A 57,671-nucleotide genomic window follows, 5' to 3' on the forward strand; every position below is an offset into this window, starting at 1 on the left:
CCAGCGTGTATCAGGAATTCAACAATCTTGAGGATTTCGAACGGGCGATACGCCAGTTGCGCGCACAGGACGGCACCGATGCCGATTAATGGCGCAATGGCGCCGTTGTCGATGAAGCCGGATTGCTGATGCCAATCGATGACGCTGATAGATGACGCTGATTGATGACATCGATTGGCCGGTGCGATTGGTCGGATGCCATTGACGGCGGTGTCCGGCATGACGGACGGTTGTGTCGGAAACCCTCCGCGCGTAGACAATGTTCGTGTACACAAGATTGTGGGCCCCCACCAAACATGGTGGGGGCCCACAATCGTTCCGTCCGGCAATCGCGGACGGCCTCTTCGCGGATCGCGAATCGTCGTCACAGGACGCGCACGCGGATGGTGCCCTGCAGCGACCTGAGCGCATCGAGGGCGGAGGGGCTGGGCGTGGTCGCCACATCGGTGACCACATAGCCGAGCTCGTCCTCCGTGGCCAGCGCCTGCGCGGTGATGTTGATGTTCTCCGAACCGAGCACGTGGTTCACGCTGGCGAGCACGCCGGGCAGGTTCGCATGCAGGTGGGCGATGCGGGCGGCGCCCTGGCAGGGGTTCATGTTCAGCGTCGGCAGGTTGACCGACAGCGAGGTGACGCCGTTGCTCCAGTAGTCGAGCAGCTTATGGGAGACGAAATGGCCGATGGCCTCCTGCGCCTCAAGCGTCGAACCGCCGATGTGCGGGGTGAGGATGACGTTGTCCTCCTCGCTCAGCGGCGTCCTGAACGGGTCGCCGGACTTCTTCGGCTCCACCGGATACACATCCACCGCGGCACCGGCGATGTGGCCGGAGTCCAGATGCTTCTTGAGCGCGTCGAGGTCGGCCACGAACCCGCGGGAAAGATTGATGAACACGGCGCCCGGCTTCATGCGTGCGAACTGCGGTTCGCCGAAGAAGTTCGTGTTCGACTTGCGGCCGTCCACATGCAGGGTGACGGCGTCGGACTGTTCGAGCAGGTCCTCCAGGCTGCTGGCGCGCTCGGCGTTGCCCAGAGCCAGCTTCTCCTCGATGTCGTAGAACACGACATGCATGCCGAGCGCCTCCGCAAGCACCGAGACCTGGGATCCGATGTTGCCATAGCCGATGATGCCGAGCGTCTTGCCGCGGACCTCGTGCGAGCCGCTGGCGCTCTTGTCCCATACGCCGGAACGCACATGATGCGAATGCGCCGGGAGCCGGCGCATCAGGGCGATGATGTCGGAGATGACCAGTTCCACCACGGAACGGGTGTTGGAGTAGGGGGCGTTGAACACGGCGACGCCGTGGGCGCCCGCATACCCCAGATCCACCTGGTTCGTGCCGATGGAGAAGCAGCCGACGGCGGTGAGGTCCGGACGGGCCTTGAGCACCTTCTCGGTGACGTTGGTCTTCGAACGGACGCCGAGCAGGTCGACGCCGTCGAGCGCGTCGATCAGCTCGTTCTCGTCCATCGCGCCTTTGGTGGTCACGACCTCGAAACCATGCTGACGCAGGTTCTCGGAGGCGAAGGGATGGATGTTTTCCAGAAGTAAGGCTTTAGGCATACGCCCTACTCTATATCGCAAGGTGGTCTAAGTCATCCTGCGTTCGGACAATGACCAGTTTCTGCGTGGGGCGGGTCATCGCCACATACAGGTCGGATGCGGCCACCAGGCGCGAGGGTGCATTGTCCTCGATGAGACCGGGCTCCACCAGCACCACCGCATCGAATTCAAGGCCCTTGACGTCCTGCGGGCCGCAGAGGCTCACCTGGCTGTCCCATGCCGGCTGGGCGCGCAGGGCGTCCGCCCGTCGTTCGCCGAGACGGCGCCGTACGGGACTCCATACGGCCTCCTCAAGACGGGGGCGGATCTCGTCGTCCGCGATCACCGCCACACGGCCGGTGCCGTCCTCGGAGACGAACCGCGTCGCCAGGTCGGCGGCATACTCGCCGGCCGACTCCAACGCCTGGCCGATGTCGCCGACCGTGACGGTCTCGACCGAATCGGGCATACGTCGCACGGCCTTCACGGTGGAGATGTAAAGCCCCTCGCCTTCGGCGAAGCGGGAGGCGAGGTCGGATACCTCCTGCGGATTGCGGTAGTCGATCGTCAGCTCGTTGAGGTCCCAGCCGTCCTCGCCGAACAGCGGGTCCAAGGTGCGCTCCCAGGAGCGTGAGCCCGCCAGCGACGAGGTCTGGGCGATGTCGCCGACGATGGTGAACGAGCGTGAGGGGCAGCGGCGCATCAGCATACGCCACTCCATGGGGGTGAGCTCCTGGGCCTCGTCGACGACGATGTGGCCGTACGTCCACTCGCGTTCGCTGGCCGCCCGCTGCGCCGCGCTCTCCTCGTCGAAGCCGTTGATCTGGTCGAGCAGCATCCCGGAGGAGACGATGCCCGACCCGATGCCGGCCTGGGCGAGCGTGTCCTTGGCGAACTGCTCGTCCCGGCGCCGCTGCTCGTCCTTCTGCGCCCTTGCGGCGTCTTCTCGCGGATCGGCCCCCAGCAGCTCCATCGCCTCGTCCAGCAGCGGTACGTCGGATACGGTGAACGGGGCGTCCTTGGCGCGCGTCAGCGCGGTGACGTCGTCGTCGGACAGCCACGGCGCATAGCGGCGCAGCTTGTTCGGCTTGGCGAACATGTCGGAGATCATCCACTGCGCGGTCATGGGCAGCCAGGCCAGATTCAACGTCCGGCGGACCTGGTCGTTCATCCTCAGCAGGGAACGGGCCTGCGCGATCTCGGAACGGTCGGGGTCGTAGTCGAGCTGTTCGATGTACCGGTTCGTCATCAGGTGGAGCATGGACTCCACAAAGATCTCTCGTGCCTTGTTGTGGGGCTTGCGGGTGCGCTTCGCGTCCGTCTGCGCCGTCGTGATGTCGGCGGGGAGCATGGGCACCGCCACACCGTTGATTCGCACCGTCGGCAGCGGTTCCGGCACGCGCTGGCGGGCCGAGACGGCGTTGGCGACGGCCGTCCTCATGCGGCGATCGCCCTTCAGCGCCGCGGCGCGGGGCTCATCCACATGGGTGGCGTTGATTCCGGGGATGAGGTTGGCTATGGTCCGCGAGACCACACCGGTCTCGCCGAGGGAGGGCAGCACCTGGTCGATGTAGTGCAGGAACGCCGGGCTGGGGCCGACCACCAGCACGCCGGAGCGCTGGAGCTTGCGGCGGTGGGTGTACAGCAGGTATGCGGCACGGTGCAGGGCCACCGCCGTCTTGCCGGTGCCCGGGCCTCCCTGCACGACGACCGCGCGGTCCATCGGCGCGCGGATGATGCGATCCTGCTCCCCCTGGATCGTGGCGACGATGTCGGTCATCTTGCCGGTGCGCCGTGAGCTCAGCGACGCCAGCAGCGCACCCTCGCCCGTCAGGGTGCCGGAGGTGGACGCTTCGCTGACCTGCGACGAGTGGACGTCAAGCACCTCGTCCTCCACGCCGACCACTTCGCGGAACCGAAGCGTGATGTGGCGCCGCATGACGATGTCGCCGCGATGCGCCGGCGTGGCCTCGTAGAACGGACGCGCGGCCTCCGCCCTCCAGTCCACGAGAATCGATTCGTGGTCCCGCCCCGACAGCCCGATGCGGCCGATGTACCGGCGGCTGCCGTCCGCGGTGTCCAGACGGCCGAAAACCAGACGGTCCTCCACGGCGCGCAGCTGCGTGAGCCGGTCCTCGTACATGGTGGCGAACGAGTCGCGTTCCGCGCGCTGCGTGGGCGAGCCATGGGAGCCGGCGGCACGGACGCGGTCAAGACGCTCGCGCAGCTGCGACCGCATCTCGTCCAGACGGCCGTAGGCGCGGTCCACGGACCGTTGCTCGTCGTGCAATTGGGAGGAATAGTTCGACATCCGATGGCTCCTTGGCTGGGGATGGGGCAAAAGTTCGGCAATCCACTATACTCCCAGCCCTAAATCGGCCGGCGGGTCATGGGGCGGAGCATCGCGCACGCCCCGGACCGCGCCGCCCGACACGCGTCTTCGGCCATTGATGACGGAGAATGTGGTGGTATGGGGATGGAAAACACCATTGGGTGGGGAGAATTGGGGATATGTGGGGTAGAGTGGTGAATTGTTGGTCGCGGTTCCGACATACCGGGCAAGGAGGTGAACGCGATGGCCGATGCTCCACGGGAGTCAGCCGTCGCCGAATCCGACGCCCCGGGGGATCTGCCGCCCCTGCTGCTGGGCACGTACACCCCGAAGATCGATGCCAAGGGGAGGCTGGCGTTGCCGGCGAAACTCCGGGGACAGCTCGGCTCGGGCCTGGTGATGGCACGCGGACAGGAGCGATGCGTCTATCTTCTGCCCCACAGCGAATTCCGTCGCGTGGCCATGCAGATCCAGCGCACCTCGTTGGGCAACAAGGCGGCGCGCGACTATCTGCGCGTGTTCCTGTCCGGGGCGGTGGACGAGCAGCCCGACAAGCAGGGCAGGGTGGTCATTCCGCCCATGCTCCGCGACTATGCGGGATTGGGCAGCGAGGTCGTCGTCATCGGCGTCGGCACACGCGCCGAGATCTGGAACAGGGAAGCGTGGGAGGCGTATCTGACCGAACAGGAGCAGGGGTACGCCGACATAGCGGATGACGTATTACCGACGGTGGAGTTCTGAACACATGGATATCACAGCGATTCATCAGCCGGTCCTTCTGGAGGACTGCGTGCGTCTCGTGACGTCGGCCGCCGGACGGCCCGGCGCCATCATCGTGGACTGCACGCTCGGACTGGCCGGCCACGCCACGGCGTTCCTCCGGAACGCTCCCGAGGCGACGCTGATCGGCATCGACCGTGACGAGGAGGCATTGGCGCTGGCCACCCGTCGCATGGAGGACAACGGGTTCGGGGACCGGTTCGTCCCCGTCCACGCGGCATTCGACGAATTCTCCGACGTGCTGGCCGCGCACCGCATCGACAAGGTCGACGCGGTGTTCATGGACCTGGGACTCTCCAGCCTGCAGATCGACGAGACGGAACGGGGCTTCTCATACTCCCACGACGCCCCGTTGGACATGCGCATGGACCCGGGCCAGACGCTCACCGCCGAGACGGTCCTCGCGCAGTACCCGGTGGAACGGCTGCGCTGGATATTCCGCGAATACGGCGAGGAACGCTTCTCCGGACCGATTGCAAAGGCCGTCGTCGAGGCCCGCGGCAAAGACGGACTGCACACCTCGGCCCAGCTCAACGAACTGGTCGACCGTGTGGTGCCCAAGGCCCACCGTCCCGCCGGAAACCCGGCCAAGCGAGTCTTCCAGGCGCTGCGCATCGAGGTCAACGGCGAACTGGACAAACTTGCCTCCACACTGCCCCAGGCCGCGCTGCATCTCGCCGTCGGCGGCCATCTGGTCGTCGAGTCCTACCACTCCTTGGAGGACAAGACGGTCAAACGATTCATGGCCAACGGATTGAAGGTCGACGTCCCCGCCGACATGCCGGTCGTGCCGCCGGACGCCCGCCCGTTCTTCGCCGACCTCACCCATGGCGCCATCAAGGCCGACCGGGAGGAGACCGCATCCAACCCGCGGTCCGCGTCGGTCCGCCTGCGTGGCATCGAACTGACCAGGCCGATACCCGAACGATGGGCCGAGAGATACGACAGGCAGCAACACGAGGGATACGCCGAACTGACGGGCGCGGGCGGACGCCGTCCACGCGACGTACGCCATACCACCAACCGCACGAGGAGGGGACGCCGATGAGCGCATCACCAAGAACCGCACGAACCCGGTCGTCGGCGCCGCGCGGCGCCCAGGCGCGAGCCCAATCGCGTCCCGAGCTGCGGGTCTCCGCGGAGAAGCCCCAGTCTCCCGCCACATTCCCCGAACGCGTCCGTCAGGCCGTGACCGGCGCCCGTCCGCGACGCGTGCGCGTGTTCCATTTCGTCTGCGCGCTCGTGTTCCTGGCCGCCAGCCTCATCGGGTCGCTCGTGCTGCGCACCCAGATGGTGGAGGACTCGTTCGCCATCACCGAGACACAGCAGTCCATCGGCCGCCTGACGCAGGACATCCAGGAACGGCAGACCAAGCTCGACTCCCTGCAGGCGTCACTGCCCCAGAAGGCCCAGAAGCTGGGCATGGTCCCGGGGACCGACTCCCTGACCGTCGATCTGAACGGCTATGATGCCTCGAACAGCAACACGAAGGGGAACAAGTGAGCCGCAGGCCAAAGGTATACCGCACCGAAGGCGACATATTCCGCCGCAGGGCGCTCGCCGTGGGCATCGTCCTCGCCGTCCTCGCCTCGATGTGCATCGGCAAGCTCTCCTACATCCAGCTCGTCGCGGCCGGCTCGGTGGCCGAGGCCGCCACCGCCAGCCGCACCGTCACCAAGCCGCTGCAGTCGCAGCGCGGCACGATCGTCGACACCAACGGCGTGGTCCTCGCCCAAAGCGTGGAACGCTACACCGTATACGCCGATCAGAAAGCCATATCCGAGTTCAAGCCCATAGACTGCAATGGCAGCAACGACAGCGTCTGCCATTCCATCGACGGCCACGACGTCGAAGGCACCGGCGCGGCGGCCGTGGCCAGGCTGCTCGCCCCCGTGCTGGGCATGAACACCATGGAGCTCGGCGGCAAGCTGGTGGGCACCAGTCGGTACGTCATCCTCAAGAAGAACGTGGTCCCCGCCGTCAAACGCTCCATCGACAAGCTGCACCTTTCCGGGGAGATCAACTACGAGCTCACTTCGGATCGCTCCTATGCCGATGACGGAGGCCTGATGGGCAGCATCCTCGGCGGCGTCGACAGCTCCGGGACCGGCGTGGCCGGTATCGAGAAGATGACCAACGCGTCGCTCGTCGGCAAGGACGGCGAGACCAGATACCAGCGGGGCGCCAACGGCCAGGAGATTCCCGGGACGCGCACCGAATCCAGGGAGCCGGTCGACGGCGGCAAGGTGAAGCTCACCATCGACCGTGATGTGCAGTGGTATGTCAAGAAGGCGCTGACCGACGCGAAGAAGAAGACCGGGGCCAAATGGGGCATCGGCGTGGTCCAGCGGGTCAAGGACGGCAAGATCGTCGCCATCGCCGACACCGACACCTACGAGGCCGGCAGCGACCAGGCGAAGCTCAACACGTCCCAGGCCGTCACCACCGTGTTCGAGCCCGGATCCACCGGCAAGCTCATCACCGCCGCCGGACTGCTCCAGGAGGGGCTCCACAAGCCCACGGATCATTTCCAGGTCCCCTATCAGATGGAGCTGAACGGCCAGACCTACCACGATTCGCACGAGCACGAGACGAAGAACCTCACGCTGGCGGGCATCCTGAAGGAGTCCTCGAACGTGGGAACGGTGATGGCCTCCAAGAACTATTCGCTGAAGAAGCGGTACGAGTACATCACCAAGTTCGGCATCGGCCAGAGCACGGGGCTGAACTTCCCGGGGGAGTCCCGGGGCCAGCTCTCGCCCTACCAGTCGTGGGACCTGCGCACCCGTAACACGGTCCTGTTCGGACAGGGGTATTCCGCCTCCGCGCTGCAGATGACGAACGTCGTGGCGACCATCGCCAACAAGGGCGTGCGCTGCGGCCAGTCGCTCATCGAATCCTCGACGGACGCGCAGGGCAACGACACCACGCCGAAGCCCAACCAGCCCGTCAGGGTCATCGACGAGTCCGTGGCCAAGGAGATGCTGGACATGATGGAGTCGATGGCCGAGCAGTACAAGAGCATCGTCAACGTGAAGGGCTACCGCATCGCCGGCAAGTCCGGCACCGCGCAGGTCGCCGGATCCGACGGCGCGCTCACCAGCCACATCGGCGACTTCATCGCCGCGATCCCCGCCGACAACCCCCAGTACGTCGTCACCGTGGTGCTCAAGGACCCGGAGGGGGTGTACGGCGGTGAGACCGCCGGCCCCGTGGTCGCCACCATTGGTGAATTCCTTATGCAGAAGTACGAGGTGCCGAATTCGCCCGCACGCAAGAATGCTATTCCTACAGAATGGTGATGTGGATGATCGACACCATATTCCAACCGACGCCAAGAGGTGAGCGATGAGTGCATTGAGTGAGGCAAGTACGGAGCACCTCACCGTTTCCGACCTGCGGGAACGATACGGTCTGATTACCGACTCCAAGGCCTGTGGCAAGGTGACGGTCACCTCCCTGGCCGACGACATGGCCTCGGTCACCCCGGGTGCGCTGGCCATGCCGCGATCCGACGAAATCGACGCCGACACGATTCTCGAGGCGGAGCGTCGTGGCGCCTATGCGGTGCTGCTGCCGCTTTCCGCACAGCGGTTCGGGTTCCGGGGGAACATCCCCGTGCTGTACGGGGACCTGTCGACGGTCGAGCAGGGGCAGATGGCCGCGGACATCTCCGGCCACCCCTCCAATTCCATAGCCGTGTTCCTCCTCGTCGGGGAGCGAACGTCCCAGCAGGTCTCCGACCTCGCCGGCCTGCTGCATGTGCTGGGCAATCCGGTGGGTCAGATCAGTCTGCGACATTCCACATCGCTGGAGCGGCATCTTGTGGAGGACTACCCGCTTGGCGTATTGGACGTCGAACGTATGCTGAGCGTCTTCGTCGAGGACGGCGCATCCGCCGTGGTCATCGGCGCGGATGAGCAGACGCTGGCCGAGGGCGCGCTGTCCGCGGTGGTCGTGGACGTATGCGCGCTGAGCGAGCCCGACGACCCGCTGTCGCCGCAGCCCTCCCTGAAGGAGGCCATGGACCGGTACGGCGTCGTCCTGCGCGAACGCACCCATGTGGCGCACCGCACCGCGGAGACCGACGACATGGCCCGCCACTATGAGGGCGCCGTGGATGAGGCCTCCGACAGAAGACTCTCCCTGGCCATAGCGATGGTCATGAAGGCCGGCGTGCGCAAGGGGAACATCCGCAGTGCCCTGCGGGTGACCAAGGAAATGATCTGAGCCGGACGCATCGGCGGACCATGGTCCCGTAAGAGGCCGCGGGAACCGAAAACGGCAAGAGGACAAGAGAACGACAAGACGGAAGAGGTTGAGCGATATCATGATGGCGATGACGGTGCAGGATGCGGCGAAGTCGGTTGCGGGCCTGCTGCACGACACGCAGGGGGACGGCGGTTCCGCGGGCATCACGTCGGTGGTCACGGATTCCAGGAAGGTGGGGCCGGGCGCGCTGTTCGTCGCCATTGCGGGCGAACATGTGGACGGCCACGATTTCGTCGGATCGGCGGCGAAGTCGGGGGCCGTGGCCGCATTGGTCGACCACGTCGTCGAGGACGCGCCGGTCGCGCAGATCGTGGTGAAGGACACCATAGCCGCTTTGGGACTGCTGGCGAAGGCCAACATCGCGCTGCGCCGGGCGGCGCAGGCCCCGTTCACCGTCGTGGGCATCACCGGCTCGGTCGGCAAGACCACCACCAAGGACCTGCTCAAGGCGCTGCTCGCCAGCCAGGCGGAGACCATCGCGCCGATCGGCTCGTTCAACAACGACATCGGCATGCCATTGACCGCGCTCGAAGTGGGGGAGCGCACGCGCTTCCTCGTGTCGGAGATGGGCGCCAGCCATCTGGGGGAGATCGCATATCTGACCTCGCTGGTGCGTCCCGACATCTCCATCGTGCTCAAAGTCGGCGTCGCGCACCTGGGGGAGTTCGGTTCCGTCGAGAACATCCAGAAGGCGAAGAGCGAGATCGTCGAGGCCCTCGACGAGCATGGCGTGGCGATACTGAACGCCGACGACGAGCATGTGGTGCCCATGGCGGCCATCGCCCCCGGCAAGGTGTTCTGGTTCGGCCAGGGCAGCGACGCGCAGATTCGCGCCTGGAACGTGACGACCGACGAGCACGACCGGGCCGAATTCGACATGATGCTGCCGGATGTCTCCGACCCCTGCCACGTCAGGCTGGCGATTCCCGGCCGCCACAACGTGATGAACGCCCTTGCCGCGGCCTCGGCCGCATGGTATCTGGGCGTGCCGGCCGATGACATCGTCCGCATCCTCGGCGAGCAGCGGCACATCAGCCCCCACCGCATGTCCGTGTTCCGACTGGAGCGCGGAGGAGCCGACTTCACCGTCATCGACGATTCGTTCAACGCCAACCCCGATTCCATGAAGGCCGGCCTCGATGGTCTCGCCGGCTGGTCCGCCGTCTCCGGAGGACGCCCCTTCCGCATCGCCGTCCTCGGCTCCATGCTGGAGCTCGGTGGCGACGAGGCGGCCCTGCACCGTTCCATCGGCGAATACGCCGTGCATGCCGGCGTCGACGCGGTGATCGCCGTCGGAGGCGAGCACGACGCCCTGCTCGACTCCCTCGCCGGCGATCTCGCCGAGGGCGCGCGCGCCGCGTCCGGGGATGCCCCGACACTGGTCGAGACGGCCCACAACGTCGACGAGGCCGACCTCGCCGTGATACGGCTGGCCCGGGACCACGACCACGCCGTCGTGCTGCTGAAGGGGTCGCACGCATCGGGACTCAGCGCGCTCGCCTCGCGCTGGGAGCGCAACGACCATGTGCCGGATTCGGTGAATGCCGGTGCCGCTACGAAGAATGGAGAAACACTGTGATCTCGCTGCTCATCGGCCTTGGCGTCTCCCTGATCGTCGCCCTGGTCGGCACGCCGCTGCTCATTCATCTGGTGCACAAGCTGCATTACGGCCAGTACATTCGCCAGGACGGACCGCAGTCCCATCTGGTCAAGCGAGGTACGCCGACGCTCGGCGGGGTCGTCATCAACCTCGCCATCGTGCTGGGGTGGGCGTCGTCCGCCCTGTACCGGTTCGTCGCCTACCACGACAGGCCCTCCTGGACGGCGATCCTCGTGTTGTTCGCCATGCTTTCGATGGGCTGTCTCGGGTTCATCGACGATTTCGCCAAGGTGCGCAAGAAGCAGAACGAGGGTCTTTCCGTCCGCGGCAAGTTCTTCGGCCAGTTCGTGTTCGCCACCCTGTTCGCCGTGCTGACGCTGATAGTCCCCACGAAAAGCGGATTCCCCAGCGCCCAGGCCGGCATCGCGTTCATCGAGCACCCGTTCATCTCGTTCGAATTCGCGGGCCGCGTCGTGGCCATCGTGCTGTTCGTCATCTGGGTGAACTTCCTCATGACCGCATGGACGAACGCCTTCAACCTGACCGATGGTCTTGACGGCCTCGCCAGCGGTACGTCCATGGCCGCGTTCATCGGGTACGCGCTGATCGCCTACTGGGAGTCCTACCACCTGAAGGGGTCGAACGCCCAGGGCCTCACCTACTCGGTTTCCGACCCGCAGGATCTGGCCATCATCGCCGCATGTGCCGTCGCCGCCTGCTGCGGGTTCCTGTGGTACAACACGAACCCGGCCAAGATTTTCATGGGCGACACCGGCTCCCTGGCCCTTGGCGGCCTGTTCGCCGCGCTGTCGATCACCACGCACACCGAGGTCCTCGCCGTCGTGCTCGGCGGCCTGTTCGTCATGGAGACCTGCTCCGATGTGATCCAGGTCGGATACTTCAAGATGACGCACAAGCGCGTGTTCAAGATGGCCCCCATCCACCATCATTTTGAACTGTGTGGCTGGCAGGAGAACACGGTCGTTGTACGCTTCTGGATGATCGAGATGTTCTTTGTGCTCGTCGGATTGGTGATGTTCTACTCCAACTGGCTGGTCGGCTCCGGTCAGCTGCTGTGACCGATGGACGTCCATTTCGGCGACAGCGTTTCAAGGGAGGAAAACCGATATGACCACAGTTGAGAATTTCGACGGCGCCACGGTGATGGTCGCCGGATTGGGTGTCTCAGGACGCAGCGCCTGCAAGGTGCTCGCCGATTTGGGCGCCACCGTGCTGACCTATGATGAACGCAAGCCGGAGGCCGACTTCCACACCGAGGCCGACATCGATTTCGACAGGCTTGATGCCATCATGACCTCGCCGGTGTTCCCTCCCTCCACGCCGTTCCTGCGTGAGGCGGCCGCACGCGGCATCGACGTGATGAGCGAGGTCGAACTGGCGTGGCGCACCCGCGTGAAGGCGTCCCGTACCGGCAAGCCGGCGCCGTGGGTCGGCATCACCGGCACCAACGGCAAGACCTCCACCACGGAGATGGTTTCGGAGATGCTGCGCGCCTCCGGACTCAACGCCCCCGCGGTGGGCAACATCGGCGTCCCCGTCTCCGCCGCCGCGGTCAACGCGTCCTACGACGCCCTGGCCGTGGAGCTCAGCTCCTTCCAGATGCATTTCACGGATTCGCTGGCGCTTGATTGCGCGGCCATCACCAACCTCGCCGACGATCATCTGGACTGGCACGGAGGCTTCGCCAACTATGCGGCCGACAAGGCCAAGGTGTACCACGGCGTCAGGCGCGTCCTCGTATACAACGCCGACGACCGTCGTGTGACCGAAATCGCCATGGCGGCGCATCCCGCCGAGGGATGCCGCCGTGTCGGCTTCACCCTCGGCGTTCCCACGGCCGGGCAGATCGGCGTCGAGGACGGATGGATCGTGGACCGCAGCGGCCTGCGCTCCGCCGACGCGCCCGAACACATGGCCAAGGTGCTGGACTTCTCGCATCTGAGCGAACCCGACGGCACCATCTACCCGCACCTGCTCGCGGACGCCATGTGCGCGCTGGCCCTGGTGCTGGGCATGGGCATCCCCTCCAGCGTGGCGTTGGGTGCACTGCGCTCGTTCGCTCCCGGAGGCCACCGCATCGCCAAGGTGGCGCAGTTGGACACGCCCTCCGGGACGATTCGCTTCATCGACGACTCCAAGGCCACCAATGCGCATGCCGCGCACGCGTCGCTCTCCAGCTTCGGCGGGAAGTCCGTGGTGTGGATCGCCGGCGGTCTCGCCAAGGGATCGCGGTTCGAGGACCTCGTGGCCGATCAGGCGAAGACCATCCGTGCCGCCGTGGTCATCGGCGTCGACCAGCAGCCCATGCTGGACGCGTTCCGGTCCAAGGCCCCTGGGATTCCGGTCACGGCTATCGCCCCGGAGCCGAAGGACACGGTCATGGATCGCGCCGTGGACGCCGCAGGCGCGCTGGCGGCCGGCGGCGACGTGGTGCTCATGGCCCCCGCATGCGCCTCGATGGACCAGTTCAAGTCGTATGCCGACCGCGGCGAGCGTTTCGCCGCGGCCGCACGGCGGTGGGTGGCGGCCCATGGCGAATAGGAAGCCGGCGGCCGGCAAGTCATCGGCGCCGTCCTCCTCGCGGGGAAAGGCCCCGGCGCGTTCGCGGTCGGTCGTGTCCCGGTCCGGAACGGAACGGACGCGACGGTCCAAGGACGTCCAACTCAAGGGACTGGACAAGGCCGTGGCTCTGGTGACCAATGGCTCGCCGGTGGCCCGGACCGGACCGGGGGACACCGGCACCAAGCCGATCAGCTACACGGGCATCCGATGCCTGCTCAATCCGGTATGGTGCTACTACGGGTTCATCATCTCCGTGGTGGCGCTGACCCTGTTCGGCATGCTCATGGTGTTCTCCAGCTCGACCGTGGATCTGGTGTCCCAAGGCCATTCCCCATGGAAGAACCTTCTGCAGCAGATTCTGTTCACGGCGATCGGCGCCGTTGCGGGGTTCGTGCTTTCCGCCACGCCGCTGAAGGCCTATCGCAGGCTCGCCACCGCGCTGCTGGTCGTGACGATCGGCGTGCAGCTGCTCACCATGGTCCCCGGCATCGGCGTCACCGCTGGCGGCAACCAGGGCTGGATCGACCTCGGCTTCGTTCGGTTGCAGCCCGCCGAGGCCCTCAAGCTGGCGCTATGCATCTGGATGCCCTCCTCGCTGCTCCGCGCCAAGGGCCGTCCCACCCCCGATCTCAAGGCGTGGGGAAGGGCATACGGCAGGACGTTCCTCGGTTTCCTCTGCGCCGCGGGCGCCGTGGGCCTGGGACATGACCTCGGCACCTGCATGATCATCGTGCTCATCGGTGCGGCCGCCCTGCTCATCAGCGGCTTCCCCCTGCGCTGGTTCCTTCCCATGGTCATCGCCGGTGGCATCGCCGTGCTGTACATGTTCGTCGCGGGAAGCTCAAACCGCATGAGCCGCATCCGGGCCACCTACGGCACCTGCACGGGGGACGACCTGACCGGGGTGTGCTATCAAGCCATCCACGGCACCTACGCCCTGGCCTCGGGCGGCCTGACCGGCGTGGGGCTCGGCAACTCCCGCGAGAAGTGGAACTACCTTCCCGCCGCGCAGAACGACTTCATCCTCGCCGTCATCGGCGAGGAACTGGGATTCCTCGGCGCGTGCGCCGTGGTGCTCGGCTTCGTCATCATGGGCTGGTGCCTGGTCAACATCGCCATACGGCACCAGAACGCCTATGCGCGCATGGTGCTCATGTGCATCGTCGTATGGCTCACCGGCCAAGCGCTCGTCAACATCGGCGTCGTCGTCAGGTTCCTGCCTGTCATGGGACTGCCCATGCCGTTCGTCTCCTCCGGAGGAACATCGTTGGTCATGTGTCTGGCGGCGGCGGGCACGGCGGTGCGCATGGCCCGGGTGCAGGGCGAGATCAAGACCGCGGTGGCGCGCTCGTGACGATGGCCGCATCCCGGACGCCGGCTTCCGGACGTTGGCCTGCGGATGCGCCGGGCCGTATCGGGCGCTATGCTCGTAAGCATGTCTGAAGGAGTAAGCATCGTGCTCGCCGGAGGCGGCACCGCAGGTCATGTCAACCCGTTGCTCAGCATCGCCTCGAGCATCCGTGAGATCGAACCGTCCGCCCTGATCAGCGTCATCGGCACCGAAGTGGGTCTGGAGAAGCGGCTGGTCCCCGCCGCGGGATTCGAGATGGACACCATCGAGAAGGTGCCGTTCCCCAGGTCGCTGAACGCCGACGCCTTCAAGTTCCCGTTCCGGTGGACCAAGGAGACGCGGCGCGTGAAGGAGATTCTCGCCGAGCGCCATGCCGACGTGCTCGTCGGTGTGGGCGGCTATGCCTCCGCACCCGCCTACTATGCCGCCCACAGAATGGGCATCCCCGTCGTCATCCATGAGCAGAACGCGCGTGCGGGCATGGCGAACCGTCTCGGCGCGCGCTGGGCCGACTTCATCGGCACCGTCTATGAGCACACCGGTCTCAGCGCCGGGCCGAACACCACCATCGAGCGCGTCGGGCTTCCGCTCCGCCCGGCGATCGCCCAGGTCGCCGCCGACATGGAGGCCGACAGGGCGGCGGCACGGGCGAAGGGAGCCGCCGCACTGGGCGTCGACCCGGGACGTCCGATCGTGCTTGTCACCGGAGGGTCCCTCGGCGCGCAGAGCCTGAACGTGGCCGTGTCGAACGCCGCGCGGGAGCTGCTGGACGTGGCGCAGGTCATCCACCTGACCGGAAAGGGCAAGATGGGCCAGGTGCGCAAGCTGGTCTCGGCCTCCGCCGGGGATGGCGTGCTCACCGGCATCGGGGCCGACACCGCCGGGGCCGGCGACTATCATGCCGCGGAATACCTTGAGCGCATCGACCAGGCGTTCGCCTGCGCCGATCTGGTGATGTGCCGTTCCGGCGCCGGCACCGTGGCGGAGATCGCCGCGCTCGGCGTGCCTGCGGTATATGTGCCGCTGCCTATCGGCAACGGCGAGCAGCGGTTCAACGCCGAGCCCGTCGTCGAGGCGGGTGGCGGCTTTATGGTCAGGGACGACGACTTCACCTGCGACTGGGTGACGGGCCATGTTCCCGGGCTGCTGGCCGACAAGGACCGTCTGGCATCAATCGCACGGGCCGCGTGGGGATACGGCATCAGGGATGCCGCCCAGACCATGGCGCGGCGCGTACTTGCGCTGGCCCGCCGCTGACGTCCGCAAGGCCGGCGTTTATCCCGGCCTCGTCGATAATGGAATGAGTTTGCCATTTCTATAAGGAGATTCCGCCGTGTCAGACACACCACGTCATGATGCCATCGTTCTTGAACCCACCAGTCGCCCATCCGACGCCGATACGCTTACGTTGGACAAGCTGGGACGAACCCATTTCATCGGCATCGGCGGCGCCGGCATGAGCGTTCTGGCGGAGATCCTGCACGAACGCGGCGTCGACGTGCAGGGCTCCGATCGTGAACGGGGCCCGAAGGTGGAACGCCTCGAGGAACTCGGCATCACCGTCCATATCGGCCAGCGGGCGGAAAACGTCGAGGGCGTGGACACCATCGTCTGGTCCAGCGCCATCAAGTCCGACAATCCCGAGATCGTAGCCGGCGTCAATGCCGGTGCGAGGCTCATGCACCGCAGCGACGTCCTCGCCCTGCTCATGCAGTCGGCCCGTGCCGTCACCGTGGCGGGCGCCCATGGCAAGACCACGACCAGCGCACTGCTGTCGCACATCCTCGTCAACGCAGGCGAGGGCGAGCTCGCCGACCCCAGCTACGCCATCGGCGGTTCCATCCAGGGGCCCAACGGCACGCTCGACGGCGGTCATGCCGGCAAGGGAAGCGTTCTTGTGGCCGAGGCCGACGAGTCCGACGGCAGCTTCGCGAAATACCATCCGCAAATCGCCGTGATCACCAACGTCGAAGCCGAGCATCTCGACCACTACGGCACCGCCGAGGCATACCGTCAGGCGTTCGTCGACCATGCGCACCACGCCACCGGGCATGTGGTGCTGTGCGGCGACAACGACGGCGCGCTCGCCGTGCTGCGTTCCCTCGAACCGCAGGCCGCGGCCCACGCCGTGGTCTATTCCACGCAGCGGCCGGAGGCCCTCGGCGACATCAACGGCGCGGCATACGTGCATATTGACCACGAGTCCGAAGCCGCCGCGGAACCGCATACGGACACCCCGTCCGAAGCGGTGGAGTCCTTTGTCCTGCACCTGCCGCAGCGGATCGCCGGCGGCGCGGACATCCCGGTGCGGCTGCGCATCCCCGGCATCCACAATGCGCGCAACGCCACGGCCGCCATCATCGCCGCGACGCTGCTGGGCATGGATCCCCGGGACGCGGCACACGCTGCGGGCACGTTCCGTGGTGCCGCACGACGTTTTGAAATCAGGGGAGAGGTCGCCGGCGTGACCGTCGTGGACGACTACGCCCACCATCCCACGGAGATCGGCGCCCTGCTCGACGCGGCACGGCGTCGTTTCCCCGAGGCCACGATCCGTGTGCTCTTCCAGCCGCATCTGTTCTCCCGCACCAAGTTCTTCGCCTATGATTTCGCACAGGAGCTGGCCAAGGCCGACGACGTCATCGTCACCTGCATCTTCCCCGCCCGTGAGAAGCAGGCGGACTACCCGTCCGTCACCGCACACACGGTGGTCGACGCCGCGGTCAACATCGAACACGATCCCCAGCGGGGATGGATCCAGGCCGTGCCGGACATGTGCCAGGCGGCCAAGATGCTCGCCATGCGCAGCAAGCCGGGTGATGTGATCTTCACCGTCGGCGCCGGCGACATCACCAACATGGGCGAGGTCATCCTCAGCGTGCTGCGTACGCGAGGCGACAGGGACTGAACCATGGCCACCCGCCGCTGACGCGGTGCCGGGGCCGTCGCGAATCACACGTAATCACCGCCGGCCGGTCTCACGGGCCAACGGCATAAGGCATATCGGACACGAGGGGAATGGGCATGGCAGGACGAACGGTCTCTTCACGTGGCGGCGGATCGCATGACGATGGCATCGGCCGTACCGTCTCCTCGAACGGCTCCGCACGGTCGTCGGAGATGACGGGGCGCCGTTCCCCGCGCGTCGCCCACTCCTCGTCCCGAAATCCCGGTTCCTCGGAATCCGGGGATTTCGTCGACGTGCGACGGATGAAATCGCACAAGTCGGTCGCCGAACGGCTGGACGGCGAGGACTTCGGCGGTCCGGGACTGTTCGCCAGACCCAAGGTCGTGAACTTCCCCGAACGTCTTGCGGAACGCAGGCAGGTTTTGCGCCGCCAGCGCATATTCCATGTGGCGATCGGCGTGCTGATTGTCGCCGCGATCGTGCTGGTCATATGGGGGTTGCTGTTCTCGCCGTTGCTCAGGCTCCACGACGACCGCATCGACGTGACCGGCACCAACACCTGGGTCTCGAAGACCAAGGTCGCCGATATCGCCGGCGAACAGGCCGGGAAATCGTTGCTGCTTGTCAACGCGGAGACCATGGAGAACGATATCGCCGACCTTCCGGGCGTGACCTCGGCGACCGTGACCAAACACTTCCCCCATGGCATGACGGTGGACGTGCAAGCGGAGATCCCCGCGGCGATACTGCGCGCCTCCGACAAAAGCCTGACCGCCGTCGACCGGGAGGGGCGAGTCCTCAACGCCGTCAACGCTTCGGTCAAGGGCATCCCCGTCATCGAGGTGAGCGACGCCAAGCGGGGACTGGATAACAAGGCCGTACAGCAGGCGTTGAAGATCCTCGGCTCCCTTGACGAGTCCGTACGGCAGAAGATCACCAAGGTGGAGGCGAAGACCCAGGATTCCGTGACCACGAAGCTCAGCGACGGCTACACCATCATATGGGGCAATTCCTCGGACATCGCCCTGAAAAAGGCCGTCGTCGACAAGCTGCTGGAGAATCCGAAGCAGCTCGGCGGCGCGAAGACCATCAACGTCGCCGCACCCGACAAGGCCACCATCAAATAGATGGTGACAAAGCGGACGGCGACGTATTCGGCAACGGTTATTTCATAAGAACATCGGTATCATACGAAATGGTCACGGGGCCGTCGTTCGTCAACGACACCTGCATATGCGCACCGAAACGTCCCTCCCGTACGACGACGCCATACGATGCCAGCTCCTCATTGAACCCATGCCAGATGCGTTCGGCGTGGTCGGGCTTGCCGGCACCGGTGAATCCGGGTCGGTTGCCCTTGCGCACGTCGGCGAACAGGGTGAACTGGGAGATGGATAATACCTCGCCGCCGACATCGAGCAGGGAGCGGTTCATCTTGCCGTTCTCGTCCTCGAACACCCGAAGATGGGCGATTTTCCTCGCCAGCCACGAAACCTGTTCCGCGCCGTCTGCGTCGGCCACACCGACCAGCAGCATATAACCCGGACCGATGGATTGCGGCGTGAATGGTTCGTCCTGCGGCGATTCGGGAACAACGTCAACCGATGCCTGCGATACTTTCTGCACAATGATACGCATACGGTTCAGTCTACGGTTCGGCGAGACGTCACGCCTGCAGGTTCTCCAGCTGTTTGCGCGCCTTATGCAATTTCGCATAGACTTCGTTGCGTTGCGTGGGGGTCTTGGCGCGGGCGTGGTCACGTTCCAGCTTGGCGATCTGGGCGCGTAACGTGACGATTCCGCTTTGACGGAGGATGCGGGCGTCGAGGTCCGTGCCGTCCTCACTGTCGAGAATCGCCTGTGCGCAGCAGGAATCCCACGCCTCATCCAACGTCGTTCCATGCAATGACAGCCGAGAGTCCCCTGACGGTTTCCACGGGCCGACATACGTTTTCGTCTCGGCGACGTGGCCGACTCTGCCGGGTGCCTTGCGGCATACCGCGAACGCGCATTCCGTGGCATCGGTATTCGTGGCGTCGTCGTCGACGTTGGCTTCGGTGTCCGCCTTCCCATCCGTCGCGTCGCGGAGGACGACGAACACGATGCCGCTGCCGCCGCGTCGTGCGGCGATGAACGCCAGCACGTCCTGCGGAACGTCCTGCCCGGCGATACGGACGCCGAGTATGAGGATCTCATGGCAACGGACGCCGTCGGCGAGGCCGGTGTTCGCGGGACGGGCGAGACCGAGCATGACGATGGACCGCACCTGGTCGGTGAAATGCTTTTTCAGTCGTGAGGATATCGGGACCTTGGCATAGAACACCTGCTTGGGCAGCGTGCCCTTCTGCGCGGGGATCGCCGTTTTCGTCGGCAATCCCAGAGTGGGCGCGGATACGGAACCACATGCAGCAACCGTCATCATCGACCTTCCTTCGCCGTGCGTCGCATATATCATCCAACGATACCGCCTGCATGACACGGATTCATGACGGTTGTTCGCCGTTTCGACCGCAACACGCCGGTGAAAAGGGCCGATTCGCGGTGAAAAGAGTGAGTGACCGGATTAGATGAGTGACCGGATTTGGTGAGTGACCAGATTCGTGCGTGCCGGAACCCGCCGCGACGTATGGGATGACGTATTTCGGATGGTGGTCCGTTTGTCCGTGGGCAGGTCATCGTGTACGACACCCTACATGATGCCGCGAATCGATTCGGCATGACTGCCCGGCATGGAGTGCGGGCGTGGTTGGACGGCTGGAAGATGATAGTCTGGCCCCATGGGAGGTGACGACGACGGAATGGAAGGATCCAGCACGCAGATACTCGACTATGATGACATGACGGCGCTCGCCGAACAATGCCGTGACCTGGTCCGTGAATTGGACCCGGACAGCGATTCCGTCGTCGGTCTTGACATCGATGCCGGGGAGATGGAGCTCGCCATAGCCGATGCGCTTGACGCGCTGTCCGTGATTCCGGGAGCGGCGTCGCGGATACCGAAGGAGGTCGTGGCGCTCACCCACAATCCCGTATACACGGACATCCACCGGTTCAATGGGGTGTTTTAGGAGATTCTATGACGTATGTCAGATCGTATGGGCAGGCCCGCGAGATTATGAAGGAATACTATTGCTCCCCGTATGTCACCAGTCCGGAAGGATATGAGAACGACCGGTATTTCAAGGTCCCGGTCGACTGTCCGAGGGAATTCTGCATGGATGACGACTGCGTCCGTCTCGTGTCGAAGGAAACCGGCGCGGTTATCCCCATCCATGCGTTTCCGTTCGACGACGAAGGCCGGAAGAACATCGAGATGATGAATCGGATGACGCCCGTCTACGACGAGGCGGAGGATTCCGAATACATCAGCCTCCTGAAACGGTACCGCTCCACATACGGGAGGGGGTATTTCTCGGGCGAAGACCACGAGCTGTACGGAGCAACTGCACGGCAGGTGATGAACGATATACGCAAGGCGCTTGCCTAACCCCCATAAGCCCCATGGCGGTTTGCCGCGGGGCTGAAGCCACCAGGCCGGAAGGTCATGAGGACGAAGTCCATTACTGGGTACCTTTCGTCCGCCAATCAAGAAGCGGAATATGCTGGGCCGTTGATAAAAAACCGGGCAGGCGCAAAGACGCGGAATGCTTTCCTATCTGAATCAATACATCGCTGGGAATCTTTTCTAAGCCCCAAGGATTCTTTTTCCTGAATACCCGATTATCCAACGATTCGAGGAATTCTTCTGAAATAGGCTATGGAGGTGGCAAATGGCCGAGGAGAAGTCCTACCATCATGCCCGCAGGCGTCGCTGTGGGAACACAACGGCGAGGAAACCCCGTAAAACCGTTGGAATACCAACGAAAAAGCCGCTTGAGCAATGCCCAAGCGGCTTATGCCTTGTGGAGCCGGCGGGAATTGAACCCGCGTCCGGTAACCGTACCCTCAGTCTTCTACGTGCGTAGTCTGCTGGCCTGATGGCTATATGTCTGCCCCCGCCGATGTCGCAGACAACTGGCGGCGGGCATATTCACAGTCAAAGTCCCCGAAGCGTCCTGTGACGCAACGCTTCAGGCGAGTCTTCTAACGACGCTCAGCATCTCCCCGAAGACATGGGAGAGTGAACGGAGCGGCTGCTCACTGGTTAATCCTGGCGCGAAGCTCAGGCAGCGAGAGCGAACTCAGTGCGGTTAGATTTAGCACTTATTCTTTTACAGGAGCACGTTAACGAGTGGACCCCTGCGTTCTCGGCACGCTTCCCTGCGGCGAACAGATCACCGTCGAAACCGATCGACCCCGATATTGAATTATCAAAGCCGGGCCTGTCGCCAGACCACGACCATTCCGGTATAACAAAACCGGACATTTCAATATAGCGTTGAAATGTCCGGTCTGTCAACAAGGAATGAAGCCTACAGCGAAACTTCGTGGATGGCGGCGCGGTCCCATATGGATTTCAGCCATGCCGGGCGAATCGATCGAACCTCGGTATTCCGGCACGGCGATACGCCGCCATGACGATGTCACTTGCCCTGCTTGGCCTCGTATTCGGCGATGTAGTCGGGCATGACCTCCGGGTACTCGGGCCATGCGCCGGCCTGGGTGCATACGTAGGCGGCGGTGTTCACGGCGGCGCGGTGGGCCTCCTTGAGCGACCTGCCGAGCAGGATGTTGATGGTGAACGCGCCGGAGAAGGAGTCGCCGGCGCCGATGGTGTCGGACACCTCCACGCGCGGGGTGGGCAGGGTGGAGACCTCGCCGTCCTTGGCGATGATGGTGCTGAAGTCGGCGCCCGCGGTGAGGATCACGTAGTCGAGGTCGTAGTTGTCCATGAACCACTTGCAGGCTTCCTCGTCGGTGCCGGTGATGCCGAACATCGGGCGCAGCAGCACGAGCTCGTCGTCGTTGAGCTTGAACACGGTGGCCTGTTCGAGCTGCTCCTCGATGAGCTCCTTGGAGTAGTGGTCGCCGCGGATGTTGATGTCGTAGTAGCGCAGGGTCTCGGGACGGGACTGCTTGAGCAGCTTCATGATGGTGTCGTGCGACTCCTGCATACGGCAGGCGAGGGAGCCGTAGCAGATGGCGTCGGCCTTGCGCACGAGGTCGATGAGCTCCTGGGTGAGGGCGATGTGGTCCCAGGCCACGTCCTTGACGATGGTCCACTCGGGGATGCCGTCGTTGAGCTTGACGTCGGCGCGGCCGGTGGGGTAGGCGTTGCGCTGGAGGATGGACTTGATGCCGGTCTTCTCCACCGCGGCCAGCAGCTCGTCGCCGAGCTCGTCCTCGCCGATGGCGCTGATCGAGTAGCCGTCCGCGCCGTTCTTGGTGGCGTGGTAGATGAAGTTGACGGGGGCGCCGCCCGCGCGCTTGCCTTCGGGGATCATGTCCCACAGGATCTCGCCGAGGCTGAGGACGATGGGCTTCTTGTCTGCCATGATGGTTCCTTTCTTCTCTCCCTCGGTTTCCCTGCGGAGATTATGGTGTTGGTTGGGTTGGTTGTTGTCGGTATGGGTGGTCAGTCGTTGGGCTGTCCGACGAATTCTGTGGGGTGTTCGAGGAATTGCGCCGCGGCCACGGCGGCGGCTCCGGAGAGCGTCGCGTCCACGGGCAGGTCGGATATGGTGATCAGCGTGGTGTCCCGCAGGGCGGGCAGGGCGTGCCGTTCGACCACGGTCTGCACTTCGTCGAGCAGTATCGAACCGGCTTGTGCCATGATATCACCGAGCACGATCTGGGCGGGGTTGTACGCGTTGATGATGGTGACGCAGCCGTAGCCGATGTACCGCGCGAAGGCGCGGACGAGTTCGCGTGCCGTCTCGTCGCCGTCCTTGGCAAGTCGGAACAGGGCGGTGCAGGCATTGATGTGCGTCATGTGCTCCGCGCCGTCGACCAGGCCGCCGTCGATGATGTCGTGGTGCAGGGCCACGGCGGAGCAGTAGTTCTCGAGGCAGCCGACGTTGCCGCATTCGCATGGCCTGCCGTGGATGTCGATGCTGACGTGGCCGATTTCGGTGGCGGCGCCGAGGTTGCCGTTGACGAGGTTGCCGTTGTCGATGAGGCCGAGTCCCACGCCTTCGCCGATGAGATAGTAGCCGAGGCTGCGCGGGTCGGCATCCGCCCCGAACAGGCTTTGCGCCAGGGCGCCGGCGCGGGCGTCCTGTTCGATGAACGCGGGCACGCGGAACGTCCCGGCGAATTCGTCGATGAAGTTGACGTCGCGCCATTCGATCATCGACGTGACCACGGCGATGCGTCCCTCGTCGCGAAGATACGGACCGGGGACGGCGATGCCGATGGCGACGATGGATTCGTCGATGGCTAGGATGTCGTTGATGCGTCGCTTGACGTCGTCGAGGGTCTCGCGGATGCGGCCGCCGCTGACGGGCGGCAGCAGCTGTTCGCTTTCCATGTTGCCGCCGAGGTCGAAGACGCCGAGACGCACGAGCGTGCGCGCGAACTTCACGCCGATGACGCGGTACTTGGATTCGTTGAGCTGCAGTCCGATGGAACGGCGTTTCTTGATGCCGTCGAGGTTGCCGGTCTCGCTGACGACGCCCATGTCGATGAGCTGCGCGGTGATCTTGGTGATGGCGGCGGGGGTGAGGTCGAGCTGCCGGGCGATGTGGGCCCGTGAGCAGATGCCGTCGCGATGGAGAAGCTGGATGATGCGGGAGCGGTTGAGCTCGGCCATCGAGGCATGCGTGCTGCCGGGTGTGATCATCCTGTCCTCCTTGACGTCGTTGCTTGTTGCTGTGAATATATTAACAACGTTAATTGATTAAGCGCAAGCGCGACACTCCGGGAGGGCGGGGTGTTCGGTTGGAAGGCGTGCCGTGCGGCGTGGCGTCGGTCGGCACGACCGCCCGTATCGCGGGCGTCGGTGACGTGGGGGCGGATCTTGTGTGAGATGTTTTCTTAAGGGATTGAATATGTCGAATATATCGAATATCGATATATTTTAATTGAAAATCGTGATATTCTTATTGTGTTTCAATGGATGACAATGTCGGGACGATGTCGTCGGCATGATGGGCCGCCGGCATTCTGGACCATGGAAGGAGTCGCGATGACGAACCACCGACGACCATGTGCGGATGGATGGGCCATGGCGGCGTTGAAAGTGCTGCTCGCCCTCATCGAGGTCGGCGCCCTCGCCTGTCAGGCCGTGCTGCTGCCGGTCCTCGCCGCCGAATGCGCGGCCGACGATCCGGCGCACGCGTATCTGCGGGTGCCCTATCTCGCATTGTCCATCGCCATCATCGCCTGCTTCGAGGCCGCCGTCGTCGCGGTGTGGAGGTTGCTGTCGATGACCGGGGCCGGCGTGGTGTTCTCCCGTGCGGCGTTCCTCTGGGTCGACGCCATCATATGGTGCGCCGTCCTCGCGGCGCTGCTGACGCTGGCGCTGCTGGTCCATGCGGCGTTCATCGCCGGGGTGGGGCCGCTCGGACTGCTCGGTGCGTTGTTCGCGGCGCTGCTGGGCGAGACGGCGGCGGCGCTGCTCATGGTGGTCATGCGCGGTCTGCTCGGCAAGGCCACGGACCAGCGCGAGGAACTCGAGGCGGTGATCTGATGGCGATTGTGGTCAACCTCGACGTGATGCTCGCGAAGCGCAAGATGTCGGTGGGCGAGCTCGCACAGCGGGTCGGCATCACCGCGGCCAACGTCTCGGTGCTGAAGAACGGGAGGGCCAGGGCCATACGGTTCAGCACGTTGGACGGGCTGTGCCGCGTGCTCGAATGCCAGCCAGGGGACATTCTGGCATGGACCGACGGGGACGACGCCGGGCGGGAATGACGTTCGCCGGGAATGACGGCGGTTGATGGGAGACTTTATCGGTTCGATGTGGGAGAATATGACGTGGACTCCGTTTCGGCGGGAATATGCGAGGAGGATGTATTGCCAGTTCCAAGACATGCGGTCGTCGTAACCCACAGCAAGCTGGCTGCCACCGGCACCGAGGTCAAGGAGGTCGTCGAGCAGCTCATCTACGCCGGCTTCGATGTGGCGATCGTCGACAACCTCGAGGCCCCTCCGTTCGCCGCGCCCAAGATGCAGACGGTGGCCCCGGACACGGAGATCGTCGTGGTGCTGGGCGGCGACGGCACGATACTGCGGGCCGCCGAACTCGTCAAGGGCACGGACGTGCCGATCGTCGGCATCAACATGGGGCACGTCGGATTCCTCGCCGAATTCGAAAGCTTCCAGATCCGGGACGCCATCCGCAAGATCGCGAACAGGGACTACTCGATCGACGAACGCGTGATCGCATGGGTGGACGTATGGCTTCCCGGTTCCGACGAGCCGCTGCACGAGTGGGCGCTCAACGACGTGACGCTGGAGCGCGCCGACCGCGGCAAGATGGTGGAGCTGAGCATCCGCGTGGACGACGTGGAGATGAGTTCGTTCGGATGCGACGGTGTGATCGTCTCCACGCCCACGGGTTCCACGGCATATGCGTTCTCCGCCGGCGGGCCGATCATCTGGCCCAACGTGGACGCGCTGCAGCTGGTGCCGCTTGCCGCCCATGCGTTGTTCTCCCGCCCGCTGGTCATCGGATCGAAGTCCACGTTCACCATCGACATCCTCGGGGATTCCTCCAGCGAGGGATGGATCTGCTGCGACGGGCGCCGCCAGCGAGGATTGCCCCGGGGATCGCGAATCGTAGTGCGTCAGTCGCCGAATTCGCTGAAACTGGCGCGACTGCTCGGCGTGCCGTTCACCAGCCGTCTGGTCAGCAAGTTCGACCTTCCCGTGGTGGGATGGCGTGAATCGAACAAAAGCAGAAACGACAGGAAGCAGGGGGAGTAGGGCCCGGAATGCTCGAAGAACTGGAGATCCGTTCACTGGGGCCGATTCATCACGCCGTACTGCGCCCCGCAAAGGGCATGACGGCGATAACCGGCGAGACCGGCGCCGGCAAATCCATGCTGCTGAACGCCTTGCGCATGATATCCGGAGGATCGGCGGCGTCACGTCTGGTCTCGCCGGGGGAGGACGGCGCTTGGGCGCAGGGCATCTTCGCCGTCGAGGATTCCTCGCCGACGGTCGGCATCGTCCATGATGCCGGCGGCGATGTGGAGGACGGGGAGATCTTCCTCACCCGCACGTTGCCCGCACACGGACGCTCCCGCGCCGTGCTCAACGGCCGAAGCGTGCCTCGGGCCATATTGGGCGACATCAGCGGGGAACTGGTGACCATCCACGGGCAGGCCGACCAGCTGCGCATGGCATCGGCGGCGCGACAGCGTGACTTCCTCGATCGGTACGCGCAGGACGATGGGCTATTGGACGCCTACCGAACGGCATGGCGTCATCTCAACGACGTCGACGTCAAACTCCGCAACGTGACCGAACAGGAATCGGACGCCATGCAGAAGGCCGACTACCTGCGCGAATCCATAGAACGCATCGACGGCGTGAATCCGCACGCCGGGGAGGATGACGAGCTCAAGGCGATGCGCGACCGCATCGAGAACGCCGCCGAGATCTCACTCGGCATCGGCGGCGCGCTGGCCGCGCTCGACGGATCCCAGATGGGCGCGGACGACGCCATGGGCGCGACGGCGCTGGTCGATCAGGCCGTGCAGTCGCTGCGCGGCATCCACGTGGCCGGCAAGTACGGTGAAATCGCCGACCGACTGGCATCGTTGAACGCCGAACTCGAGGACGTGGCATTCACGCTTGGCGGCATGGCCGACGGCGGGGAGGAACCGCAGAACCTTGACGAGATCAATGAACGCATCCACGACCTCGACGAACTGACCCGACGCTGGGGGCCGACGATCCAGGACGTGCTCGACTGGCGTGAACAGGCCGGTTACGACCTCGAGGACCTCGATGCCTCGCCGGAACGCGTCGAGCAGCTCCGAGGCGAACGTGAAACCGCCTACGAGTCCGCGCTCGCCGCCGCGGATGCGCTGCATGAGGCACGTGTGGCCGCCGCGGGCGAACTCGCCTCCCGCGTGACCGGGGAGCTCGCGTCGTTGGCGATGTCCGGCGCCGCACTGGACATCGACGTGCGGGCACGCGAACGTTCCGGTCATGATGGTCCCGGGGATTTTGGGCCGCTGGACGCCAGCGGGCGCGACGACATCCGTTTTCTGTTTACGCCGTTCCCCGGTTCGCCGCAGCTGCCGATGGGCAAAAGCGCGTCGGGCGGCGAGCTCAGCCGACTGATGCTGGCGCTTGAGCTCGTGGCCGCGGACCGTGGCATGAACGGCGGAGGCGACTTCGCCATGACGTTCGTGTTCGACGAGGTGGACGCCGGCGTCGGCGGCAAGACCGCCGTTGAACTCGGCCGGCGGCTGGCGCAGCTCGCCCGTCACGCGCAGGTGGTGGTCGTCACCCATCTGGCGCAGGTGGCGTCGTGGGCGAACGCGCAATTCGTCGTCTCCAAGACCGTGGAGGCGAACGGCGGCGAAGACGACGGGGCGACCACCACGGTCACCGAGGTCCGCGGCGACGCACGCGAGCGCGAGATCGCCCGCATGCTTGCCGGCAGCGAATCGGAGACCTCGCTCGTCCACGCCCGCGAGCTCCTCAAATCCTCCACCCTCTAGAGGCCGTCGGGGCAGTTTCGGATTCGCACCCGCCGAGATGCCGAATGCTTGATCGGGCTTTGGGATATGGGTATCCGACCGTAAGCTTGGGAGGCGCAGCCTCCCGGCCGAACGGCCTTGAGTGTGTCGGATACCCATATCCCAAAGCCCACACCCGGTTGAACTATCATCGAATCACCATCAATCACCATGAAGGAAACCACTATGACAACCCTCACCCCGACCCTCACCATCGCCGGATCCGACTGCTCCGGCGGCGCCGGCATCCAGGCCGACCTCAAGACCATGAGCGCCAACGGCTGCTTCGCCATGTCGGTCATCACGTCCGTGGTCGCCGAGAACACGGCCCGTGTGATCTCCGTGCTCGACGTGGACCCGAAGATCATCGCCGACCAGATCGACGCCGTCTTCGAGGACATCCGTCCCAAGGCGGTGAAGGTCGGCATGCTCGACAATCCCGACATCATGCGGGTCGTGGCCGATAAGCTCGTCGAATACCAGGCCGAGAACGTGGTCATCGACCCGGTCATGTACGCGAAGAACGGCGCCCCGCTCATGGACCCCAACTGCATCGACTCGCTTATCGACATCGTCATTCCGCACGCCGACGTGCTCACTCCCAACATTCCCGAGGCCGAATGCATCTCCGGGCTGAAGATCACGGACCTTGACGGCCAGAAGGCGGCGGCCAAGGCCATCCAGGAGATGGGCTGCACGTCCGCGCTGGTCAAGGGAGGCCATGCCACGGGCGACGCCATCGACGTGCTGTACGACGGCACGGAATTCTACGAATTCTCCGCCAAACGCATCGACACGAAGAACACGCACGGCACCGGCTGCACGTATTCCTCGGCCATCGCCGCCAACCTGGCGCTTGGCCACCCGTTCCACGAGGCCATCGGCAGGGCGAAGAAGTACGTGACCATGGCCATCGAGCACTCGCTGGAGCTGGGCCATGGCAATGGTCCGACCAACCATTTCTGGGACCTGTACGCCCACGGTCTCGAAGGTTTCGACGCCAATGCCTGACGCCATCCCCGACGACGGCATGCCGAACGCCGGCAAGGGCGCTATCTTCGACCTCGACGGCACGCTGCTCGACTCGATGCACGTGTGGACGGACGTCGACAACGAGTTTCTGCATTCCCGCGGCTTCGACGTGCCGCGGGACTACGCCGACTCCATCGCCCATATGTCGTTCGACGGCTGCGCGCGCTACACCATCGAACGGTTCGGTCTGCCGGACACCCCCGAGGAGCTGATGGACGAGTGGAATCGCATGGCGTTCGAGGCGTATTCGACCACCGTGCCGCTCAAGCCCCATGCGGGGGAGTATCTGCGCCATCTCAAAGCCACGGGCACGAGACTCGCCGTGGCCACGAGCCTGCCGCCGAACTTCCGCGAACCCGTGTTGCGCCGGCTTGGCGTGTTCGACCTGTTCGACGCGTTGTGTAGCGTCGACGACGTCGGGCACGTCTCCAAGGACCATCCCGACGTGTACCTGTATGCGGCCGAACGCATCGGCGTGGAGCCGCATGACTGCACGGTGTTCGAGGACATCCTCGTCGGCATCCGGGCGGTCAAGTCCGTCGGCATGACGGCGTGGGCCATGTACGACGCGTCGTCGGCGACCCACTGGCCGCAGATTCGCAAGGTCGCCGACGGCGTCATGCATGATTTCGACGAGGCGCCGCGAACGTTGTAGAAACTCACCGGAGCGACCGCAGAACACGGCAGGACCTATCCGCCGGACCTGCATGGATGGCGACTACCGCATGCAGCGATGGTGAAAGAAGGAATGGTGCTAGGCTGCCGACGTCGGTTTCATCGGCACGAGTGGGGCCAGCGTATTCGGATGCCGCCTGCGGCAGTTGGCCACGCTGATCGCCGCGGCGAGCAGCCCGAAGGCCAGCATGATCATCAGCGCCGCCCAATAGGGGACGAACATGAACAGGATCATGAACGCGAACACCGGAATCAGGGTGACGAGGACCATGAGGTGCAAGGCGCCCACCGTGTGCGCCCGCGTGGCCAGCAGGATCTGCTGATTGACGAACGTCAGCAGCACGGCGGAGCCCATGGCGTAGGCGGTCGGCACCGAGAACGCTTCGGAAAGCGGAAGTACACCGACCCACAGGCAGTAGGCGGCCATCGGCAGGAACAGCATGACGGCCACGCCCATCGGCATCACGCTTTTCGCCATGAAATATCCGACCATCGAACGGTCCGAACAGCGTACGGTTTCGATGGCGCCGTCATCCCGCAGCATGCCGTTGAGACCACCGGCCGCCGTATCGGTGTTCGGGTACGACAGTCCCGCGGTCAGCACCGGCGGAACATAGGCGATGCACGGTCCCAGCAGCATCAGGACCACATCCCCATACCCGCTGCCGAGCGTGGAGCAGAGCATCGACGCTCCGACGACATAGAACACCGCCACGCCGCCGATCACCACCCAGAACAATGGGGTGCGTCGACACAGGAGCCAGTCCTTCCAGATCACGGCATTCATGATGATTCGTCCTTTCCTTCCTTTAGTGGGAGCCGATGCCGAAATCGACGTCGTTCCGTTCCCGGCCGAGCGTTGCGGCCTGTCGGAACGACTCGTAGTCGGCATAGTCCGCGATTCGGTGGTCCCCGACGATCCGGCGATCATCCAGCATGACCACGCGGTCGGCCACCTCCCAGCAGTATTCGAGGTCATGCGTGATGGTCATGATCGTGCGGCCGTCGGCCTTCAGCTGCCGCATGAGTTCGATGAGCAGCTGCCGTGTGACCGGGTCCACGGCGTTGGTCGGTTCGTCGAGCATGATCAGATGAGGGTCGAACAGCAGACCGGCCACGATGCCTGCACGCTTGCATAATCCGCCGGACAGCTCCTTCACCTTCTTGTCGAGATGCTCGCCGAGTTCGAACGCCCTTACCATCGGCAGGTCCTCGAGATGGTCGAGGTCGATCGGATGCGGGCGGTCGTGCGTGGCATACAGCATCGCACGGAAGCGGATGTTCTCCCGCACGGTCATGTCGCGGGTCAGGTTCCCGGAATCGGTGAGCTGGAACACGTTGCGCATCGATCCGAAGACGTCGGCGTTGATGATCGCGCGGCCGGACTGTGGTCTCAGCGTGCCGGTGATTACGCCGAACAGGGTGGTCTTGCCCACGCCGTTGTAGCCGAGTATGCCGATCGACTGGCCTTTCGGCACGTCGAGGTCGATATGTTCGAGCACCGGCCTGTTCCGACGGTACCCGAAGGACACGTCCCGTACGGAGACCGCGATCGGGGTCGCGATGGTCGTATGCCGAGTGGTGACGGATCCGGATATGGTGGTCGTGGTCATGAGCATTGCCTTTCCCTTGAAGAACATGGACCAGGAGTAGAGCATGAGCGCCGGCATCAACGGTTCGAGGATGATCAGCGGACCGGCCGATCCGACGAACGGTCCGTGCAGGACGGGGACGAGCGCGTGGAAACCGAGGATGACGGCATAACCCAGCACGGCCGGCGGAATGATTGCGATGATGAACCGTGCGAGCGGATACTGCCAGCGGGGCCGGCCGCTCGACAGGAACATGGCGATCGTGCCGTTGACGAGATCGGTTCGGATCAGTTCGAAGGCGCAGGTCGGGGTGACCGTCATGATCAGACAGATCAGCGAACCCTGCAGCATGGTGGAGGCCATGCGGGGCGTGGGGTCGACGATGGCGGTGAGGGCCAGCATCGCCGCGGACAGGACGATCCCGATGATCAGCAGCACCAGCATCGGCGTATTGCGTTTGAGCCGGATCAGATCCTGATAAAGAATGGCTTTCATGATTGCCTCGTGGATTGGTGATGGGAAGCGGATGATGGCGGAAGAACGTATGAGTGGGCGGATTCGGGTATGCTGACGCGCGGCCCGATGCGGTCGGGTCGAATCGGTGGTCGGCGGGCTGCCGCGATGGTCTATTCGCCGGCGATGATTCGCTTCAGTGCGGCAACGTGCCCCTGAAAGGCACGGAGACCGTCATCGGTGAGCTGCACCCAGGTGACCTTGTATCTCCGGCCTTCGCCGGTTTTCTTGGTGAGCGTCACGTATCCGTGGTCGGCGAGGGTTTTGAGATGTTTGGAGCAGGTGGCGTCGCTGACGTTCAGCGTGTCGCGCAGGGCATCGAATCTGAGGGTGCCGTAGGCTTCCAGCATGCCGCAGATGCGTAGGCGAATCGGCGCGTGAATGACGTCATCGAACTTCGGTTCCGGAGCGTCACTCGTCATGCCGGCCTCCTTCGCGGGCGGACGGGGAGCCGGAACCGGGGGACGGGGTGACTGCCGGCGGGTTCGCTCCGTCGAATGCAGGGGAGGAGAGCATCCGGAAGAACAGGCGCATGTTCCATCGCAGCAGCAGATAGATCACCAGACTGCCGATCAGGGCAATCAGCGCGGCCACGGGCCATGTCCCGCCGTGATAGCCCCATGCCATGGCCAGCCAGGGGATGCCGATCTCCGCGGCGATGACGAGGACGTATGTCGTCGCATATGTCCGGCTGCGCCATGCTCTCATGGAGACTTTGCGGGAGGCCCTGCCGCCGAAATACGTCGCCATGCCGGTCCGTCGCTGATACCGCTGCATCAGCAGAAGCATGACCGCGATGGACAGGATGGCGAAGACCAGGAACGCGAAGAGCATCGTCCAGGTCATCTCGATGTACCCGCCGAACATCAGGCCGAACGGCCAGTAGAGCATGATGACGATGAAGCCCAGCACCGCGAACGGCAGCAGCATCGCGGTGTGCCCCCGTTGCCCGCGTTGCGCCAGATTAAGGCGGTCGGCGTCGAGATCCCTCAGCGCCTGCAGTTGCCCCAGCGCGTCGATTGGAAGGTCCCGGGAGACATCGTGGCGTTCCTCCGGTTCGGGATGGAGAGGGGTGCCGCCGTCCGTGCGTCGCGGTTGTGGCGTGTCGTTCATCATGTGTCTCCTCAGACGGTTGATTCACGGTTGCGCAGATCGAGGCTCGTCGTGATGAGGCGTCATGTGTGGTTACGCGTGGTCACGCGGTCACGTGGTCACGCATGACTACATGTCGGCCGGCAAACCTCTTTCCGTTACGGAAAGCATAACACTTTCCATCATGGAAAGAAGTTTGCGTGTCGCTATGATGGCTGATGACGATTGACGAGTTCCCGACGACGGGAGGAAAGGCGGCATGGCATGAGAATCGCGGCATTCGAGGTGCGGGACGACGAGCGTGAGGCATTCGTTTCCGAGGCGGAACGGGTCGGGGTGGATGTCGATCTGCATGAGGAGCCGCTGACGATGGGGAACGTGAGACTGGCCGATGGCTGTGACGGCGTAAGCATACTGGGACAGAGTCATTGCGACGCCGGACTGCTGGATTCGCTGGCTGAACGTGGTGTGACTGTGGTGGCCACACGCACCATCGGCTACAACCACATCGACCTCGATGCGGCGAAACGTCTCGGCATCGCCGTGCTCAACGCCGACTATGCTCCCAATGGCGTGGCGGAATACACGGTGATGTTCATCCTGCTGGTGCTGCGCAACTACAAGCCGGCCCTATGGCGAGGACAGGTCTATGACTTCTCTCTCCAGGGACTGCAGGGGCGCGAACTGCGCAATCTTACGGTCGGCGTGATGGGCACCGGCCGCATCGGCGCCACGGTGATCCGGTGCCTCACCGGCTTCGGCTGCAGGATCCTCGCCTACGACCCGCATCCGAAGGCCGAAGTGGCCGAGCACGCCGAATACGTCGACCTTGACACCCTGTATGCGAACAGCGACGTGATCACCCTGCACATGCCGCTGCTGGACTCCACATACCACATCATCGACCGCGAATCCATCGCGAGGATGAAGGACGGCGTGGTGCTCGTCAACTGCGCGCGAGGTGAACTCATGGACCTCGACGCGCTCATCGACAACATCGAGGCCGAGAAGATCGGCGGCCTCGGACTCGACACCGTGGAGACCGAGGGCGACCTCATCCACCGCGACCGCAGGACCGACATCCTCACCAACCGCGGCATCGCGTACCTGCGGCAGTTCCCCAACGTGGTGATGACGCAGCATATGGCGTTCTACACCGACGCCGCCGTGCACAGCATGGTCTCCTGCTCGGTCGACGGCATCCGCGCCGTGCTGACCGACGGCGACTTCCGTACGCGGCTGGTGTGATCGCCGCGTACGGCGAATCAGCTGCGCCTCTGTCATCCTGAGCGAGCGAAGCGAGTCGAAGGATCTTCACCCGTATCGGTCAAGATCCTTCGACTCCGGGCTGTGCCCTCCGCTCAGGATGACGGTGGAGGGCACAGCCCGCCGCTCGTTCGGGACGACAATATGGAATTCGACTACTTTTCGGCGGCGGAGCGCACGTACTCTTCCATGGCTTCGATGTCGACGACGTCGTCGAAGCGCACCTGCGCGGTCTCGAGTCCGCGCAGCGCGGCGGGGGCCGTGGTGCCGGTGGCCTTGGCGAGCACGTCCATGCATGCGAAATCGGTGCCCGAGGCGTCGAGGCCAAGCGACTCGTTGACCACGCGCGGGAACTTGTACGGGCTGGCGGTGCTCAGCAGCACGCGCGGCGTCAGCGGGTCGCGCGGCATCTGCTGCATCACGAAGTATCCGCACGCCGTATGCGGGTCGATGACGTAGTGGTTCCTCTCCCAGCAGTCGTGGATGGACTTGCGCACCTGGTCCTCGTCGGCCCAGCCGCAGCCGAACAGCGAACGGATGGACTTGAGCATCGGCTCGGGCACCTCGAACGCGCCCCACTCGTTGAGGTCGTTCATGAGCATGGAGATCAGGCGCGTGTCCTTGCCGGAGAAGTAGTAGAGCATGCGCTCCAGATTCGAGGATACGAGGATGTCCATCGAAGGGGAGATGGTCTGGTAGAACGGGCGCTTGCGGTTGTATGTTCCCGAGGTGAGGAAGTCGAACAGCACGTTGTTCCTGTCGGAGGCCACGACCAGATGCTTCACCGGCAGGCCGAGCAGCTTGGCGTAGTAGCCGGCGAGGATGTCGCCGAAGTTGCCGGTCGGCACGGTGAACTCCACCTCGTCGCCGACGTTGATGACCTGCCGTTCAAGCAGCTGGGCGTAGGCGACGAAGTAGTACACGACCTGCGGGACCAGACGGCCCACGTTGATGGAGTTGGCGGAGGAGAGCACCGTGTGCGACGTGCCGGCGAGCTCGGCGGCGAGGTCCTTGTCTCCGAAGATGCGCTTGACGGCGGACTGTGCGTCGTCGAAGTTGCCCTTGACCGCGCATACGTTCACGTTGGCGCCGAGTTGCGTGGTCATCTGCAGCTGCTGCACCTGGCTGACCTTGCCCTCCGGGTAGAACACGGTGATGGCGGTGCCCGGCGCGTCGGCGAAGCCGGCCAGCGCCGCCTTGCCCGTGTCTCCGGACGTGGCGGTGAGGATCATGATCTTCTCGTTGTCGTCGCCGCCGGCCGGCGTGGTGCGGGCCATGAAGCGGGGCAGGATCTGCAGCGCCACGTCCTTGAAGGCGCTGGTCGGGCCGTTGAACAGTTCGAGGATGTAGTCGTCGCCCAACGGCTTGAGCGGGGTGATGGCCGGGTCGGCCCACTGGTCGCCGTAGGCCTCGCGGATGCAGTCGGCCAGCTCCTCCGCGGTGAAGTCGGGCAGCAGCTTCGCCAGCACGTCCTGCGCGATCTGCTGGTAGCTCTTGCCGGCGAGGGACGCGATGTCGACATGCTCGTCGCCAAGGGAATCCGAGACGAACAGACCGCCGTCGTCGGCGATGCCCTTGCGGATGGCCTGCTTGGAGGTGAGCGAGTCAGTGGTGCTTCGTGTGCTGTGGAAGGTGGTCACGTTCGAAATCCTTGGATGCTCGACAAGATATGGACATACCAATATTACTGTCAGCACTGGGCATTCGGCCGCCACGTCTCATTTTGCCCGGCGGGAAAGGGGATGCCCGCGGCCGATGGAAAATGAGACGAACGTGCGCGGGGATTGGCTTCGTAACCGAAACTGTTTACACTGGGACGCTAGTCGTCCCTCATGCAGAAGTAAAGGAGCATCATGACCGACCAGACGTCCCATCCCCAGCACGCCGGCGACGCGTTCAACGCGCCCATCGCGCAGGCCGACCCGGAAATCGCCGACATCCTGACCGCGGAGCTGCACCGCCAGCAGGACGGCCTCGAGATGATCGCCTCCGAGAACTTCGTGCCCCGCGCCGTGCTGCAGGCCCAGGGCTCCGTGCTCACCAACAAGTACGCCGAAGGCTACCCGGGACGCCGCTACTATGGCGGCTGCGAGCAGGTCGACAAGCTCGAGACCATCGCACGCAACCGCGCCAAGGAACTGTTCGGCGCCGAATACGCCAACGTGCAGCCCCACTCCGGCGCCCAGGCCAACGCCGCCGTCTACCAGGCGCTCGTCAAGCCCGGCGACACCGTGCTCGGCCTCGCCCTCGACCACGGCGGCCACCTCACCCACGGCATGAAGATCAACTTCTCCGGCCGCTTCTACCATGCCGAGGCCTACGGCGTGAACCCGGAGACCTTCCGCATCGACCCGGAGATCATCCGTCAACGCGCCCTTGAGACCCACCCCGCCATGATCATCGGCGGCTGGAGCGCCTACCCGCGCATCGAGGACTTCAAGGCCATGAAGGAGATCGCCGACGAGGTCGGCGCCAAGTTCTGGGTCGACATGGCCCACTTCGCCGGTCTGGTCGCCGCCGGCCTGCACCCGAGCCCGGTGCCGTACGCCGACGTCGTCTCCTCCACCGCGCACAAGACGCTCGGCGGCCCGCGCTCCGGCTTCATCCTGGCCAGGCAGGAGTATGCCAAGAAGCTCAACTCCGCCGTGTTCCCCGGCCAGCAGGGCGGCCCGCTCATGCATGTGATCGCCGGCAAGGCCGTCAGCTTCAAGGTGGCGGGCACCCCCGAATTCAAGGACCGCATGCAGCGCACGCTCGACGGCGCCAAGATCCTCGCCGAGCGCCTGACCGCCGACGACGTGAAGGCCAATGGCATCTCCGTGCTCACCGGCGGCACCGACGTGCATCTGGTGATGGTCGATTTGCGCAACAGCGAGATGGATGGCCAGCAGGGCGAGGACCTGCTCGCCCGGTGCGGCATCACCATAAACCGCAACACCGTGCCGTTCGACCCGCGCCCGGCCTCCGTGGCCTCCGGTCTGCGCATCGGCACCAGCGCGCTCGCCACCCGTGGCTTCGGGCCCAAGGAATACGAGGAGGTCGCCGACATCATCGGCACCGCGCTCGCGGCCGGCAAGGGCGCCGACGTGGAGGCCCTCAAGGCCCGCGTCGACAGGCTCGTCGCCGACTTCCCGCTCTACCCCGACCTCGACCAGGTCGACTGACGCGGGACCGGCCACGGCCGGAGACAGGCGGGAATCTCCCCGCAACCGTCGCCATGACCGGCGTCATGACGTGTTGCGGGGAGATTCTTTCATGTCGTATGGCATTATGATGGTGTTCCAGACAAACGGATGGGAGCCCCATGGGTGAGGAAACAATGAACGAGGTCTTCGAGGCCGTATGCGACATGGCCGACGACGCGGCCTACGCCCAGCAGTCGCTGGCGCGGGCCAGCACCGAACTCAAGAACGCGGTGCTGCTCGACATCGCGGACGCGCTCGTCGAGAACGCGGAGGCCATCGAGGCGGCGAACGACTCCGACATGAAGGAGGCGGAGGACTCCGGCATGGTCGAGGGACTGCTCGACCGTCTGCGCTTCGACGCCGCCAGGGTCGCCGCCACCGCCCAGGGGGTGCGCAACGTGGCGTCGCTGCCCGACCCGGTGGGGGAGATGGTCCGCGGACGCAACCTGCCCAACGGCATGCGCCTCAACCAGGTGCGCGTGCCGATCGGCGTCATCGGCATGATCTACGAGGCCCGACCCAACGTGACGGTGGACGTGGCGTCCCTGTGCCTGAAATCCGGCAACGCCGTGCTGCTGCGCGGCGGCCATGCGGCGCGCCGCACCAACGAGGCCACGCTCCGCGTCATCGGCGAGGTGCTCGCCGGCCACGGATTCGACGCCTCCCTGGTGTCGAGCGTCGACCGCTTCGGCAGGGACGGCGCCCTCGCCATGATGGAGGCGCGCGGCCACGTCGACCTGCTGGTGCCCCGCGGCGGTGCGGGACTCATCCGCGCGGTCGTGGAGAACTCGAAGGTGCCGGTCATCGAGACCGGCGCCGGCAACGTGCACATCTACGTCGACGAGACCGCCGACCTCGACAAGGCGCTGCCCATCATCATCAACGCGAAGACCCAGCGGGTCGGCGTATGCAACGCCGCCGAGAAGCTCCTGGTGAACGGAGCCGTGGCCGAGGACTTCCTGCCCGTCGTGGCGAACGCGCTGACGGAGCACGGCGTGCGGATCCACGCGGACGAGGCCGCGCTCACCATCATCGCCAACGCCGGCATCGACGGGCTCGACATCCTGCCCGCGACGGACGAGGACTGGGTCACCGAATACCTGGACTACGAGATGGGCGTCAAGGTCGTCGACACCATGGACGAGGCCATCGACCACATCAACACGTATTCAACGGGCCACACCGAGGCCATCCTCTCCGAGGACTATTCGCGGATCGAGGAATTCACCCGGCGAATCGACTCGGCCGTCGTCATGGTCAACGCCTCGACGAGGTTCACCGACGGCGGCATGTTCGGACTGGGCGCCGAGCTCGGCATCTCCACGCAGAAGATGCATGCCCGCGGGCCCATGGGACTCGAGGAGCTCACCACCACGAAATGGATCGGCTACGGAACAGGACAGGTGCGCCCATGAACGACAGGACCATGACCGGAGACGGACGCCAGGACCCGAAGCTGTGGCTGCGCGTCGCGGCCGAAAGGCTCAGCCTCGTCCGATACGTGTTCCTTGTGCAGATCGAGGACGGCATACCCACCGCGGCGCAGCGCTCCGCGCTCGAATACGCGGACGCCGTGCTCATCGGATGGCCCGACGCGGACGCCCCGGACGTAGTGGACGTCGACGACCACCAGCTCGCCGACACCGTCTCCCATGCGCGCATCATGGAGGAGTACATCGGCAAGTTCCGCGAGGCGGAGCGCGAGGGCGGCATCGACGACATGACCGACGTGCTAATCCGCATCTCCGAACGCGTCGCCGAGATCCGCAAGATCTTCCAGCCCGACTTCCCGCTGCCGACCTTCGCCGAGATCCGCCGCGTCGTGCAGGAGGAATGGGACGAGGACATGGACAAGATAGACCCCGGCTCGTCGGGCAGCGCCAGCGAGATGGCGGACGAGACCCGCGCCGAGGACGAACAGCATTCAGCGGAGGACCGGGCATGAGCGGGACGACGCGTCCGACGTCACGAACCATGTCGGAGCTCAACGGGGGACGGGACTATCAGCGTCTCTCGACCCGCGGCAACCATCATACGGTGCCGCGCATCGGCATCATGGGCGGTACGTTCGACCCCATACACAACGGGCATCTCGTCGCCGCCTCCGAAGTGGCCTGGGTGTACGACCTTGACGAGGTCATGTTCGTGCCCACCGGCCGTCCGGTGTTCAAGCTCGACAAGACGGTCACGAACGCGGAGGACCGGTATCTGATGACGGTGATCGCCACCGCGTCGAACCCGCAGTTCACCGTCTCCCGGGTCGACATCGACCGTCCGGGCGTCACCTACACCATCGACACGCTGCGCGACATCCACAGGGCGCGTCCCGAGGCGGAACTGTTCTTCATCACCGGCGCGGACGCCGTCGCGGAGATCATGCGATGGAAGGACGCCGACGAGATGTGGTCGCTGGCCCACTTCGTCGCCGTGTCCCGCCCCGGGTACTCGTCGGACCTGAAGAGCCTCGACATCCCGGCACGGGCCGTCGACACCCTGGAGATCCCCGCACTGGCGATATCGTCCACGGACGTCCGACGCCGCAGCGAGGACGGGGAGCCGGTGTGGTACCTCGTCCCCGACGGCGTGGTGCAGTACATCTCCAAGCACGGTCTGTACCGGTGAGGCGGGCCCGCCATGTGAGCGTGTCTCGTCTGCTACGGCGGTTATAGTGGGGCATTGTCATCAGACCCGCACACGTTTGGAGATACGGTGAGCGCAATCCTTGAAGGAAAGCCAGACAAGAACCTCATCCTCGTTACCGGAAGGGCGCACCCCAAGCTGGCCGCAGATGTGGCGAAGCAGCTGGGCATCGACATTCTGGAAACCACTGCATACGACTTCGCCAACGGCGAGATGTATGTAAGGTACACGGAATCGGTGCGAGGCGCGGACGTCTTCGTGTTGCAGACGCATTCGACCCCGGTCAACAAGGCCATCATGGAGCAGCTCATCATGATCGACGCGCTCAAGCGCGCCTCCGCACGCTCCATCACCGCCGTGTGCCCGATGCTCGGCTACTCCCGACAGGACAAGAAGCACCGCGGGCGCGAGCCCATCTCCTGCCGTCTGATCTTCGATCTGCTGGCCACCGCCGGCGCGGACCGCATCATGAGCGTCGACCTGCACGCCGCGCAGTCCCAGGGCTTCTTCGACGGCCCGGTGGACCATCTCATCGCCATGCCCGTGCTGGTCGACTACGTGCGCGACCGTCTCGATCTCTCCAACATCGCCGTGGTCTCGCCCGACGCCGGACGAATCCGCGTGGCCGAACAGTGGGCCCAGCGCCTCGGCGGAGGCCCCCTCGCCTTCGTGCACAAGACCCGCGACATCACCCGTCCGAACCAGGCCGTTTCGAACCGCGTGGTCGGCGACGTGGCGGGCAAGGACTGCGTCCTCGTCGACGACCTCATCGACACGGCCGGCACCATCGCCGGCGCATGCCATGTGCTCAAGGAGGCCGGAGCCAAGTCCATCACCGTCGCCGCCACGCATGGCGTGCTCTCCGGTCCCGCCATCGAACGGCTCAAGAACTGCGGGGCCCGCGAGATCGTGCTCACCGACACCGTGCCGATTCCCGAATCCAAGCGTTGGGACGGTCTCACCGTGCTGTCCATCGCGCCCCTGCTGGCCAGCGCCATCAAGGAGGTCTTCAACGACGGTTCGGTCGCCGAGCTGTTCGACACCTATCCGGCGCATCACGGCCAGGGATTCCTGTTCGCCTGACGGACGCCCCGCCGGCGACGCGACGCGTCGATGAATCACTGAAAAGCCGCCGTCATGTTCGTTTCCGTTCGGTTTTTCCCGAGGATGTGGCATAATGGTGGCTCGGCGGTTTTCGCCGCCCCTTCCCCCATGGTGTAATGGCAGCACACGGGTCTTTGGAACCCTTTGTCTTGGTTCGAGTCCAGGTGGGGGAGCTTGCACCGGCCGGCGCGCATCTCGGAACGTTCGCGATTCCGATGGGCACGCCGGCTATATGCTTATATATGGTTTTTACGAATTCTGTCGACCTCGCACTGCGCCGCGCAAGCGGCCGGACGTGCGGACAACGAAGTGGAGAAACGAACATGACATTCAGCGCGGCGATCATTCTGGCTGCTGGCGAGGGAACCCGCATGAAATCGGACGACCCCAAGGTGCTGCACCAACTGGCGGGCAAGACGTTCCTGCAGCGGGTCATGGGCTCGGTGCGGGCGCTCGAGCCGACGGTGCTCGGCGTCGTGGTCCGCTACCAGGGCGAACGCGTCGCCGAGGCCGCCCGGTCATACGACGCCGACGTCACCATCGTGCACCAGGACGAGATTCCCGGCACCGGCCGTGCCGTGCAGTGCGCCATGTCGCAGCTGTCCGCGGAGGGGCCGCTCGACGGGTCCGTGCTGATCGCGGCCTCCGACATGCCGCTGCTGGACGAGACCACGCTGCGCAGCCTCATGGACTTCCACGCGCAGTCCGGGAACTCCGCCACCGTGCTGACCACCATCCTCGACGACCCGACCGGATACGGCCGCATCATCCGCGACTCGCAGGGGCAGGTGCTGCGCATCGTCGAGCAGAAGGACGCCAACTCCTCGGAACTCGCCGTGCATGAGGTGAACACCTCCGTGTACGTGTTCGACGCCAAGGTGCTCGCCCAGGCCATCGCCGGCCTCGACGACGACAACGCCCAGGGCGAGTTCTACCTCACCGACGCGCTGGAGAAGGCCAAGGAGTTCGGCGGCGTCGGCGCCTACGCCGCGCCCGACGCGCTCGCCGTCGAAGGCGTCAACGACCGTGTGCAGCTCTCCAGGCTCGCCAAGGCCCACAACCGCCGCGTCTGCGAGACGTGGATGCGCGCCGGCGTCACCATCCCCGACCCCGAGACCACGTGGATCGAGGACGATGTGGAGCTCGGCCGGGATGTGACCGTGCTGCCCGGCAGCTTCCTCCAGGGGCGCACCGTCGTCGCCTCCAAGGCCGTCGTCGGCCCCTACACCACGCTGATCGACGCCGTGGTGGACGAGGGCGCCGTGGTGGAGCGTTCCCGCGTGCAGGGCACGCACATCGGCAAGGATGCGAACATCGGCCCGTGGACCTATCTGCGCCCCGGCAACGACCTGGGCGAAGGCACCAAGGCAGGCGCCTTCGTGGAGATGAAGAAGGCCCACATCGACAACGGCACCAAGGTGCCGCATCTGAGCTATGTGGGTGACGCCCATGTGGGCGAACACACCAACATCGGCGGCGGCACCATCACCGCGAACTACGACGGCAAGAACAAGCACCACACCGAGATCGGCTCGGGCGTGCACGTGGGCGCCGGCAACATGTTCGTCGCGCCCGTCACCGTGGGCGACGGCGTGACCACTGGTGCCGGGTCCGTGGTGCGCCACGACGTGCCCGACGACGCCATGGTGTACTCGGAGAACACGCAGCACGTCGTCGAGCACTGGACCCCGTCGAAGTAGCGAACAGCCTGGAACCCCATCAGCAGACGCCAACAGAAAGGTGCACACGTGCCCGCAGCACAAGATTCCATCGATTCCGTCCGCATCGCCGCCCGGGCCGCCGACTCGGTCAAGGCAACGGATATCGTCGCCATCGACGTGAGCGGTCCGGTCGGCATCACCGATGCCTTCCTCATCGCCTCCGGATCGTCCGACCGGCAGGTGGTCGCCATCGCCGAGGAGATCGAGAAGCAGCTCCACCTGCGCAAGGGCATGGACGCACGCGAACGCGAAGGCTTCGACTCGGGGGAGTGGGTGCTGCTCGACTACGGCGATTTCGTCGCCCACATCATGCTCGAGGACAAGCGGGAGTTCTATGACATCGAACGCCTGTGGAAGGACTGCCCGGACATCGACCTCAAGCTGGAGCACCCCGAGCAGGGCCGTCGCGACCCCGTCGAGGACGAACCCGCGCCATCGGCCATCGGGGAGACGGTCCGGTGACGGGCGAAGGCGGGACGTGCCCGATGCGTGTGCATTCCATCACGCTGGTGAGGCATGGCCGAACGGCCTACAACGCGGTCGGCAGGCTGCAGGGGCAGTCCGACATCCCCCTCGACGAGACCGGACTATGGCAGGTGGCGCGGACCGGCGAATCACTGCGCACGTTATACGTGCAGGACTCCGGCAGGAGGCAGCTGGTCGTCAGCTCCGACCTCGTGCGGTCCATGCAGACCGCCCACGCCTTCGCCGACGCCCTGGGTCTGGACGTTCATGCGGACCCGCGAGTGCGCGAACGGAACTTCGGGGAATGGGAGGGACTGCGCCTGCACGACATCCATGAGCGATGGCCCGAGGACTTCGCCTCCTTCATGGCCTTCCGCGGCGGTGAGATGAACCATGGCGCGGAGGCCAAGATCGCCGTCGGCACCCGCGGCGTCGAAGCGCTGGAGGATTGGTCCACCCGCGCCGGGGACGACATCGACCTGTTCGTCTTCTCCCATGGCGCATGGATCTCCCAGACCCTGCAGGTGCTGCTGGGCCTCGCCGACATCCGCCCGGACTTCGCCTCGCTCGTATCGATGCGCAACGCCCACTGGTGCCGTCTGCGTCCCCTGGACCTGCCGGACGGCTCGGTGCGCTGGAGGCTCGCGGCGTTCAACCACGGGCCGGCCATCGCGGAGATGGCCGGCTGGGACGACCCGCAACTGCCCTGAACCCCGCGTCGCGAGGGCATCCCCGTCCGGTCCTGTAATGGTTTGTGGCCGATATCCGGTTTCCGCGCCGCGGAGACGGCGTTTCGCATACGCTACGTAACGGCATACCAGAGCAAACGGTTACATAAGGGGTGTTGTGTTCAAGAAGTTCTTTACGAACATTTCGGCTGTGCCCGTCATCGGTGGCGCCCTCGCCGCGGTGACGTCGTTTCTGCTGTCCGCCAAGATCGGTCTTGGCGGCTCGGTCATCGGCGTCGCCGTCGGATCGGTGGTCTCCGCGGTTTCGTCGCAGCTGTACCAGAATGTGTTGAAGGTCTCCGGGCAGAAGATCCAGGAGAAAGTGGAATGGGTAGGCGGTCCGGATGACGCCGAGCCGCAGGAGACTCGCAAGCCCCGCGTGGCCGGAGGGTCCGGAGCGGCGGCCATGGCCGCCACCCGCGCCATGAGCCCGGTCGTCATGCATTCCGACGCCGTGGAGGACATGGCGGCGTCGGACGGCGGCACCTCGGTCATGCGGCCCGTCGCCGATGGCGGCACGCAGGTCATCCCCACGGTGGCACAGCAGGCAGCCGGCACGAAGCCGGACGACTCCGACGGATCCACGCGCGTCATGCCCGCAATCCCCGTCGCCGGCTCATCGTCCGATGACGCCACCGACGGTGCGACATCGGTCATGCCCGCCGTCGCCGGAGAAAAGCCGGCGCTCGCCGGCACCGGGGATTCCTCCACGCCGGTGTCGTTCGCCCCCCGCTCGCACGCGTCGGGCGCGGCGTCCAAGGAGACCATCCACCATGCCGGAAAGACCTCGGGGGTGGATGCGAAGACCCGACGCAAGGCGCTGGTCATCACCATCGCCGCCGCTCTGCTCGCCGTGGGCGTCACCTCCGGCATCATCCTGGCGCTCACCGGCGGCCAGGGCACCGACGACGTGGTGAAGCGCAACCTCCCGAAGTCGGTGCAGACCACGCAGACCACGACGCCGAGCCCGCAGCAGACGCAGAGCGTGGCGCCGAGCCCGCAGCAGACCGCGACCGGCGAGTCGACGACGCAGGACAACGGTTCCGGCACCACGAACGGCACCGGTGACGACTCCACCGGCACCGGCTCCGATACGGGCACGGGCGAATCCGGGACCACCACCAACAACGGCTCGGGAACCAGCGGTTCCGGTTCCGGCACGTCGGGCTCCACCTCCACCGGCGGCACCACGAACAACGGCTCGGGCACCAGTGGAAGCACCGGTTCCGGTTCCGGCACGTCGGGCACCGACTCCGGCACATCCGGCACCACCGGCGGCACCACAGGAGGCACGGACTCCGGCTCCACCTCCACCGGCGGCACCACCGGTGGCGCGAACGGCTCCGGTACGAACGGCTCCGCCAACTGACTGGACCCGCCGTCACGTCCCCGTGATTCGTCTTGCCGACGACGGGTCACGGGGACGCGGCCGCATCCGGCATGGTCCGCAATATCGCTGCGATATCAAAGGACACGCCGAATATTGCATGAAGTCCTGCATTGATGTAGTATTTCCCAAGTCAAAACGAAATGAGTCGTTTGCATTCATTTCGTCGACCGACCAACGGGGCTATGGCGCAGCTGGTAGCGCATCTCCATGGCATGGAGGGGGTCGGGGGTTCGAATCCCCCTAGCTCCACAGGAACAGTGGCCGGAATCCGAAAAGGGTTCCGGCCTTTTTCATATCCCGCATTCCCATCATCGGCCTATAACCCCCGCACCCATGGTCGTATCGTACGAAGGCGGCGCGCACGGCCGGCGTCCGCATGAAGTCGAGGCGTGGACTATCCTTGATGTGGGTCCGCGACAACACGGACCAGACGGAAACGGGCCCGGGGACAACACCATGACGGGCCGTTGCGATGCATGACGGGCAAGGCAGGTGACGTACGATGATGAGAACATTCAGCACGGTGAACGGCCAGGTCGAGCAGATCGAGAAGCCGGCCCCCGGCTCATGGATATGCCTCAGCGAACCCACCGACGTGGAGCTTGCCACGGTCTCCGAGGTATGCGACATCGATCTCGCCGACCTGCGCGCCCCGCTGGATGACGAGGAACGGTCCCGTGTGGACGTCGAGGACAACTACACGATGATCATCGTCGACATCCCCACCGTGGAGGAACGCGGCGGACGCGACTGGTACGAGACCATCCCGTTGTCGATCATCGTCGTCGACGACGTCATCATCACCGTATGCATGCAGGACACGCCCGTGCTCCACCCGTTCATGGAAGGCACGATCCGCGGATTCAACACGTTCATGAAATCCCGGTTCATCCTGCAGATCCTCTACCGCAACGCCACGATGTACCTGCGCTACCTGCGCATCATCGACCGCGAGAGCGACAAGCTCGAACTCAAGCTCCGCCACTCCATGCAGAACCGCGAGATCCTCATGCTGCTCGAACTGAGCAAGACATTGGTCTACTTCACCACGTCACTCAAATCGAACGAGATCGTGATGGAGAAACTCAACACGCTCAGCCGCATCCGCCAGTATCCCGACGATCAGGACCTGCTCGAGGACGTCATCATCGAGAACAAGCAGGCCATCGAGATGGCCAACATCTACAGCGGGGTCCTCGCGAACATGACCGACGCCTTCGCGTCCGTGGTGTCGAACAACCTGAACAATGTGATGCGCGTGTTCACCATCATCTCCATCACACTGTCCATCCCCACGCTCATCTTCTCCATGTACGGCATGAACTTCGCCGAAGGACAGCTCGGCATGCCCCTGACCGACAAGACCTGGGGATTCGCGGCCATCATCGTCATCTCGATCATCGTCTCCATAGTGGTCACCTGGTTCCTCACCCGCTCCCGCATGTTCAAATGACCACGGGCATCATGAAAGGACGGGGCGCGCGGTCGGCGGCGAGGGCCGTCGCCGCGACGGTCGCCCTCGCGATGACGATGGCGCTCGGCGCATGCGGACAGGCCCCCCTGGGCGCCAGCGAGATCGTCGGTCCGAGAATCGTCATCGGCGTGACCTACGACCAGCCGGCCATGGGCCTGCGCAAAGGAAGCCAATACAGCGGACTCAACGTGGAGGTCGCCGAATACGTGGCCCGAAGACTCGGCTACGCATCATGGCAGATCGTATGGGAGAACGCGCCCGAGGCCGGACGGGACGACATGCTCGACGACGGCGACGTCGACATGGTCACCGGCATGTACGTGGACGACGACCGTCTGTCAGCGACCCATGACGGCGCGGACCTTCCCTACGACTTCGCCGGATCGTACCTCGACGACAGCCAGGGCGTGATGACGCTGAAGTCGGCCACGGACATCACGTCGGTCGACGACCTCGGCGGACGCAAGGCCTGCGTCATCGACGGCTCCGCGACCGGGGACGAGCTGCGCCGACGGCTCGACGGCCATGTCACCCTGGTGGCGCAGCCCGGAGCGACGCAGTGCGCGACCGCCCTGCTCACCGGCATGGTGGACGCCGTCAGCGCGCCACGGTCGGTGCTGCGGGGGCTCGCCGCATCGGAGGGCGGGACGCGGGTGCGCGTGCTGGACGCCGGCTATGCAAGGGGACGGTACGGCATCGGGCTGCGCAAGGGCAGCGACCGGCTCTCCGAACAGGTGAAGGCCGCCTTGGACGCCATGCGGGCCGACGGCTCACTGAACCGTGCCCTGCGCAGGACCCTCGGCAACGTTCACTAACTGGACGTCCCGCCGCGGCGTGTCCGCATGTCTGGCGATAATTGCCCCTGTTACATGGAGTCTGTTGAACAACAAAGGAGCATCATGGCGCAGGACGCTACCGATGTGGAGGGCGCACGACACGACGGAAACGGGGAGCCCGCATTCCGCTACAACGCCGCCTTGGCACAGAAGATCGAGAAGGACTGGCAGAAGCGCTGGGACGACGAAGGCACGTTCTGGGCCGCCAACGTGAACGGCGACCTCAAGGACGGCAAGGGCCGCAACGCGGATGGCCGCCCCGCCTACTTCGCCATGGACATGTTCCCCTACCCCTCCGGCAAGGGCCTGCACGTGGGGCACCCGCTCGGCTACCTCGCCTCCGACGTGGTCTCCCGCTACCACCGCATGAAAGGCGAGAACGTCCTGCACGCCATGGGCTACGACGCCTTCGGCCTGCCGGCCGAGCAGTACGCCGTGCAGACCGGCCAGCATCCGCGCGTCACCACCGAGCAGAACATCGCCAACATGTCCCGCCAGCTGCATCGCATGGGCCTGAGCTTCGACAACCGCCGCACCTTCGCCACCATCGACCCCGGCTACGTGCGCTGGACCCAGTGGATCTTCTCGCGCATCTACGAATCCTGGTACGACGACGACGCCGTCAACCCGTCCGGCACCAAGGGCTCCGCCCGTCCCATCTCGGAACTCGTCGCCAAGTTCGAGAACGGTGAGAAGGCCATCCCCGGCCACGAGACCGACGGCAAGGCGTGGGGCGACCTGAGCGAGGCCGAACAGCAGGACATCCTCAACGGCTTCCGCCTCGCCTACATCTCCAAGTCCCCGGTCAACTGGTGCCCGGGCCTGGGCACCGTGCTCGCCAACGAGGAGGTCACCGCCGAAGGCAAGTCCGAGCGCGGCAACTTCCCGGTCTTCCAGCGTGAGCTGCGCCAGTGGTCGATGCGCATCACCAAGTACGGCCACCGCCTCATCGAGGACCTCGACGGCATCGACTGGCCGGAGAAGGTCAAGCTCATGCAGCGCAACTGGATCGGCGAAAGCCATGGCGCCTCCGTGCACTTCGAGGTCGCCACCCCCGACGGCGCCAAGGACATGGAGATCTACACCACGCGTCCCGACACCCTGTTCGGCACCACCTTCGCCGTCGTCTCCCCGGAGCACCACCTGCTCGAGGACGTGCCCGCCGCATGGCCGGCCGAGACGCCCGAGGACTGGAAGGGCGGCTACGCCAACCCGGTCGAGGCCGTGAAGGCCTACCGCCTCGCCGCCGAATCCAAGACCGCGAAGGACCGCGTGGACGAGAACGGCGAGAAGACCGGCCTGTTCACCGGCCTGTACGCCGTCAACCCGATCACCGGCGCGAAGCTGCCGCTGTTCACCGCCGACTACGTGCTCATGGACTACGGCACCGGTGCCATCATGGCCGTGCCGGGCGGCGACCAGCGCGACTACGACTTCGCCGTGAAGTTCGGTCTGCCGGTCATCTACACCGTCAAGCCCCTGCCCGAGTCCGGCGACGACCTCGCGAACTACGAGGGCAAGGCGCCGTTCGTCTCCCACGACGGCATCGTCATCAACTCCTCCGTGGAGGCCACCAAGGCCAAGGGCGACGCCCTGAGCCTCGACGGTCTGCGCGTGGACGACGCCATCGCCAAGGTCAACGCGTGGCTCGAATCCGCGGGCGTCGGCAAGGGCACCGTCTCCTACCGTCTGCGCGACTGGCTGTTCTCCCGACAGCGCTACTGGGGCGAGCCTTTCCCGATCGTCTACGGCGAGGACGGCACCCCGCACCTGCTGCCGGACTCCGCGCTGCCCATCAACCTGCCCGACGTGCCCGACTACCAGCCGCGCACCTTCGACCCGATGGACGCCGAGTCCAACCCGGAGGCGCCGTTGAGCCGCAACGAGGACTGGGTCAAGGTCACGCTCGACCTGGGCGACGGCCCCAAGACCTACTATCGCGACACCAACACCATGCCGAACTGGGCCGGCTCCTGCTGGTACTACATGCGCTACATCGACCCGACGGACACCGCCCACATGGTCGAGAAGGACGAGTTCGACTACTGGATGGGGCCGAAGCACAACAAGTACTCCGGCGCCGAGGGCGGCGTCGACCTGTACATCGGCGGCGTCGAGCATGCGGTGCTCCACCTGCTGTACTCGCGCTTCTGGCACAAGATCCTCTTCGACCTGGGTTACGTGGACTCCGCCGAGCCGTTCCACAAGCTGTTCAACCAGGGCATGATCCAGGCGTACGCCTACACCGACGACCGCGGCCAGTACGTGCCGGCCGATGAGGTCGAGGAAGGCCCCGCCGGTGCCGACGGCGAGCCCACGTTCACCTGGCACGGCGAGCACGCCAACCGCGAGTTCGGCAAGATGGGCAAGAGCCTGAAGAACATCATCACCCCGGACTACATGTACGAGAACTACGGCGCGGACACCTTCCGCCTGTACGAGATGAGCATGGGCCCGCTCGACGAGTCCCGTCCGTGGAACACGCGCAACGTGGTCGGCAGCATGCGCTTCCTGCAGCGCCTGTGGCGCAACGTCGTCGACGAGGAGACCGGCGAGGCCCACGTCGTCGACGACGCCCCGGACGTCAAGACCCTCAAGCTCCTCCACAACACGATCGCCGACGTGACCGTGGAGATGGAGAACATGCGCCCGAACACCGCGATCGCCAAGCTCATCGTGCTCAACAACCACCTGACCTCGCTGAAGGCCGTGCCGCGCGCCGCCGTCGAGCCGCTGATCCTCATGCTCGCCCCGATCGCCCCGCACATCTGCGAGGAGATGTGGTCGCGCCTCGGCCATGCCGAGTCCCTGTCCGCGGCGCCGTGGCCGGTCGCCGACGACAGGTACGTCGGGCAGGACACCGTCACCGCCGTCGTGCAGGTGAAGGGCAAGATCCGCGGCAAGCTCGAAGTGAGCCCCGACATCTCGGCCGACGAGCTTGAGAAGCTCGCCCTGGCCCTGCCCGCCGTGCAGGACCGTCTTGGTGGCGAGCCCCCGCGCAAGGTCATCGTCAAGGCCCCGAAGATCGTCTCCGTGGTGCCCGCCAAGTAATCCGGACCGGATGCCATGGGCCGGACGTCATGTGGCGCCCGGCGGATGATTCATGTGGACGGTCGGGTCGTCGTCTCCGATGTGGACGATGCCCTGGCCGTCCACATCGTCGTATCGGGGGTGGTCCGTCCGTCCACATTCCCTCCGGCGGTTGCTCCGGCGACACGGGCCTGCCCATAGTGGAGTCATGCCCGAGAACAAGACGAACGCCCCGATGCCGTACCTGCCGGTCACCATGGTGCCGCTGCCGCCAGATCTCGGCGTGGACCTTGCGGCATTCGACGACCGGACGGGGAACGGCCCGGCCATGACGGACCCGGAGACGCCGTCCCTGCCGAAGCGCCGCGGCACCGGGGGGAGACGTGCACGGGACGGGTCGACAGCATCCCCGGGAGCGCCGCTGATGCTGTCGATGCTGTCGGGGGTGTCCCCGGACGACCATGGCGCCGAGGAGCTGCTGGATCGGCACACATCACGCAACGTCGCAAGGCTGACCCTCGACGGCCGGCACGCCGCCGTCATCATCCTGGTCCTAGTGTTCGTGCTCAGCATCAGTCTTACCCTGCTGGCCCAGCAGGCCAGGCACGTCGACTCCATGACGGCGGATACGCTCCCCGAAGCATCCGCGTCGTCGTCGGCACGGTCCGTTTCGCCATCGGGCTCCACCACGTCATCGGGCTCCACCCCTTCATCGTCATCCGCGTCGTCGCAGTCCCCGACCCCGCAGACGCCGTCTCAGACCGCGCCACCGGCCCAGACGTCATCGTCGTCCGCATCGACGTCGTCCGCCGCGCCGGCGCCGTCGTCCGGCCTCATCGACCTCAACGCCGCCACGGCTGAGCAGCTGGAGACCATCAACGGCGTCGGCCCGGTCACCGCACGCCGTATACTCGACCACCGTGCCCAGAACGGCCGGTTCTCCAGCGTCGACGACCTGCTCGACGTCCCCGGCATCGGCGCGAAGACCCTGGAGAAGATCAGACCATACGTGACGGTCGGCACATGAGCGGACGGAACATGCGTGCGCCCCGCGCCGAACGGGAGCGGGGAAGCGCCGACCGGAGGATGATGCCCGCCGCGCTGGCCGTATGGGCCACGCTGCTGGCCCGGCATGCCGTGGGGGAGCATTGGGACGTGGCCGTCATGACCGCCATGGGGGTTTCTCTGGCGGCCGGTGTGGCGGTCCTGCTGCTGACGCGGGGAGGACCGGACGCGAGACCTCGGAAGGCGGCCCCGCGCATCGGACCGCAATGCCTATGGCATGCGGCGGTGCTGCTGGCGGCGGTAGGCTGTGCCACGGTCGCCGGGGGACTTTCGGACCTGGCGGAATCCCGCGACCCGCTCATCGGACTCCTCGGCTCGGGCGAATCGGGGGTCGTGACCGTGACCGCGGTCGCCACGACGCCCGTCATGTCCTCCGAACGACGGGAGGCCGATTGCCAGATCGACATGCGTGTGAGGACGGTATGGTCCCGCGATGTGGGTTCGCCCTCGAACGCGACCGTGCGGGCCTTCGCCGAGGACGACGCCTGCCGGTGGCGGCAAGGTGCCGCATACCGCGTATCGGGAACCCTCAAGGCCGCGCGATTCGGCTCCGCGACGGCATGGCTGGACGTCGACCGGGACGATGACGTCCGCGAGACGTCGCCGCCCCCGGGATGGCGGGCCATGGGAACGAGGATGCAGGAAGCGTTTTTCGCCCAGACCGACCGTCTCGGCGACCAGGGACGCGTCCTTGTGCCCGGCCTGACGATCGGCGTGCTCGGACAGGACGTCCACCGGCAGGAGACCGAGGGCGCATCCCCGGTGGACGACACCTATGCGGGTGCGTTGGAGGAGGACTTCAAACGGTCGGGCATCATGCATCCCATGGCGGTATCCGGCAGCCACTTCGTCCTGGCCGCCGAACTCGTGCGACGTTGCTGCGCGCGACTGCTCGCGCCCCGCTGGTTCGCCGCCGTCGGCGTCATCGGCGCATACGCCGTGCTCGTCGCACTGGTGTATCCGTCCGATTCCGTGTTGCGGGCCGCGGCCATGGGCATGGTGGGTGTGGCCGGGCTATTCCTCGGACGGCGTTCCCAGGCGCTGTCGTCGCTGAACTGGACGGTGATCGCCATCCTGCTGATCCGGCCCGAGCTATCGGGAAGCTACGGGTTCGCGCTGTCCTGCGCGGCGGTGTACGGCATCGTGCTGTTCGACGCCGCGGTCGCCGGATTCCTCGAGGGGCTGATGCCGACGACGCTGGCGAGGGCCGTCTCGGTGACGGTGTGCGCCCAGATTCCCACTCTGCCCATCCAGGTGATGATGAACCCGCAGGTGCCGTTGCTTGCGGTGCCGGCGAACGTGGTCACGTCACCCGTGGTCGGCATGACGACGCTCGTCGGTCTTGCCGCGCTGCTTGTCTCCTGGGCGCTCCCCGGCCTTGGTCATGGCCTGGTCCTTCTGGCGTCCGTGGGCACGGCGGTCCTGGAACGATGCGCGACGCTGCTCGGCTCGATGCCGTCCGGCACGCTGGTATGGCCGGACGGTGTGGCCGGCGCCATCGCCATGACGGCCGCGGAACTGGCCTGCGCGGCCGCCGTCGCGGCGACCATGCACGCCATGCGTATTCTGCGGCGGGACGATGCGGCTGATGCCGGAATCCCGGACGGCGCGGCCACCGGGACCCCGTACCGTCCCACGCCGATGTCGCGGTGGACGACATGGTGGCGCGAGACATGCGCCATGCTGTTCGATGTCCAGCATTGACGGGAGATTAGGGTCTATGGCAGCATCAGCATCACACCGGAACCCCTCCATGCGCATCGTGTTCGGCGGCGACGGGTTCCTCAACGACCAGACCGTGAAGGACCTGTGCCGCCAGGCGTGTGCTCGCCGTCCCGACGCGGAGTTTGTCGAGCTCGACGCCGCCTCATGCGACTCCTATGCCTTCGACGAGGCCGTCAGCCCGTCGCTGCTGTCCGACGCCGCCGTGGTGAGGGTGTCCAACCTGCAGGGCGCCGACGACAAGCTTGGGGACGCCATGGTCGACTATCTGAAGCACGCCGGCGACGATGGCGGAACCGTGGTGATATGCCAGCACGAGGGCGGCATGAAAGGCAGACGCCTCATCGATGTGCTCAAACGTGCGGGTGCCGACATGGTGCAGGTGCCCGACCTGAAGAAGGCCGACGCCAGAATCAACTACGTCTACCAATGCTTCGAGCGGCGGGGCAGACGCGTGGACCCCGTCGCGGCGCAGCAGCTGGTGAACGTGCTCGGCGGCAGGACCGGTGAGCTCGCCGCCATGTGCGCGCAGCTGTGCTTCGATTTCGACGACGACCCCATCGGCGTCGACAGGGTGAACCAATATCTCACCGCAAGCCCCCAGGTCACCGGCTTCGTCGTCGCCGACAAGGCCGTGGAGGGGCGCACCGCGGAGGCCATCGTCGCCATGCGCTCCGCCATCGCCCAAGGCACCGACCCCATAGCGCTGATCGGGGCGCTCGCCATGAAGCTGCGCACCATGGCCAAGGCGTCCGCCGTGCGTGTCGGCACGATCAGCCAGTCGGAGGCGAACATCAACCCGTGGGTGCTGAAGAACGCGGGGCGCCAGCTGTCCGGATGGTCCTCCGACGGCATGCGGCGCTGCATCGGCATGCTCGCGTGGGCGGACGAGCAGAGCAAGACCAACGGCGGCGACCCGGTCTATGCTTTGGAACGGACCATCGAGGCCATCGGGGCGAAAGGAAGGAACTGACATGACCGGGGAGCGAACGATCATCGCACCGACCGCGGAGGACATGCGCGACGTGGGACGCCGGGTGGCGTCCATGGTGCGCGGAGGCGACGTGCTGTTGCTGTCCGGGCCGCTCGGCGCCGGCAAGACCACCTTCGCCCAAGGATTCGGCGCCGGACTCGGCGTCGACGGCCCCATCGTCTCACCCACGTTCACCATCGCCCGGGAGCTCGAAGGCCGGTTCGTCGACGGATCCCCGGCGCATCTGGTGCACGTGGACGCCTACCGTCTGGGCGGTACCGCCTACGCGCCAGGCCAGGACGCCACGGGCCGTCTGCTCGACGAACTCGAATCCCTCGGACTGGATGAGGAGCTCGAGGACCCCAGTGACGACACGGTCGTGCTCATGGAATGGGGCGAGCAGATGGCCGCGGCCCTCGCCCCCGAACGTCTGGAGATACACATCGACCGGCCGCTGGACGCCGACGCCCGCATCGCCGACCCGGACGCGGAACTGACCAGCGCCGGCGTCCGCACGGTCACGTTCGTGCCCGTGGGCGGCGCATGGGCGGAACGGATGTCCTCCACGTTGTAGACTCTTACAGGTCGTAGCAAGGAGAAACACATATGGGATGCACGCTGGTGATCGACACCTCGTACGGTTCGACGGTCGGCGTCGTCGGCCATGAGCCGATCGTCGAAACCGATTCGCGCACGCACGTCGAACGGCTGCGGAACAACATCGCCCTCGCCGTGGAACGGGCCGGCGGCACACCGCGGGACATCGACACGGTCATCGTGGGAACCGGCCCCGCGCCGTTCACCGGGCTGCGCGCCGGCATCGTCACCGCCAAGGCGCTCGCCTTCGCCACCGGCGCGAACCTCATCGGCCGCAACGTGCTCGAACCGCAGGTGCGGTGGAACCTCATCCGCCGTGGCAATGACGGCACGTCCGGCGGCCCGGCGGCCCGGCGCACGCTCACGCTCGCCGTGAACGACGCGCGCCGCAAGCAGCTGTACTTCGAGCTGTGCGACGAGCCGTCCACCGGCGATGGCGGGGACGGGTCGTCGGCGCACCCGATCATCGCCATGGACATCGACTATCCGGACTCCATCGTGGAACGGGTGAACGAGGCGGTGAGGACCTGGCGGGAACGTGTCGGCGGCGACGTGGTCGTCGACGTCATCGGACACGGCGCCGCCCGATACTCCGAAGCCTTGTCCGCCATCGAACACGTGGGGGACATCGTCGACGAATCCGTGTTCGACGGCGGCGCACAGGGCCTTTCCGTCTTCGCTCGCGACGCCCGCCTCGCCGCCGAGCGCAATCCGGGAACACCGGTCGAGCCGTTGTACCTGAGGCGCCCGGACGCGCAGATTCCGGCGCCGCTCAAGCATGTGCTCAACCACGCCGGTGCCGAAAGGACGGCATGATGCTGCACCGTCTGGAGGAGCTGGACCGCGAGACCGCGATCCGTGCCCTGCGCGGTATCGAACTCGAACTGTTCGGCAACCACGCATGGAGCGAGAACGCGATACGGCAGGAGCTCGATGCACCCGCCCGAACCTACCTGTTCGAGACCGCGGACGATGCCGGCCCCATGCGGGAGTCGGACATCCGGGGATTCGCCGGATTCTGGTATGACGGCGACGACGCGGAGATCATGGACGTGGGCGTGCGGCGTTCCTGCCAGCGGCAGGGCATCGCATGGCGGCTGATGAACGCGCTCATCGACGACGCCGGACGGCAGGGCGCGGGCCGCATGCTGCTGGAGGTGCGTGTGGACAACGACGCCGCCCTCGGCCTGTATCGGCGTCTCGGGTTCGAGCGCATCGGGCTGCGCCGCCGGTACTATCAGCCGGAGGGCGTGGACGCCTATGTCATGGCATTGGATCTGAGGGAGCGCATCGTCGGATTCCGGCCGACGGCGCACGACAGCGGGGAGAGGAACCTATGAGCGAACCGATCGTACTGGGCATCGAATCCACTTGCGACGAGACCGCCGCCGCCATCGTCCAGGGGCGGACACTGCGGTCCAACGTCGTCGCATCATCCATGAACGAACACGCCCGCTACGGCGGCGTGATTCCGGAAATCGCCTCGCGTGCCCATGCGGAGGCCTTCGTCCCGGTGGTGGAGCAGGCGCTCGCCGACGCCGGCCTCGAGCTCGCCGACGTGGACGCCATCGCGGTCTCCGCAGGCCCCGGACTGGCCGGATGCCTCGCCGTCGGCGTATCCGGCGCCAAGGCGCTCGCCTACGCGGCGAACAAACCCATCTACGGCATCAACCACGTCATCGGCCATATCGCGGTCACACAGCTGCAGTTCGGTCCCTTCCCCGACGACACGCTGGCGCTCATCGTCTCCGGCGGCCACACGTCGCTGCTGCACGTGCGGGACGTGGCCCGGCACGTCGACGTGGTCGGCACCACGCTGGACGACGCGGCGGGGGAGTGCTTCGACAAGGTGGCGCGCCTCCTTGGCTTCCCCTATCCGGGAGGTCCGCACATCGACCGTCACGCGCAGTCGGGCGACCCCCATGCCATCCGCGTGCCCCAAGGACTCACCCAGGGCAAGGCCGGCGCCCGTCACCCCTACGATTTCAGCTTCTCCGGCGTCAAGACCGCGGTCGCGCGCTGGATAGAGGAGCAGCAGGCGCTTGGCAACGAGATTCCCGTCGACGACGTCTGCGCCTCCCTGGCCGATTCCGTCGCCTCCGTGCTGGCGAAGAAGGCCATCAACGGATGCCTCCGGTACGGTTCCCGGACGCTGATCGTCGGCGGCGGCTTCTCCGCGAACTCGCAGCTGCGCGCGAAACTGCTCGAGGTCGGCGAACGGCATGGTGTACAGGTGCGCATCCCGAAGATCGGCCTGTGCACCGACAACGGCGCCATGGTCGCCATGCTCGGCGTCAACCTCGTCGAGGCGGGCGTCGGCCCGAGCAGCCCCGATTTCCCCATCGACTCCGCGATGCCGATGTCGAAGATCAGCATGGACTGACCCGTTCCGACGGGGCAGGAAAGACCCTCGCGACTCCAAGGCGCCCGTCGGCTCCGGCTACCGTCCCGTGCCGTCGGATTCGCGCCGCAGCACCTGGAATTCGACCTGCATCTGCTGGGCGAGTTCCAGGAAGCTGACGCCGAGGGCATCCCCGATCGCCCATATCTTGTCGTAGCCCACCGAACGTTCTCCACGTTCGATGCGGCCCATGTACGAACGGTCTATCCCGGCCATCAGCGCCAGAC

53 protein-coding genes, 2 tRNA genes and 1 other RNA gene (2 of these 56 cut by a window edge) are annotated in these 57,671 nt (G+C 65.5%); 43 read left to right on the forward strand and 13 right to left on the reverse strand.

Annotation, left to right across the window (positions count from 1 at the left end):
- A protein-coding gene (gene nrdR / locus KIH77_RS03315; protein ID WP_219099681.1) for a transcriptional regulator NrdR crosses the window boundary here: on the forward strand, positions 1-89 show its 3' end. The gene continues 373 nt to the left of window position 1, outside the view; only the last 89 of its 462 coding nucleotides appear in the window; its start codon lies off the left edge, out of view; the stop codon is at positions 87-89.
- Between the two features lie 275 nt (positions 90-364).
- On the opposite strand, the gene serA is transcribed toward nrdR, so the two are convergent.
- Together serA and KIH77_RS03325 are read right to left on the reverse strand one after the other, a co-directional pair.
- Positions 365-1,561: a phosphoglycerate dehydrogenase gene (gene serA, locus KIH77_RS03320; protein WP_219099683.1), complete on the reverse strand. Its 1,197-nt coding sequence runs from the start codon at positions 1,559-1,561 to the stop codon at positions 365-367.
- Between the two features lie 10 nt (positions 1,562-1,571).
- Complete coding sequence (locus tag KIH77_RS03325; RefSeq protein ID WP_219099685.1) at positions 1,572-3,851, reverse strand: HelD family protein; 2,280 nt, start codon at positions 3,849-3,851, stop codon at positions 1,572-1,574.
- Positions 3,852-4,115: 264 nt separating this feature from the next.
- Between KIH77_RS03325 and mraZ the strand changes: the two genes are divergently transcribed.
- The 12 genes from mraZ (at position 4,116) to KIH77_RS03385 (ending at position 18,493) form a co-directional block, all read left to right on the forward strand.
- Positions 4,116-4,613, forward strand: coding sequence for a division/cell wall cluster transcriptional repressor MraZ (mraZ, locus tag KIH77_RS03330; RefSeq protein WP_219099687.1), 498 nt, complete (start codon positions 4,116-4,118; stop codon positions 4,611-4,613).
- A 4-nt stretch (positions 4,614-4,617) separates the two neighbouring features.
- Positions 4,618-5,700: a 16S rRNA (cytosine(1402)-N(4))-methyltransferase RsmH gene (gene rsmH, locus KIH77_RS03335; protein WP_219099691.1), complete on the forward strand. Its 1,083-nt coding sequence runs from the start codon at positions 4,618-4,620 to the stop codon at positions 5,698-5,700.
- Positions 5,697-6,155: a cell division protein FtsL gene (gene ftsL, locus KIH77_RS03340; RefSeq protein ID WP_236024433.1), complete on the forward strand. Its 459-nt coding sequence runs from the start codon at positions 5,697-5,699 to the stop codon at positions 6,153-6,155. The genes rsmH and ftsL overlap by 4 nt, the downstream gene beginning before the upstream one ends.
- The gene (locus tag KIH77_RS03345) at positions 6,152-7,954 is read left to right on the forward strand and encodes a peptidoglycan D,D-transpeptidase FtsI family protein (RefSeq protein ID WP_308283189.1); all 1,803 of its coding nucleotides are present in this window, start codon (positions 6,152-6,154) and stop codon (positions 7,952-7,954) included. Before ftsL ends, KIH77_RS03345 begins: the two co-directional genes overlap by 4 nt.
- A 46-nt stretch (positions 7,955-8,000) precedes the next feature.
- Positions 8,001-8,882: a UDP-N-acetylmuramyl peptide synthase gene (locus KIH77_RS03350; protein WP_219099693.1), complete on the forward strand. Its 882-nt coding sequence runs from the start codon at positions 8,001-8,003 to the stop codon at positions 8,880-8,882.
- Positions 8,883-8,982: 100 nt separating this feature from the next.
- Entirely contained in the window at positions 8,983-10,503 is a 1,521-nt protein-coding gene (locus tag KIH77_RS03355; RefSeq protein ID WP_219099846.1) for a UDP-N-acetylmuramoyl-tripeptide--D-alanyl-D-alanine ligase, read from the forward strand.
- Positions 10,500-11,603 carry a phospho-N-acetylmuramoyl-pentapeptide-transferase gene (gene mraY, locus KIH77_RS03360; protein ID WP_219099695.1) on the forward strand — a complete coding sequence of 368 codons (1,104 nt, stop codon included), beginning with the start codon at positions 10,500-10,502 and terminating at the stop codon, positions 11,601-11,603. Before KIH77_RS03355 ends, mraY begins: the two co-directional genes overlap by 4 nt.
- A gap of 13 nt (positions 11,604-11,616) precedes the next feature.
- Positions 11,617-13,086: a UDP-N-acetylmuramoyl-L-alanine--D-glutamate ligase gene (gene murD / locus KIH77_RS03365; RefSeq protein ID WP_308283218.1), complete on the forward strand. Its 1,470-nt coding sequence runs from the start codon at positions 11,617-11,619 to the stop codon at positions 13,084-13,086.
- On the forward strand, positions 13,076-14,461 hold the full coding sequence (locus KIH77_RS03370) for a peptidoglycan glycosyltransferase FtsW (protein WP_219099699.1): 1,386 nt from the start codon (positions 13,076-13,078) through the stop codon (positions 14,459-14,461). The genes murD and KIH77_RS03370 overlap by 11 nt, the downstream gene beginning before the upstream one ends.
- Before the next feature lie 81 nt (positions 14,462-14,542).
- On the forward strand, positions 14,543-15,715 hold the full coding sequence (locus KIH77_RS03375; protein ID WP_219099701.1) for a UDP-N-acetylglucosamine--N-acetylmuramyl-(pentapeptide) pyrophosphoryl-undecaprenol N-acetylglucosamine transferase: 1,173 nt from the start codon (positions 14,543-14,545) through the stop codon (positions 15,713-15,715).
- Between the two features lie 76 nt (positions 15,716-15,791).
- Positions 15,792-17,366: a UDP-N-acetylmuramate--L-alanine ligase gene (murC, locus tag KIH77_RS03380; protein ID WP_372445352.1), complete on the forward strand. Its 1,575-nt coding sequence runs from the start codon at positions 15,792-15,794 to the stop codon at positions 17,364-17,366.
- Between the two features lie 116 nt (positions 17,367-17,482).
- Positions 17,483-18,493: a cell division protein FtsQ/DivIB gene (locus tag KIH77_RS03385; RefSeq protein ID WP_236024434.1), complete on the forward strand. Its 1,011-nt coding sequence runs from the start codon at positions 17,483-17,485 to the stop codon at positions 18,491-18,493.
- 37 nt (positions 18,494-18,530) lie between these two features.
- On the opposite strand, the gene dtd is transcribed toward KIH77_RS03385, so the two are convergent.
- Both dtd and KIH77_RS03395 read right to left on the reverse strand, forming a co-directional pair.
- The gene (gene dtd, locus KIH77_RS03390; RefSeq protein WP_219099703.1) at positions 18,531-19,004 is read right to left on the reverse strand and encodes a D-aminoacyl-tRNA deacylase; all 474 of its coding nucleotides are present in this window, start codon (positions 19,002-19,004) and stop codon (positions 18,531-18,533) included.
- Positions 19,005-19,032: 28 nt separating this feature from the next.
- Positions 19,033-19,788, reverse strand: a complete 756-nt coding sequence (locus tag KIH77_RS03395) for a DUF4391 domain-containing protein (RefSeq protein ID WP_219099704.1) — start codon at positions 19,786-19,788, stop codon at positions 19,033-19,035.
- Positions 19,789-20,164: 376 nt separating this feature from the next.
- Here KIH77_RS03395 and KIH77_RS03400 point away from each other — a divergent pair, with 376 nt between their 5' ends.
- Both KIH77_RS03400 and KIH77_RS03405 read left to right on the forward strand, forming a co-directional pair.
- On the forward strand, positions 20,165-20,434 hold the full coding sequence (locus KIH77_RS03400) for a hypothetical protein (RefSeq protein ID WP_219099705.1): 270 nt from the start codon (positions 20,165-20,167) through the stop codon (positions 20,432-20,434).
- A gap of 8 nt (positions 20,435-20,442) precedes the next feature.
- Entirely contained in the window at positions 20,443-20,853 is a 411-nt protein-coding gene (locus KIH77_RS03405; protein ID WP_219099706.1) for a hypothetical protein, read from the forward strand.
- Between the two features lie 413 nt (positions 20,854-21,266).
- On the opposite strand, the gene ssrA is transcribed toward KIH77_RS03405, so the two are convergent.
- From ssrA to KIH77_RS03420, 3 genes are all read right to left on the reverse strand, one after another.
- Positions 21,267-21,664: a transfer-messenger RNA gene (ssrA, locus tag KIH77_RS03410) on the reverse strand.
- 225 nt (positions 21,665-21,889) lie between these two features.
- On the reverse strand, positions 21,890-22,801 hold the full coding sequence (locus KIH77_RS03415) for a carbohydrate kinase family protein (protein ID WP_219099707.1): 912 nt from the start codon (positions 22,799-22,801) through the stop codon (positions 21,890-21,892).
- An 80-nt stretch (positions 22,802-22,881) separates the two neighbouring features.
- A complete protein-coding gene (locus KIH77_RS03420; protein ID WP_219099708.1) occupies positions 22,882-24,087 on the reverse strand; it encodes an ROK family transcriptional regulator in 1,206 nt (401 codons plus the stop codon).
- Positions 24,088-24,471: 384 nt separating this feature from the next.
- On the opposite strand from KIH77_RS03420, the gene KIH77_RS03425 reads away from it, so the two are divergent.
- The 6 genes from KIH77_RS03425 to KIH77_RS03450 all read left to right on the forward strand — a co-directional run bounded on the left by KIH77_RS03425 (position 24,472) and on the right by KIH77_RS03450 (position 29,630).
- Positions 24,472-24,936 carry a DUF2975 domain-containing protein gene (locus KIH77_RS03425; RefSeq protein ID WP_219099709.1) on the forward strand — a complete coding sequence of 155 codons (465 nt, stop codon included), beginning with the start codon at positions 24,472-24,474 and terminating at the stop codon, positions 24,934-24,936.
- On the forward strand, positions 24,936-25,160 hold the full coding sequence (locus tag KIH77_RS03430; protein ID WP_219099710.1) for a helix-turn-helix domain-containing protein: 225 nt from the start codon (positions 24,936-24,938) through the stop codon (positions 25,158-25,160). Before KIH77_RS03425 ends, KIH77_RS03430 begins: the two co-directional genes overlap by 1 nt.
- Positions 25,161-25,262: 102 nt before the next feature.
- Positions 25,263-26,174, forward strand: a complete 912-nt coding sequence (locus KIH77_RS03435) for an NAD kinase (protein ID WP_236024435.1) — start codon at positions 25,263-25,265, stop codon at positions 26,172-26,174.
- An 8-nt stretch (positions 26,175-26,182) separates the two neighbouring features.
- Positions 26,183-27,925, forward strand: coding sequence for a DNA repair protein RecN (gene recN, locus KIH77_RS03440; protein ID WP_219099712.1), 1,743 nt, complete (start codon positions 26,183-26,185; stop codon positions 27,923-27,925).
- Positions 27,926-28,129: 204 nt separating this feature from the next.
- Entirely contained in the window at positions 28,130-28,954 is an 825-nt protein-coding gene (gene thiD, locus KIH77_RS03445) for a bifunctional hydroxymethylpyrimidine kinase/phosphomethylpyrimidine kinase (protein WP_236024436.1), read from the forward strand.
- On the forward strand, positions 28,947-29,630 hold the full coding sequence (locus KIH77_RS03450) for an HAD family hydrolase (protein WP_219099714.1): 684 nt from the start codon (positions 28,947-28,949) through the stop codon (positions 29,628-29,630). The genes thiD and KIH77_RS03450 overlap by 8 nt, the downstream gene beginning before the upstream one ends.
- 99 nt (positions 29,631-29,729) lie before the next feature.
- Here KIH77_RS03450 and KIH77_RS03455 read toward each other — a convergent pair whose 3' ends face one another.
- The 4 genes from KIH77_RS03455 to KIH77_RS03470 all read right to left on the reverse strand — a co-directional run bounded on the left by KIH77_RS03455 (position 29,730) and on the right by KIH77_RS03470 (position 32,871).
- Positions 29,730-30,437, reverse strand: a complete 708-nt coding sequence (locus tag KIH77_RS03455; RefSeq protein WP_219099715.1) for a hypothetical protein — start codon at positions 30,435-30,437, stop codon at positions 29,730-29,732.
- A 22-nt stretch (positions 30,438-30,459) separates the two neighbouring features.
- On the reverse strand, positions 30,460-31,737 hold the full coding sequence (locus KIH77_RS10415) for an ABC transporter ATP-binding protein (RefSeq protein WP_236024437.1): 1,278 nt from the start codon (positions 31,735-31,737) through the stop codon (positions 30,460-30,462).
- A gap of 131 nt (positions 31,738-31,868) precedes the next feature.
- Positions 31,869-32,177: a transcriptional regulator gene (locus KIH77_RS03465; protein ID WP_219099716.1), complete on the reverse strand. Its 309-nt coding sequence runs from the start codon at positions 32,175-32,177 to the stop codon at positions 31,869-31,871.
- Positions 32,167-32,871, reverse strand: a complete 705-nt coding sequence (locus KIH77_RS03470) for a hypothetical protein (RefSeq protein ID WP_219099717.1) — start codon at positions 32,869-32,871, stop codon at positions 32,167-32,169. Before KIH77_RS03470 ends, KIH77_RS03465 begins: the two co-directional genes overlap by 11 nt.
- A gap of 240 nt (positions 32,872-33,111) precedes the next feature.
- Here KIH77_RS03470 and KIH77_RS03475 point away from each other — a divergent pair, with 240 nt between their 5' ends.
- Positions 33,112-34,095, forward strand: coding sequence for a D-isomer specific 2-hydroxyacid dehydrogenase family protein (locus KIH77_RS03475; protein WP_219099718.1), 984 nt, complete (start codon positions 33,112-33,114; stop codon positions 34,093-34,095).
- A 173-nt stretch (positions 34,096-34,268) separates the two neighbouring features.
- Here the strand turns inward: KIH77_RS03475 and thrC are convergent, their stop codons facing one another.
- A complete protein-coding gene (thrC, locus tag KIH77_RS03480) occupies positions 34,269-35,753 on the reverse strand; it encodes a threonine synthase (protein WP_219099719.1) in 1,485 nt (494 codons plus the stop codon).
- Between the two features lie 213 nt (positions 35,754-35,966).
- On the opposite strand from thrC, the gene glyA reads away from it, so the two are divergent.
- From glyA to tsaD, 21 genes are all read left to right on the forward strand, one after another.
- Entirely contained in the window at positions 35,967-37,277 is a 1,311-nt protein-coding gene (gene glyA, locus KIH77_RS03485; protein ID WP_219099720.1) for a serine hydroxymethyltransferase, read from the forward strand.
- 140 nt (positions 37,278-37,417) lie between these two features.
- A complete protein-coding gene (locus KIH77_RS03490; protein ID WP_219099721.1) occupies positions 37,418-38,713 on the forward strand; it encodes a glutamate-5-semialdehyde dehydrogenase in 1,296 nt (431 codons plus the stop codon).
- The gene (locus KIH77_RS03495; RefSeq protein ID WP_219099722.1) at positions 38,710-39,243 is read left to right on the forward strand and encodes a phosphoribosylglycinamide synthetase; all 534 of its coding nucleotides are present in this window, start codon (positions 38,710-38,712) and stop codon (positions 39,241-39,243) included. The genes KIH77_RS03490 and KIH77_RS03495 overlap by 4 nt, the downstream gene beginning before the upstream one ends.
- A 29-nt stretch (positions 39,244-39,272) precedes the next feature.
- Positions 39,273-39,920 carry a nicotinate-nucleotide adenylyltransferase gene (nadD, locus tag KIH77_RS03500; protein WP_236024459.1) on the forward strand — a complete coding sequence of 216 codons (648 nt, stop codon included), beginning with the start codon at positions 39,273-39,275 and terminating at the stop codon, positions 39,918-39,920.
- A gap of 87 nt (positions 39,921-40,007) precedes the next feature.
- The gene (locus tag KIH77_RS03505; RefSeq protein WP_109137669.1) at positions 40,008-41,021 is read left to right on the forward strand and encodes a ribose-phosphate diphosphokinase; all 1,014 of its coding nucleotides are present in this window, start codon (positions 40,008-40,010) and stop codon (positions 41,019-41,021) included.
- A 123-nt stretch (positions 41,022-41,144) separates the two neighbouring features.
- A tRNA-Gln gene (locus KIH77_RS03510) sits at positions 41,145-41,215 on the forward strand.
- A 150-nt stretch (positions 41,216-41,365) separates the two neighbouring features.
- Positions 41,366-42,742 (forward strand): bifunctional UDP-N-acetylglucosamine diphosphorylase/glucosamine-1-phosphate N-acetyltransferase GlmU, encoded by a 1,377-nt coding sequence (glmU, locus tag KIH77_RS03515; RefSeq protein ID WP_219099724.1) that lies wholly within the window; start codon positions 41,366-41,368, stop codon positions 42,740-42,742.
- A gap of 48 nt (positions 42,743-42,790) precedes the next feature.
- Positions 42,791-43,225 carry a ribosome silencing factor gene (gene rsfS / locus KIH77_RS03520; RefSeq protein WP_219099725.1) on the forward strand — a complete coding sequence of 145 codons (435 nt, stop codon included), beginning with the start codon at positions 42,791-42,793 and terminating at the stop codon, positions 43,223-43,225.
- A gap of 23 nt (positions 43,226-43,248) precedes the next feature.
- Positions 43,249-43,938, forward strand: a complete 690-nt coding sequence (locus KIH77_RS03525; RefSeq protein ID WP_219099726.1) for a histidine phosphatase family protein — start codon at positions 43,249-43,251, stop codon at positions 43,936-43,938.
- A gap of 169 nt (positions 43,939-44,107) precedes the next feature.
- A complete protein-coding gene (locus tag KIH77_RS03530) occupies positions 44,108-45,325 on the forward strand; it encodes a hypothetical protein (RefSeq protein WP_219099727.1) in 1,218 nt (405 codons plus the stop codon).
- 197 nt (positions 45,326-45,522) lie between these two features.
- Positions 45,523-45,595: transfer RNA gene (locus KIH77_RS03535), tRNA-Ala, on the forward strand.
- A 253-nt stretch (positions 45,596-45,848) separates the two neighbouring features.
- Complete coding sequence (locus KIH77_RS03540) at positions 45,849-46,799, forward strand: magnesium transporter CorA family protein (protein WP_219099728.1); 951 nt, start codon at positions 45,849-45,851, stop codon at positions 46,797-46,799.
- A gap of 11 nt (positions 46,800-46,810) precedes the next feature.
- The gene (locus KIH77_RS03545; protein ID WP_219099729.1) at positions 46,811-47,635 is read left to right on the forward strand and encodes a transporter substrate-binding domain-containing protein; all 825 of its coding nucleotides are present in this window, start codon (positions 46,811-46,813) and stop codon (positions 47,633-47,635) included.
- An 84-nt stretch (positions 47,636-47,719) separates the two neighbouring features.
- Positions 47,720-50,707, forward strand: a complete 2,988-nt coding sequence (gene leuS, locus KIH77_RS03550) for a leucine--tRNA ligase (RefSeq protein WP_219099730.1) — start codon at positions 47,720-47,722, stop codon at positions 50,705-50,707.
- 187 nt (positions 50,708-50,894) lie between these two features.
- On the forward strand, positions 50,895-51,713 hold the full coding sequence (locus KIH77_RS03555; protein WP_236024440.1) for a ComEA family DNA-binding protein: 819 nt from the start codon (positions 50,895-50,897) through the stop codon (positions 51,711-51,713).
- Positions 51,710-53,455 (forward strand): ComEC/Rec2 family competence protein, encoded by a 1,746-nt coding sequence (locus KIH77_RS03560; RefSeq protein ID WP_219099731.1) that lies wholly within the window; start codon positions 51,710-51,712, stop codon positions 53,453-53,455. The genes KIH77_RS03555 and KIH77_RS03560 overlap by 4 nt, the downstream gene beginning before the upstream one ends.
- 16 nt (positions 53,456-53,471) lie before the next feature.
- A complete protein-coding gene (gene holA / locus KIH77_RS03565; RefSeq protein WP_219099732.1) occupies positions 53,472-54,446 on the forward strand; it encodes a DNA polymerase III subunit delta in 975 nt (324 codons plus the stop codon).
- 1 nt (position 54,447) lies between these two features.
- Entirely contained in the window at positions 54,448-55,020 is a 573-nt protein-coding gene (gene tsaE, locus KIH77_RS03570) for a tRNA (adenosine(37)-N6)-threonylcarbamoyltransferase complex ATPase subunit type 1 TsaE (RefSeq protein WP_219099733.1), read from the forward strand.
- 32 nt (positions 55,021-55,052) lie between these two features.
- Positions 55,053-55,859: a tRNA (adenosine(37)-N6)-threonylcarbamoyltransferase complex dimerization subunit type 1 TsaB gene (gene tsaB / locus KIH77_RS03575; RefSeq protein WP_219099734.1), complete on the forward strand. Its 807-nt coding sequence runs from the start codon at positions 55,053-55,055 to the stop codon at positions 55,857-55,859.
- Entirely contained in the window at positions 55,859-56,383 is a 525-nt protein-coding gene (rimI, locus tag KIH77_RS03580) for a ribosomal protein S18-alanine N-acetyltransferase (protein ID WP_219099851.1), read from the forward strand. Before tsaB ends, rimI begins: the two co-directional genes overlap by 1 nt.
- The gene (tsaD, locus tag KIH77_RS03585; RefSeq protein ID WP_219099735.1) at positions 56,380-57,426 is read left to right on the forward strand and encodes a tRNA (adenosine(37)-N6)-threonylcarbamoyltransferase complex transferase subunit TsaD; all 1,047 of its coding nucleotides are present in this window, start codon (positions 56,380-56,382) and stop codon (positions 57,424-57,426) included. Before rimI ends, tsaD begins: the two co-directional genes overlap by 4 nt.
- 57 nt (positions 57,427-57,483) lie before the next feature.
- Here the strand turns inward: tsaD and KIH77_RS03590 are convergent, their stop codons facing one another.
- Positions 57,484-57,671 carry the 3' portion of a helix-turn-helix domain-containing protein gene (locus KIH77_RS03590; protein WP_236024441.1) on the reverse strand. 94 nt of this gene lie beyond the right edge of the window, so the window shows 188 of its 282 coding nt (coding positions 95-282); its start codon lies off the right edge, out of view; it ends in the stop codon at positions 57,484-57,486.

This window comes from Bifidobacterium pluvialisilvae, from assembly GCF_019331695.1.
In the GTDB taxonomy this organism is placed as follows: domain Bacteria; phylum Actinomycetota; class Actinomycetes; order Actinomycetales; family Bifidobacteriaceae; genus Galliscardovia; species Galliscardovia pluvialisilvae.

What these genes read in the sequence shown, in the direction of transcription:
- serA (WP_219099683.1), bottom strand. Translation starts at nt 1,561, where the DNA reads ATGCCTAAAGCCTTACTTCTGGAAAACATCCATCCCTTCGCCTCCGAG.
- KIH77_RS03325 (WP_219099685.1), bottom strand. Translation starts at nt 3,851, where the DNA reads ATGTCGAACTATTCCTCCCAATTGCACGACGAGCAACGGTCCGTGGAC.
- mraZ (WP_219099687.1), top strand. Translation starts at nt 4,116, where the DNA reads ATGGCCGATGCTCCACGGGAGTCAGCCGTCGCCGAATCCGACGCCCCG.
- rsmH (WP_219099691.1), top strand. Translation starts at nt 4,618, where the DNA reads ATGGATATCACAGCGATTCATCAGCCGGTCCTTCTGGAGGACTGCGTG.
- ftsL (WP_236024433.1), top strand. Translation starts at nt 5,697, where the DNA reads ATGAGCGCATCACCAAGAACCGCACGAACCCGGTCGTCGGCGCCGCGC.
- KIH77_RS03350 (WP_219099693.1), top strand. Translation starts at nt 8,001, where the DNA reads ATGAGTGCATTGAGTGAGGCAAGTACGGAGCACCTCACCGTTTCCGAC.
- KIH77_RS03355 (WP_219099846.1), top strand. Translation starts at nt 8,983, where the DNA reads ATGATGGCGATGACGGTGCAGGATGCGGCGAAGTCGGTTGCGGGCCTG.
- KIH77_RS03370 (WP_219099699.1), top strand. Translation starts at nt 13,076, where the DNA reads ATGGCGAATAGGAAGCCGGCGGCCGGCAAGTCATCGGCGCCGTCCTCC.
- KIH77_RS03375 (WP_219099701.1), top strand. Translation starts at nt 14,543, where the DNA reads ATGTCTGAAGGAGTAAGCATCGTGCTCGCCGGAGGCGGCACCGCAGGT.
- KIH77_RS03385 (WP_236024434.1), top strand. Translation starts at nt 17,483, where the DNA reads ATGGCAGGACGAACGGTCTCTTCACGTGGCGGCGGATCGCATGACGAT.
- dtd (WP_219099703.1), bottom strand. Translation starts at nt 19,004, where the DNA reads ATGCGTATCATTGTGCAGAAAGTATCGCAGGCATCGGTTGACGTTGTT.
- KIH77_RS03395 (WP_219099704.1), bottom strand. Translation starts at nt 19,788, where the DNA reads ATGATGACGGTTGCTGCATGTGGTTCCGTATCCGCGCCCACTCTGGGA.
- KIH77_RS03400 (WP_219099705.1), top strand. Translation starts at nt 20,165, where the DNA reads ATGGAAGGATCCAGCACGCAGATACTCGACTATGATGACATGACGGCG.
- KIH77_RS03405 (WP_219099706.1), top strand. Translation starts at nt 20,443, where the DNA reads ATGACGTATGTCAGATCGTATGGGCAGGCCCGCGAGATTATGAAGGAA.
- KIH77_RS03415 (WP_219099707.1), bottom strand. Translation starts at nt 22,801, where the DNA reads ATGGCAGACAAGAAGCCCATCGTCCTCAGCCTCGGCGAGATCCTGTGG.
- KIH77_RS03420 (WP_219099708.1), bottom strand. Translation starts at nt 24,087, where the DNA reads ATGATCACACCCGGCAGCACGCATGCCTCGATGGCCGAGCTCAACCGC.
- KIH77_RS03425 (WP_219099709.1), top strand. Translation starts at nt 24,472, where the DNA reads ATGGCGGCGTTGAAAGTGCTGCTCGCCCTCATCGAGGTCGGCGCCCTC.
- KIH77_RS03430 (WP_219099710.1), top strand. Translation starts at nt 24,936, where the DNA reads ATGGCGATTGTGGTCAACCTCGACGTGATGCTCGCGAAGCGCAAGATG.
- recN (WP_219099712.1), top strand. Translation starts at nt 26,183, where the DNA reads ATGCTCGAAGAACTGGAGATCCGTTCACTGGGGCCGATTCATCACGCC.
- thiD (WP_236024436.1), top strand. Translation starts at nt 28,130, where the DNA reads ATGACAACCCTCACCCCGACCCTCACCATCGCCGGATCCGACTGCTCC.
- KIH77_RS03450 (WP_219099714.1), top strand. Translation starts at nt 28,947, where the DNA reads ATGCCTGACGCCATCCCCGACGACGGCATGCCGAACGCCGGCAAGGGC.
- KIH77_RS03455 (WP_219099715.1), bottom strand. Translation starts at nt 30,437, where the DNA reads ATGAATGCCGTGATCTGGAAGGACTGGCTCCTGTGTCGACGCACCCCA.
- KIH77_RS10415 (WP_236024437.1), bottom strand. Translation starts at nt 31,737, where the DNA reads ATGAAAGCCATTCTTTATCAGGATCTGATCCGGCTCAAACGCAATACG.
- KIH77_RS03465 (WP_219099716.1), bottom strand. Translation starts at nt 32,177, where the DNA reads ATGACGAGTGACGCTCCGGAACCGAAGTTCGATGACGTCATTCACGCG.
- KIH77_RS03470 (WP_219099717.1), bottom strand. Translation starts at nt 32,871, where the DNA reads ATGATGAACGACACGCCACAACCGCGACGCACGGACGGCGGCACCCCT.
- KIH77_RS03475 (WP_219099718.1), top strand. Translation starts at nt 33,112, where the DNA reads ATGAGAATCGCGGCATTCGAGGTGCGGGACGACGAGCGTGAGGCATTC.
- glyA (WP_219099720.1), top strand. Translation starts at nt 35,967, where the DNA reads ATGACCGACCAGACGTCCCATCCCCAGCACGCCGGCGACGCGTTCAAC.
- KIH77_RS03490 (WP_219099721.1), top strand. Translation starts at nt 37,418, where the DNA reads ATGGGTGAGGAAACAATGAACGAGGTCTTCGAGGCCGTATGCGACATG.
- KIH77_RS03495 (WP_219099722.1), top strand. Translation starts at nt 38,710, where the DNA reads ATGAACGACAGGACCATGACCGGAGACGGACGCCAGGACCCGAAGCTG.
- nadD (WP_236024459.1), top strand. Translation starts at nt 39,273, where the DNA reads ATGTCGGAGCTCAACGGGGGACGGGACTATCAGCGTCTCTCGACCCGC.
- glmU (WP_219099724.1), top strand. Translation starts at nt 41,366, where the DNA reads ATGACATTCAGCGCGGCGATCATTCTGGCTGCTGGCGAGGGAACCCGC.
- KIH77_RS03525 (WP_219099726.1), top strand. Translation starts at nt 43,249, where the DNA reads ATGCGTGTGCATTCCATCACGCTGGTGAGGCATGGCCGAACGGCCTAC.
- KIH77_RS03540 (WP_219099728.1), top strand. Translation starts at nt 45,849, where the DNA reads ATGATGAGAACATTCAGCACGGTGAACGGCCAGGTCGAGCAGATCGAG.
- KIH77_RS03545 (WP_219099729.1), top strand. Translation starts at nt 46,811, where the DNA reads ATGAAAGGACGGGGCGCGCGGTCGGCGGCGAGGGCCGTCGCCGCGACG.
- leuS (WP_219099730.1), top strand. Translation starts at nt 47,720, where the DNA reads ATGGCGCAGGACGCTACCGATGTGGAGGGCGCACGACACGACGGAAAC.
- KIH77_RS03555 (WP_236024440.1), top strand. Translation starts at nt 50,895, where the DNA reads ATGCCCGAGAACAAGACGAACGCCCCGATGCCGTACCTGCCGGTCACC.
- KIH77_RS03560 (WP_219099731.1), top strand. Translation starts at nt 51,710, where the DNA reads ATGAGCGGACGGAACATGCGTGCGCCCCGCGCCGAACGGGAGCGGGGA.
- holA (WP_219099732.1), top strand. Translation starts at nt 53,472, where the DNA reads ATGGCAGCATCAGCATCACACCGGAACCCCTCCATGCGCATCGTGTTC.
- tsaE (WP_219099733.1), top strand. Translation starts at nt 54,448, where the DNA reads ATGACCGGGGAGCGAACGATCATCGCACCGACCGCGGAGGACATGCGC.
- tsaB (WP_219099734.1), top strand. Translation starts at nt 55,053, where the DNA reads ATGGGATGCACGCTGGTGATCGACACCTCGTACGGTTCGACGGTCGGC.
- rimI (WP_219099851.1), top strand. Translation starts at nt 55,859, where the DNA reads ATGCTGCACCGTCTGGAGGAGCTGGACCGCGAGACCGCGATCCGTGCC.
- tsaD (WP_219099735.1), top strand. Translation starts at nt 56,380, where the DNA reads ATGAGCGAACCGATCGTACTGGGCATCGAATCCACTTGCGACGAGACC.